This is a genomic window from Enterobacter cloacae complex sp. GYL001, assembly GCF_049237125.1.
Taxonomy (GTDB): domain Bacteria; phylum Pseudomonadota; class Gammaproteobacteria; order Enterobacterales; family Enterobacteriaceae; genus Enterobacter; species Enterobacter hormaechei_C.
The window spans coordinates 114,055-171,140 of record NZ_JBMKGW010000011.1; the positions used below are offsets into that span (position 1 = coordinate 114,055).

Below are 57,086 nucleotides of genomic sequence, written 5' to 3' on the forward strand. Positions count from 1 at the left end.
CTAAAATTATTTGATTTTAGCTTCTTTGTACAGTACGTGCTGGCGTACAACTGGATCGAATTTTTTCAGTTCCAGTTTTTCCGGCTTAGTACGTTTGTTCTTCGTGGTGGTGTAGAAGTGACCTGTACCAGCAGAAGAAACCAGCTTGATTTTCTCGCGAATACCTTTAGCCATGATTTATTTCCTCTTTAAGTACTTAGTACTTTTCGCCACGGGCACGCAGTTCGGACAGAACTGTATCGATGCCTTTCTTATCGATTACACGCATACCTTTAGCAGATACGCGCAGGGTGACAAAACGCTTCTCGCTCTCAACCCAGAAACGGTGAGAGTGCAGGTTCGGCAGGAAACGGCGTTTAGTCGCGTTCAGTGCGTGGGAACGGTTGTTACCGGTCACCGGACGCTTGCCAGTAACTTGGCAGACTCGGGACATGTCTATTCTCCAAAAATCAAATTAGCTCGAGCTTCGTATGGGGTATCGGCGCCTCGTCAGGCTTTACAGCCCGGTCATCGCATAGTTCTATTGAACTCTCGATTGCCAGGCCCAAATGCCAAACCCGAGATTCTCAAAGGTGGCGTAGTATACGCTGACTCGGCGGTGTGCTCAAGTCCCGAACAGACAAAGATCCCGATGGATCGCGAGAAAAGGCCTAAATCCAGCCACGTTCGGCAAAAGAAATGTACTCTCCGCGGCCAATTATCAGATGGTCCAGCACACGAATGTCCATGAATTGACAGCATTTGATAATACGTTCGGTAATTGCTTTGTCAGCTCTGCTTGGTTCTGCACAGCCAGAGGGGTGATTATGCGCGAGGATCACGCCGGCTGCATTCACTTTTATCGCTTCCCGCACAATTTCACGCGGATGCACCTCAACATGGCTCAATGTTCCCGAAAAAAGGCGGGTATGTTTCAGTACCCGGTTTTTGTTATCGAGAAAGATCACCATAAAGATCTCCCGCTCCAGATCGGAGAGCTGGCTTTGCAGAAATTCGCGGGTCATATCGGGGGTGAGGATCGGGTCTTCTTCCTCCATACGCACGTTGTAAAATCGCCGGGCCAGCTCGGCAATGCCCCGTAACTGGGCATATTTCGCCACGCCAATGCCCTCAACGTGCGTAAACGCCTCCAGCTCAGCGGTCAGCAATCCATACAGTGAACCGAAATGGTCTATCAGTTCTTTCGCCAGCGTAAATACCGTTTTCCCCGGCGTGCCTGTGCGTAAAAAGAGCGCCAGCAGCTCGTCGTCCTTTAACAACGTGACGCCATGACGCAGCATTTTTTCACGCGGTAGCAGCAGTTCAGTCTCTTCCATGCCCGGCCTCCTTCTGTTTGCCATTATGCTGCCACAGGCAAATTCGGGGTTCGACGCTGGCATTTCGTTCTTGCGTAACGCCTCGCAAAGTGAATTAAGGACATCATCACCCCGTTTTAGGGATTGTGATAAAATGCCCGCTCTCTGGTGAAACCCAACAGGAAAGAATCATGATGAGCCTGGCCGGTAAAAAAATCGTTCTTGGCGTCAGCGGCGGTATTGCTGCCTATAAAACGCCAGACCTGGTGCGCCGTTTGCGCGAGCGCGGGGCCGACGTACGGGTCGCGATCACCGAAGGCGGCAAAGCCTTTATCACCCCGCTGAGCCTGCAAGCCGTCTCGGGATACCCGGTATCCGACAGCCTGCTCGACCCGGCAGCCGAAGCCGCAATGGGCCACATTGAGCTGGGGAAATGGGCCGATCTGGTTATCCTTGCCCCCGCCACGGCAGATTTAATTGCCCGCGTGGCAGCCGGTATGGCGAACGATCTGGTAACGACCATTTGCCTCGCCACGCCTGCGCCCGTCGCGGTTGTGCCCGCAATGAACCAGCAGATGTACCGCAACGCCGCTACCCAGCATAATCTGGACACGCTGGCCTCGCGCGGCCTGCTGATTTGGGGACCGGACAGTGGCAGCCAGGCCTGCGGCGACGTTGGGCCAGGGCGTATGCTCGACCCATTGACGATTGTTGATATGGCCGCCGCCCATTTCTCGCCTGTCAACGATCTGCAACATCTCAACATCATGATTACCGCGGGTCCCACGCGCGAGCCGCTGGATCCGGTGCGTTACATCACCAACCACAGCTCCGGCAAAATGGGCTTTGCGATTGCTGCCGCGGCAGCCAAACGCGGCGCGAACGTCACGCTGGTGAGCGGCCCGGTGTCGCTTACCACCCCTGCGTTTGTGCAGCGTATTGATGTAACGACCGCGCTGGAAATGGAAGCCGCCGTACAGGCACATGCTCAACAGCAGCATATTTTTATCGGCTGTGCGGCCGTCGCTGATTACCGCGCCGAAACCATTGCCGACGCCAAAATTAAAAAGCAAGGTGATGAATTAACAATAAAAATGGTGAAGAACCCGGATATCGTTGCCGGTGTCGCCGCATTGAAAACTCATCGACCTTACGTTGTTGGGTTTGCCGCAGAAACGAATAATGTGGAAGAATATGCCCGGCAAAAACGTACCCGCAAAAACCTCGATTTGATTTGCGCGAACGACGTATCGCTGTCCACGCAAGGATTTAACAGCGACAGCAACGCATTGCACCTTTTCTGGCAGGATGGAGATAAAGTCTTACCGCTTGAGCGCAAAGAACTCCTGGGCCAACACTTACTGGACGAGATCGTTACCCGTTATGATGAAAAAAATCGACGTTAAGATTCTGGACCCGCGCGTTGGCGAGCAATTTCCGCTGCCAACGTATGCCACCTCCGGCTCTGCCGGTCTTGACCTGCGCGCCTGTCTTGATGACGCCGTAGAACTGGCGCCAGGTGCAACGACCCTGATCCCGACCGGGCTGGCGATTCACATTGCTGACTCGTCACTGGCAGCGGTGATCCTGCCGCGCTCTGGCCTGGGCCACAAGCATGGCGTCGTGCTGGGTAATCTGGTCGGCCTGATCGATTCTGACTATCAGGGTCAGCTGATGGTATCCGTCTGGAACCGTGGCCAGGACAGCTTCACCATTGAGCCGGGCGAGCGTATCGCGCAGATGGTGTTTGTACCGGTGGTGCAGGCAGAATTTAACCTGGTGGCAGACTTCGACGCTACCGACCGTGGCGAAGGCGGCTTCGGCCATTCCGGGCGCAAATAACCGCCCGACAAACACGCATCTCACAGCGCCATAATGCAATAACAAACCGCAAACGTCAGTTTGCGGGTCGCTGTGTGGTTGCCAGCCTGACAAGTGCTTATTTTCAGGGGTATTTTGTAACATGGCAGAAAAACAAACCGCGAAAAGGAATCGTCGCGAAGAAATACTTCAATCTCTGGCTCTGATGCTTGAATCCAGCGACGGCAGTCAACGCATCACCACCGCAAAACTGGCGGCCTCTGTGGGCGTGTCAGAGGCGGCGCTGTATCGTCATTTCCCGAGCAAAACCCGGATGTTTGACAGCCTGATCGAGTTTATCGAAGACAGCCTGATCACGCGCATCAACCTGATTCTGAAGGATGAAAAAGACACCAGCACGCGTCTGCGTCTGATTGTGCTGCTGATTCTGGGCTTTGGTGAACGTAACCCGGGTCTGACCCGTATTCTGACCGGCCACGCGCTGATGTTTGAACAGGATCGTCTGCAAGGCCGTATAAACCAGCTTTTTGAGCGTATCGAAGCCCAGCTGCGTCAGGTTCTGCGCGAGAAGAAAATGCGGGAAGGCGAGGGATATAATACGGATGAGACCCTGCTGGCAAGCCAGATCCTGGCTTTTTGCGAAGGGATGCTCTCCCGGTTTGTGCGCAGCGAGTTTAAATATCGACCAACGGACGATTTTGACGCCCGCTGGCCGTTAGTGGCTGCTCAGTTACAGTAACGCCATCGCCGGATGGCGGCTTCGCCTTATCCGGCCTACGAACGGGTAGGCCCGGTAAGCGTAGCGCCACCGGGCAATTGAATTATACGCCAAACTCTTCGCGGTATTGACGCACCGCCGCCAGATGATCAGCCATCTCAGGCTTCTCTTCCAGATACGCAATCAGGTCTTTCAGCGTGATAATCGACGTGACCTTGCAGCCATAATCGCGCTCCACTTCCTGAATAGCAGAGATGTCGCCGCGCCCGCGCTCCTGACGATCGAGCGAAATCAGCACACCCGCAAGCGTTGCGCCGTTAGCCTGGATAATCTCCATCGATTCACGGATCGCGGTACCTGCGGTGATCACGTCATCCACCAGCATCACACGCCCCTGCAACGCACTGCCTACCAGATTGCCGCCTTCACCGTGGGTTTTGGCCTCTTTACGGTTAAAGCAGTACGGTACGTCGCGGTCATGGTGCTCCGCCAGCGCTACCGCCGTGGTGGTTGCGATTGGAATGCCTTTGTACGCGGGGCCAAACAGCATGTCGAAATCAATCCCGGAATCCACCAGCGCTTCGGCATAGAAGCGGCCTAACAGTGCCAGGTCGCGCCCGGTATTAAACAGTCCGGCGTTGAAGAAATACGGGCTTTTACGCCCGGATTTCAGCGTGAACTCGCCAAACTTAAGTACCTGCTTGTTAAGCGCAAACTCAATAAACTGGCGCTGATACGATTTCATGGATTTGCTCCTTTGTCTTTTCAGTCTTACAGGCAAAAAAAAGGCGACTCATTGGTCGCCTTAAAATCAATTTTCTAACGCCGCTTTCTGCGTCGCTACAATAGATTCGATTCCCCCTCGGGCCAACGCCAGCAAGGTGAGCAGTTCTTCGTGGGTGAATGGCTCGCCTTCTGCCGTACCCTGCACTTCAATGATGCGACCATCTTCGGTCATCACCACGTTCATGTCGGTTTCTGCGGCAGAATCTTCAACGTATTCCAGATCGCAAAGCGCCTCGCCGTTAACGATACCAACGGAGACAGCAGCAACCATCCCTTTCATTGGGTTGGTTTTCAGCTTACCGGCGGCAACCAGCTTGTTCAGGGCATCTGCCAGCGCCACACAGGCACCGGTAATAGAGGCCGTACGCGTGCCACCATCGGCCTGGATCACGTCGCAGTCCAGCGTGATGGTGAACTCACCCAGCGTTTTCAGGTCAACCGCGGCGCGGAGCGCACGCGCGATCAGGCGCTGGATCTCCATAGTACGGCCGCCCTGCTTACCTTTTGCCGCTTCACGGGCATTACGGGTATGGGTTGCGCGCGGCAACATACCGTATTCGGCGGTGATCCACCCCTGGCCCTGACCTTTCAGGAAGCGAGGCACGCCCTCTTCAATGGACGCGGTGCAAAGCACCTTGGTGTCACCAAACTCAACCAGCACGGAGCCTTCAGCGTGTTTTGTATAGTTACGGGTCAGGGTGACGGGACGCACCTGGTTGGCGCTACGACCTGCTGGACGCATGATGGATTCTCCGGCTTGAAACGAATGTGGCTGCGCATTATACGGATAAAGGACGCTTATTCCTATCCTGAGAAGCCCCTGAAAGCTATAATCCCCCCATCTCTCCTTTAAAAACGGGAATGTCTATGATCCGCAGTATGACCGCCTACGCCCGGCGTGAAATCAAGGGTAGCTGGGGTAGCGCTACCTGGGAAATGCGCTCGGTAAACCAGCGCTATCTGGAAACGTATTTCCGTATGCCGGAACAGTTCCGCAGCCTGGAGCCTGTGGTGCGTGAGCGTATCCGTACGCGTCTGACCCGCGGGAAAGTGGAATGTAATTTGCGTTTTGAGCCCGATGCCAGTGCACAGGGCGAACTGATCCTGAACGAAAAGCTGGCAAAACAGCTGGTTAATGCGGCGAACTGGGTCAAAATGCAAAGCGATGAAGGCGAGATCAACCCGGTTGATATTCTGCGCTGGCCTGGCGTGATGGCCGCCGGAGAGCAGGATCTGGACGCGATTACCGCTGAAATCCTGGCTGCACTCGACGGCACGCTGGACGACTTTATCGTTGCCCGCGAAACCGAAGGCCAGGCGCTGAAAGCGATGATTGAGCAACGCCTTGAAGGCGTGAGCGCCGAAGTCGCTAAAGTGCGCGCTCATATGCCAGAAGTGCTGCAATGGCAGCGTGAGCGTCTTGTCGCCAAACTGGAAGAGGCGGAAGTTCAGCTGGAAAACAACCGTCTGGAACAAGAGCTGGTGCTGATGGCGCAGCGTGTGGACGTGGCTGAAGAGCTGGATCGTCTGGAAGCGCACGTTAAAGAGACCTACAACATTCTGAAGAAGAAAGAAGCGGTAGGCCGCCGTCTCGACTTTATGATGCAGGAGTTCAACCGCGAGTCGAACACGCTGGCGTCTAAGTCTATCAATGCAGAGGTAACCAATTCAGCGATTGAGCTGAAGGTCCTGATTGAGCAGATGCGCGAGCAGATCCAGAATATCGAGTAATTCCTTTCAGGGTGGTGTTGCCTCGCACACCACCCATTACTTTTTCTAATCCTTATTTAGCCTTACTTTCTTTTCCTCCCGCCTTATCACAAGCCCGCCAGGCATGCGTTGATAAATTTCTGTAGGGCAAACCCCCTCGCCTTAGAAAATCTCAATCGTGATCTTCCGCACAAATCGCTAATCTCCTCCTCTTCATTCCGGAGGGTTTATGCTGCTTCACATTCTCTATCTTATTGGCATTACCGCAGAAGCCATGACCGGCGCGCTCGCCGCCGGACGTCGCCGTATGGACACCTTCGGCGTGATCATTATTGCCACGGCCACTGCGCTCGGCGGCGGGTCCGTGCGCGATATCCTGCTTGGCCATTATCCGCTCGGCTGGGTAAAAAACCCTGAGTACGTCATTATCGTGGCAACGGCAGCCGTGCTAACCACGATTGTGGCCCCGGTGATGCCTCATCTGCGCCGCGTGTTCCTGGTGCTGGATGCGCTTGGGCTGATTGTTTTTTCCATCATTGGCGCACAAATCGCTCTCGATATGGGTGAAGGCCCGGTTATCGCCACCATTGCTGCCGTGATCACGGGCGTGTTTGGCGGGGTGCTGCGGGATATGTTCTGCAAACGTATCCCGCTGGTTTTCCAGAAGGAACTGTATGCCGGCATCTCCTTTGCCGCGGCAGTGCTTTATGTCGCCTTGCAGCACTATGTCACCAGCCACGATGTGGTGGTTATCTCCACCCTGCTGTTTGGCTTCACCGCGCGTATGCTGGCATTGCGCCTTAAGCTGGGCCTGCCCGTTTTTCATTACAAACACAATGCGCATTAATGTCAGAACGGGCAGGCGCCGGATAATCAATTACTCGAATAGTTGTAACCGTAGTGATGATAGCCGTAGCCGTAAGCGTTGCTTGCCCGCTTAACGACGCCGTTGAGAATCACCCCTTTGGTATTGACGCCACTCTGCTCCAGACGCTGTACACAGACCAGCATCTCCTTCACGCTGTTCATCCCGAAGCGGGCGACCAGCAGCGTGGTGCCTGCGCGACGACCGACAACAGCCGCGTCGGTGACCGCCAGGATCGGTGGCGTATCGATAATCACCAGATCGTAGCGTTCATTCGCCCAGTCCAGCAGCTGCTGGAAACGCGTATGCATCAGAAGCTCCGCCGGATTAGGGGGGATCTGCCCGCGCACGATGGTATCGAACCCGCCTTTATCGAAGGTCTGAACGCCCTGGGTATACTCCGCCTTACCGGACAACATCTCCGATAAGCCGCAGGTATTGTCGAGCTTAAACAGATCATGGGCATACCCGCGACGCATATCCGCATCAATATAGAGCACTTTCTGGCCCGCCTGCGCCACGACGGCCGCCAGGGTACTGCTGACAAAGGTTTTACCGCTGTCAGGCGTGGCGCCAGAGATCATCAGTATATTGTTCGCTGACTCCATCATCGCAAAATGCAGACTGGTGCGCAGGCCGCGAATCGCCTCCACGGAGAGATCGACCGGGTTATCCGCCGCCAGGAAGGGGATATGTTTGGTCTTATGGCGCAGCCCTGAGGACATAAAGTCTTTTTTGCGCAAACGCATCTTTTTAGCCAGCCATTCCGACAGCGGTACGGTGGCATAGACGTTAATCCCATGCTCCTCCAGCTGCTCCGGCGTTTCAATGCCCATACGCAGCATACTGCGCGCCAGGATCCAGCCCACAGAGACGAACAGACCCAGGAGAACCCCCAGAACGACGACCAGCGCTTTTTTCGGCTTGACTGGCTGCGGCCGGGTCACGGCCGGATCGATAATGCGGACGTTACCAATTGCGCTCGACCGGGCGATGCTCAGCTCCTGTTCGCGGTTAAGCAGCTGCTGGTAGATAACGCGTCCCGACTCCACATCACGGCTCAGGCGCAACACCTCCTGCTGGGTTGACGGCATGGACGATACCCGTTTATTCAGGCGGTTTTTTTCCTGCTCCAGCGTCTGGCGTTTCTCAATCAGCGCCCGGTAGGTGGGGTGATCTTTTTTGTAGAGCTGCGAAATTTCCGCTTCCCGGAAGGTCAGTTCATTGAGCTGATTGTCCGCATTTACAATCTGCTCCAGCACCGCTTTTGCCTCCAGGTTCAGGTCAACGGAGTCATTTTGCTGGCGATAGCGGTTGAGCTTCTCCTCGGCCTGGTCCAGCTCGCTGCGCACCTGCGGAAGCTGCTGCTTCAAAAATTGCAGGCTTTTCGCATCCTGCGCCGCCTGGCGAGCCACGTTCTGTTGTAAATAGTTATCGGCGATGCAGTTAAGCACGCGCGCCATCTCATCGGGATCTTCCCCCGTGATGGTCAGGCCAAGCATCCCACTGTCCTTGCTGCGCTCGCTCACGGAAAAACGCAGCTGTAGCGCGTCAATGGCCTCCAGCTCGCTCAGCTGTGTAATCGTAAATTGCGTACCCGGCTTCGCCTGGATAGCGGCAATGGTAATGGCGATATTCGCCGCGCTCAGCGGCTGTCCCACGACGCCCTGTAACGTCACGTTATCGCCTTCCAGCTGATAGTGGCCGTTCTCGCCGACGGTCAGCGTCAGCTTTTGCGCCCGACCCGCGACAGGGGGAAGATTGAGCATACGGATATCGACGATGCCAGGCTGTTGGCCGGTGAGCCGCGCCCAGCCGCGTCCGACAAGGGGAAAATAGTTTTCACTTACCTGCGTGCGCAGGTTCAGGTCATCAATCGTTTTACCGAGGATCATGCGCGACTGGAGAAGCTGAAGCTCCGGCGCCGACTCAGGCGAGGAGTCAGGGATGAACTCGCTAAGGTTACTGAGTAGCGCGTTGCCCTGCTTCTGTTCCACCTGTATCAGCGCATCGGCCTGATAAACTGGTGTGGCAAAGAGCGCATAAAGCAGTGCCGCCAGCGTGAACAGCGCGGTATGGATGAGAATAAATTTTCGGTGGTCGAGCAACTCACCCAACAGGCGCACAAGATCGATCTCGTTATTCGCGGCAGACGCATCATGGGCGTGAAGGTTATTTGTTGACATAAAACGTAACTATCCCGTGTGATTAACTGAGCCGTTTCGCCCATTCCAGACTGGCCTGCTCCAGCAGCCCATAAACATATTCAAATGCGTCCCGGTTTTTACGGTAGGGGTCCGGGATCTCTTTTCTGCCCGTCCAGTGACCAAAGAGCATCATTTTGCCGCGCGCCTCCGGTGCGATAGCCGTGACCTGCTCGATATGTTCCAGCTCCATCGCCAGAATCAGATCGTAGTCGCGCACCATGGCGGGGGTGAGCCTGCGCGCCACGTGGCCCTCAAGCAGGGTGCCGCGTTCGGCGGCGATCTCTGTCGCCTGTGAATCGGCGGTGCGCCCTTCCAGGCCACACGTTCCCGCTGAATCGACCCGGGCGGCGGGAAGCAGCCGGCGCAGCAGCCGTTCCCCAATGGGAGAGCGGCAGATATTGCCGGTACAGATCACCAGGATGGCGTTAAACGTTAGTTTGGCCATGTTCTGATATATCTCCCTGTTTCAGTCAGGTCATGTACGCCGGTAATGGTCGGCACAAGCTGAGAGATCACGCGGTTCCAGCGCACCAGCGGCGCGGTGGTGACATAGACGATGTCGTAAGGCTCAAGCTGAAATTCGGTGCTCAACACCATCGCGGTGGCATCCCGGGCGTTAAGCTGGTAGACGTTGGCGATTTTGCCGTTCTGCTTGCCCTGCAACGGACGAATCACAAAGATCCCCGTGGCGTCGGCCATATCCTGATTTACGCCCTGCGCATTACCCAGCGCTTCCGCCAGCGTCATGCCGCTACGGTCCATCTTCAGGGTGCTCTGTTTACCCACCTCGCCCATGACAAACACTTTCAGGTCGTCATTACGGGGAATGAAGAGAATATCGCCCGGATAGAGGAGTTTGTTCTGGGTGAGATCGCCGCGCTGCATCAGCGCGTAGAGGGAAATGTGCGTGTCCTGGCCGTTATGGGTCAGCACCACGTGGCGCCAGTCCGCCTCCGACGTCAGGCCGCCTGCCGCATTGATCGCATCCATTATGGTCAGCGGAATGTTGGTGATGGGCTGCTGGCCCGACTTGGCCACTTCGCCCGTCACGTAGGCTTTTTGCGAGCGGAACGCCGCGACGCTGACATCCACCTGCGGGCTCTCAATCACCGAGTCCAGCCGGGCGGCGATCTCATCGCGCACCTGGGCCAGCGTTTTGCCGACGACGCGGATTTTGCCGATATAGGGGTAGAAGATCGTGCCATCGGCATTCACCCAGTTGCCCGTATCGCTGGCGCTACGGTACTGACCTGCGGGGGTGGTCAGCTCCGGGTGGTCCCAGACGGTAACCATCAGCACGTCGCCGACGCCGATGCGATATTGGTAGTTCTGAAGCTGGCGATCCAGTTCAGGATTCGCGCGGGAGTCGACTTTGCCAGGCAGCAACTGCTCCACCAGCCCCGGCGTGAGCGGATAGACGTTGACCATCTTATTCAGATCGTAATTGCTGTCAGGCAGATCGATAATATCTTTGCCCTGGGTGCTAAGTCCCTGGCCCGGTACGATAGTACAACCGCTTAACGCCATCATAGCCAACGCAAGCACGGAAAATTTAACGTTTTTCATTCAGGAAAATCATCTGGTTAAGTAATGCCTGTTTCATCCGGTACTACTGCCCTACCGGGGTTTCGCGTTCTGACGTCATGTCATAGAGCTGATATTTACGGCCTAACATCTGGCCGCCATCACGCGTGAGAGGCGTCCACGAGACCACCGCCCGGTTGCGATTTGGGCCGATCGTCATCAGATCAAGCGGGATCGAGATGTAGAAGCCTTTGCTAAAGCCACCTTCGCCATAATCCTCTTTCGAGACGTTGGTCAGCGCCGCCCAGACGCCTACCGTCACGCCGCTGTCGAATCGCTTCGCGACGTCGAGGGTGGCGCCTTTATCCTTCGCCAGGTACTGCCCGACGCTCAGCTTCATCAGCACGCTGTTGAGCTTCGCCGGGTTCCAGTAGGCGGTGATAAATCCGGTTGGCGCGCTGTAGTCGGTGAAGCGCATCATGTCGTCCCAGTCGCGCTGCTTGACGTAGTTCGCATCCACGCCCAGCGCCCAGTCGCTATCCAGCGGGCGCCAGAGCGCCTCTGCTCCCACGCCGCCGTACATGGTTTCGAGGTAGCCGCCATAAATCTGGGCATAGAAGCCGTGCCCCAGCGCATCGACATAGTTGGCCTGTAAGTTGTTGATGTAGAAGTCATTGCTGACATAATCGCGAATATGGGTTCTGACGCGCGGCAGGCTGGAGTCAGCGGGAAGCAGCGAGGATTTGAACTTGTCGTAGTTGTTATAGAGGTTGGCGAACACGCCGCCGTCGAGCAGCAGACGATCGGTCAGCCAGTAGCTGGCGCTGGCCATCACCCCCACCTGGAACATATAGAAATCTTCCGGACCGCCCAGCGACTGCGCCAGCGTCGGTTTGACGCTGTAGCTGAAGCGATCGGCGCGAATACGGTAGCCGCGCCCGAACGCTGTAGTATCCACAGGCTCGACGCGCTGCTGCCTGAGCGCCTCCTCCTGGCCGAGCGGCTCTCCCGCCAGCTGTTTGCGCAGGCTGGCGACGTCGGTTTGCGTCGTGACCAGCGGCAAATGGTCACGCCGCTGGGTGATAGCGATCGTGTCGACCCCGTCGGGCAGGTTATTGATCAGAATACGGTTGGCGCGATCCACCGCTTCGCGCGGATCGCGATAGCGATACTGTTCGCCGGTCATGTATAAGGTATTGCCGTGCTGAAGGATCTCCGGCGCATCGAAGCCTGCGTTGTACTTAAGCGCGGTGAGCTGGTTTGCCGCCGAGGTATAGTCCAGCGTCTCGCCTGCCGGTGCCGGTTGCCAGGCCGGTTTCGGGTTATCACGCAGCGCGGGGCGCAGATCGTTAAAATTGGTCCGCAGGGTGAAGCCAAACATCAGCGTATTGCCGCGCTCGTAGCTGAGGTTGAGATCGGCCCAGTCGGCAACGCGATAGACCGCCCCCACGTTAATATGGCTCGACTGCTTAATGGAGCCGGCAAAATCATCGGCATAATTGTTGCCGTCATACTCGAGCTTCAGGCGCAGGGGCTGCCAGGGTGTCTGATACTGGAGTCCGCCAAACAGCGACGCCGGACCACGAAACATATCGCTAAAGCTGATATCCCCGGCATCATGTGATTCGCCGCGGGTGCAATACTTATTGTTGTCGTGGCACAGCGGGTTACCCACGTTGTCGCTATTACCGGGATATCCCCAGGCTATTCCAAAGGTAAAATCGACCGGTCCGGCCATTTTACTGGCAACCAGATATTCACCGTCGAACAGGCCGGTGCCCGCAATATCGCGCTTGCCGAGCGCCACCTGCGGCAGGCTATAGTCCTCTTCCCACAGACGAACCTTAAAATCGAACGACTTATCCTTGTAGCTTTGATCGCCGCTGAAATCCTCGTCGCTGCTGTATTTGCGGGTGCGGACGTCGGTATAACGAATCGTCCCTTCCAGCCACGGAAAGAGCACGACCGAAGAGGAGTAAAAACGATACTGGTTGTTATCGCGGTAGTTGACGCTGAATTCCCCTTCCCGGCCAAAGCGCGCGTCGGGCATTTGCATCAGGCCGGTGCCGCCAAAGTCGGACTGTGAAGGTCCGGTCGGATCGGGCCAGGTACGCAGTTCCGCGTGGCAGGTAGAAGAGATCGCCAGAGCAAGGCCGCTCAGTAAAAAAAGTTTGTTCATCAGTCAGGTATCCGCCGCGTCAGGAGCGCAACGATTTGCTCATTCAGACCGGTAAAATCGTCCGGCACCGCCCGGGGATCAAACCCCACCCACAGAACAGCGCCCGGCTCTGCTTCAATATGGCGTGCGTTCCAGTACGCCACCGGCGCAACAACCCTACTGCCGTCAGGATCGATAACGGTCACGTTATTCCTGTCGGCGCCAGCCAGCCGCAGCTGCCCCTGTAAGTAATCCCTGATGCTTGCGCCCGGTCGCCAGGCCAGTTTCCCCGGTGTGGCGACCGCCCCCATCAGCGTGACGGTGCGGGGCGCAGGCGAGAGCCACAGATCGTAACGGCCCTCAAGGGAACGATCGCCGCGGGCGTCGGTACGCACGGCGTCTGGATCGAGGCTGACAAACTGCCGCCCGACGATCCGCAGGGAGCGGATCTGTGCAGCGACAGCGCGAATGGTCGCGATCTGCTCGTCATCGGCACGATTCTGCCAGGCTGAAAGCGACGCCAGCACCTGCTGTTGCGTCTGTTGCGCTCGCCGCGTGGCGGAAGGGGTTGCGATGACAGCGCCCTGCCACCAGACGTTGTTCAGCTGCGGCTGGGTGACCAGCCGGGAGAGCGTATCGGCCTGTCCAGCAGACCACGTTTTGCCCGGCTGATGCACGGTAACGACACTTGCGCATAAGGCGGGCAGGCTGAAGAGAGATAGCCCTACGCCAGGTAACCATTTTCTGAGTCTGTTCATGGGGCGGGCTTCAACATCGTCATGGCGAGAGGGAATACGCCCGCGCCGAGCATCTGTTCGCTCTGGCGTACCTGGCCGGTGGCGGAATCAATCCAGAAGGTGTTATGCCAGCGACGATCGAGGCCGTCGGCCTGCACCGTCTCCTGCCAGACCTGACAACGTAGCGTGTTTCCGGCAAGGGTCAGGTTTTCCGTCCCGCTCAGGAAGAAGCGCGAGGTCAGGTGTGCGGAGCGATACCGCCCCTCTTCCTGCCAGCGCACATCACGCGACCACTGGCTGCCGTCGCGGAGCTGCGGCGTGTGGCGCAGCGGATCGTACTCAAGGTTGGTTACCTCAAGCAGGTTATAAGGGAGCTTGAGCGTGTGGATAAGGCGACCGTTATGCGTGACGATCATCGCATTATCCTGCGATAACCACTTACTGTTTCCCTGCTCGATGTATCCGAGAACCACCAGGATCCTCGGGCCATTATCCAGACGCAGGTACATGGTTGAGTATGGGAGCACCTGAATCTGCCCGTCCGTTACCGTCACATCCTGGCGCCCGTCCAGGCTGGCGTTAAAGGTCTCAATAATGCTCTGCTGGCTCGGCGTACATCCCTGGATCAGCAGAGTCATGATGAGCAGAATAAACAGTCTCACCAGAAATCCTTGATTAAATAACATTGAAATCAATTAAATACCCGGCTTTGATATCGCCACCGGGTCAAGTCGTTGCGCTGTTCAGCGCAAGGCTATATCGCCTTGCGCACCAGCCTTAGCGGGTAACTGTCGTCGTGGAAGTACCATTGCCTGAGTCATCGCCACTGTCGCTTGCCGCGACAACGGCTAACGTCGCTACGCCGGCAATCGCAGCGGTGGTGACGACAGCGGTTGTCCCAATCGCGCCTGCCGCCAGTCCCCCCGTAGTGCCAGCGGTAGTTCCCACCGTTGCTCCGGTTGTTGTACCGGTTGTTGCTGCGCTGGTGCTACCTGCTTCGGTGGTAGCGCCTATAGCAGGCAGGGCAGTCGCCAGCGTGAGTGCCGTCAGCACTGTACAAAGCGTCCTTTTCATTTTTGGTCCTCATTCAAATGAAGGAAAATATGAGCACCTGGAAACCAGGTCCCGGTTAACGGGCATAAAGCCCGGGGCTGAATTCCGGCCCGACAGGGACGGAAAATCATCCATGTAAAAGCCCTGGGCTCTGAACACCAGCGCATATAAACCGCCAGGATATATTTCGGTACCCTTAATTGCTTCAATTGGAGTTCAGATAGTTAACTCCCTCACGGGGTGCAAAAAGAAAGGAAAACGCAGAAGTGATGCGAAATGCACCCCAGCGGTAACTACCTTAAAAATTTTGGATAAGATAATTCTTATAATAATTTGACGCAATGATTTCCGGCAGAATAAATATGACTAATTGTTAACCAGAAAACACTCAACATATTATTAATAAAATAGTTAACCAACTGAAATTAAAAGCAAAAATACGAACAATGCTCAGGCTGCATTGCCTATAACTCCTTCATTCCCGGCTATTACTCTCGATTAATAGTGATTGAGATCAATTAAGCCGTTCTCTCAAAGAAAATAAAAACGCAAGCAGAGCAAATTCTGAAATTGGGTTCAGGGATAATATTTCCTCAAAATATATTTACCATGAATAATTCATTTATATTCATAATTATTGCGTATATAAACCGCGTCTCATAAATACGCTATTCACGGCAGCGGAAGTGTGCCCCCTCGCCAGTCTGTTCAGGAGCGCACGCAGATTAAAATCCACCGATGTGCTCTGCGGCCAGCCATTTTGCCAGGGCATCAATCTGAGGCTGATGCAGCCAGTTTACGATCTGGCGGGCCTTCTCCTGCCCGACACCCGGCAGCATCCGCCACTCCGCTTCGCTTCGCTGAATCAGCGCCTGCCAGGTGCGATCCCCTGCCGCCCTGAGCGTCGACCGGGCCAGCGGTATTCCCATCGCGGTGATCCAGCGGATAAAAGGTCGCTCCCGCGCCAGGTTAAACTGATGCCACAGCGCAGCGCCATGCGATGCCGATATCCCCGCCGTCGCGGTGAGCTGCGCCTGCGTGAGCTGTAGCCAGGAGAAGAGGTGCTCAAACCGATGCGCCTGATAGAGGGTCCGCCATCCTGATTCGCCCATTCCTTCGATATCTAACGCCTGCCTGGAACTTAGCCACGTCAGCCGGGCAAAAAATTGCTCCATGCACTCCGGGGAGGCATAGAAACAGGTTAAGCCGTTATAGCGCGATGAGGGCGGCTGCGGTTTACGGCGATCCACATTGCGCCACACCACGTTATCCAGCCGGGGAATACCTTGTCCCGCCAGGCTTACCAGCACCTGATCGCCGGGGGCAATATCCAGCCTCTGCCAGCGGTTAACCGACCCTAAGCTGACGCGCTGTACGCGTTTATCGTCGAGCATCAGCGGCTCAAGCTGCGCAATCGCGGTGATCCGCCCGGTACGGCCAACGGTAAAGTGAATCGCTTTGACTTCCGTCACCTGGGCCACAGGAAGGTATTTCCATGCGACGACCCAACTCCCTTCCCCCGGCAGCCATCGCTCGCCCGGCGGCTCTGCCGAGGCGCGAACCACAATGCCATCCGTGGCGAAGGGCAACGAAGCCTTAAACCAGGCCGTCCGCTGCGCCTCCACATCAGCCGCGTTTTTAACCGGCACGGTATAGCGGGCCGTCAGGGTAAAACCTGCCTCCGCCAGCGTGGAAAGGCGTGCTTTCATCGCTTTTGGGCCGTTCGGCCAGGCCCATATAAAAATGCCTGTCTGCTTCAGCGCTGCGCGATCGGTCGCGCGCATCATCGCTCCCGCTACCTTCGCACGCGCGTTCATCCCTCCCATCCGCTGCTGGATATGCCCCTCGCGCAGCAGAAAAAGTTCACCCTGCAACACGCTGTTGGCAAGCGGCCCGGCCAGCGTTTGCGGAATAGCGGGGATCATTCGCGCCTGTGCCGTCCACTCTTCCCCCTGTAAGCCGTCGCCCCGGCTAATCGCCTGCACCAGCTTGCCGTTTTTGTAGACCAGGGTGACCGCAACACCATCCACCTTTGGCTGTACCCAGAGATCCTGCTGCGTCGCCATCCAGCGGCTAAGCGCCTGCTTGCTTTCTACCTTATGCACGCCGATATGGGCGAAGGGATGTTTCACCGTCCCACTGGCGGCTGGAAGATCGTCGTGCAGCGGTTCATCGTGAAAACAGCGCTGCCACTGTTTTAAGCGGGCGTTAAGCCTGTCGTAAACGTCGTCGCTCACCTCGCTGCGGCCCTGTTTCCAGTAATCATCATTCCAGCGGGTCAGCTGCGCCTTCAGGGCCGCGATCTCCTGCCCGGCTTTAGCCGGTGACCAGACCGGGCAGATTGCCATCGCCCCGCTGCTTAAGAAGATCATCAGTATGCTTATCCATTTCACCATTATTACCCCTCCCTGTTTTGCGAAGGGTATACCCTGCCCGGGAGCCGCAGACCAGCTGCAAAATTGCATTTTACGAGCGCGCTTCAGCGCATTGTTTTTATTGCAGCAAAAAGAAGGTAAAAGCTGAAAACGGCACGCAAAATTTAATCATCCAGGGGAAAAAGTGTGACAAAGGCTACGTCACACAGCGGCGACGTGTATAATAAGCCCGTATGTAGGACTTCTTCGTTAACACATACAAAAGACTCTCATGGCTCAAGGCACGCTTTATATTGTTTCTGCCCCTAGTGGCGCGGGTAAATCCAGCCTTATTCAGGCACTGTTAAAAACCCAACCGTTGTACGATACGCAGGTTTCTGTTTCTCACACCACGCGAGCACCGCGTCCGGGTGAAGTGCACGGTGAACACTATTTCTTTGTGAATCACGACGAATTCAGAGCGATGATTGGCAGAGACGCGTTTCTTGAACACGCAGAAGTTTTCGGTAACTACTACGGTACTTCGCGTGAAACCATTGAGCAGGTTCTGGCGACCGGCGTGAACGTGTTCCTGGATATCGACTGGCAGGGCGCGCAGCAAATTCGTAAGAAAATGCCTGATTCGCGCAGTATCTTTATTTTACCGCCATCGAAAGATGAACTGGATCGCCGCCTGCGTGGTCGCGGCCAGGACAGCGAAGAAGTTATCGCGAAGCGTATGGCGCAGGCAGTTGCAGAAATGAGCCATTACGCGGAATATGATTACCTTATTGTGAATGATGATTTTGATGCCGCGCTGAGCGATCTCAAAACTATCCTTCGCGCAGAACGTCTGCGTATGAGCCGCCAGAAGCAGCGACATGACGCATTAATCACCAAACTGTTGGCAGACTGAACCCACTTTCAGTATCATGCCCAGTCATTTCTTCACCTGTGGAGCATTTTAAGTATGGCACGCGTAACTGTTCAGGACGCTGTAGAGAAAATTGGTAACCGTTTTGACCTGGTGCTGGTCGCCGCGCGTCGCGCTCGTCAGATGCAGGTAGGCGGTAAAGATCCGCTGGTACCGGAAGAAAACGATAAAACCACCGTTATTGCACTTCGCGAAATCGAAGAAGGTCTGATCAACAACCAGATCCTCGACGTGCGTGAGCGCCAGGAGCAGCAAGAGCAGGAAGCCGCTGAATTACAAGCTGTTACCGCTATTGCTGAAGGTCGTCGTTAATTAAACCTGCGGGTCGCCCTTGTATCTGTTTGAAAGCCTGAATCAACTGATTCAAACCTACCTGCCTGAAGACCAGATTAAGCGTCTTCAGCAGGCGTATCTCGTTGCACGTGACGCTCACGAGGGCCAGACACGTTCAAGCGGTGAACCCTATATCACGCACCCGGTAGCGGTGGCCTGTATTCTGGCCGAGATGAAACTCGACTACGAAACGCTGATGGCCGCCCTGCTGCACGACGTGATCGAAGATACCCCTGCCACCTACCAGGACATGGAACAGCTGTTTGGCAAAAGCGTTGCCGAGCTGGTGGAAGGGGTCTCTAAGCTTGATAAGCTGAAATTCCGCGACAAGAAAGAGGCGCAGGCCGAAAACTTCCGCAAGATGATCATGGCGATGGTGCAGGATATCCGCGTCATTCTCATCAAACTGGCTGACCGCACCCACAATATGCGCACGCTGGGCTCACTTCGCCCGGATAAACGTCGCCGCATCGCCCGTGAAACCCTCGAAATTTACAGTCCGCTGGCGCACCGTTTAGGTATTCATCACATTAAAACCGAGCTGGAAGAGCTGGGTTTTGAGGCGTTGTACCCGAACCGCTATCGCGTGATTAAAGAGGTGGTGAAAGCCGCTCGCGGTAACCGTAAAGAGATGATTCAAAAGATCCTCTCTGAAATCGAAGGGCGTTTGCAGGAAGCGGGCATTCCGTGCCGCGTGAGCGGTCGCGAAAAGCATTTGTACTCTATCTACTGCAAAATGGTGCTCAAAGAGCAGCGTTTTCACTCGATCATGGATATCTACGCGTTCCGCGTCATCGTCCACGATTCAGACACCTGTTATCGCGTGCTGGGGCAGATGCACAGCCTGTACAAGCCGCGTCCGGGGCGCGTCAAAGATTACATCGCCATTCCAAAAGCGAACGGATACCAGTCTTTGCACACCTCCATGATTGGCCCGCACGGTGTCCCTGTTGAGGTGCAGATTCGTACCGAAGATATGGATCAGATGGCGGAGATGGGTGTCGCGGCGCACTGGGCTTATAAAGAGCACGGCGGCGAAAGCAGCACCACCGCGCAAATCCGCGCCCAGCGCTGGATGCAGAGCCTGCTGGAGCTGCAACAGAGCGCAGGTAGCTCGTTTGAATTTATCGAGAGCGTTAAATCCGATCTCTTCCCGGATGAGATTTACGTTTTCACGCCGGAAGGGCGCATTGTCGAACTGCCTGCGGGCGCGACACCGGTCGACTTCGCTTACGCCGTGCATACCGATATCGGCCATGCCTGCGTAGGTGCCCGCGTCGACAGGCAGCCTTATCCGCTGTCGCAGCCGCTTTTCAGCGGACAGACGGTGGAGATCATTACCGCGCCGGGGGCACGTCCTAACGCCGCCTGGCTGAACTTTGTCGTGAGCTCAAAAGCGCGCGCAAAAATCCGCCAGCTGCTGAAAAACCTCAAGCGCGACGACTCCGTTAGCCTTGGGCGTCGTTTGCTCAATCACGCGCTGGGTGGCAGCCGCAAACTGGCAGAGATCCCACCAGAAAACATTCAGCATGAGCTGGAGCGTATGAAGCTCGCCTCGCTGGATGACCTGCTGGCAGAGATTGGTCTCGGCAACGCCATGAGCGTGGTCGTGGCGAAGAATCTGCAACAAGGCGAAACGACAGCCGTTCCTGCCACCACGCAAACTCATGGTCACCTGCCGATCAAAGGCGCTGACGGGGTGCTCATCACCTTCGCCAAATGCTGCCGTCCTATCCCGGGCGACCCGATTATTGCGCACGTCAGCCCAGGTAAAGGGCTGGTGATCCACCATGAATCCTGCCGTAACATCCGTGGCTATCAGAAAGAGCCAGAGAAGTTCATGGCGGTCGAGTGGGATAAAGAGACGGCGCAGGAATTTATCACTGAAATCAAGGTGGATATGTTCAACCACCAGGGTGCACTGGCGAACCTGACGGCAGCGATCAACACGGCCTCGTCCAACATTCAAAGCCTGAATACGGAAGAAAAAGATGGCCGCGTTTACAGCGCCTTTATTCGCCTGACCGCCCGTGACCGCGTGCATCTGGCCAATATTATGCGCAAGATCCGCGTGATGCCGGATGTCATTAAAGTCACCCGTAACCGAAACTAGCATTATGAATTCAAAACGTTACGAGCGAATCTGCGAAATGCTCGCCAGGCGTCAGCCTGATCTGACGGTCTGCATGGAGCAGGTCCATAAACCTCATAACGTCTCTGCTATCGTCCGCACCGCAGATGCCGTCGGCGTGCATGAAGTCCACGCCGTCTGGCCAGGCGCACGTATGCGTACCATGGCCTCCACCGCCGCAGGCAGCAACAGCTGGGTATCCGTGAAAACTCACCAGACTATTGGTGAAGCGGTCTCGCACCTGAAAGGGCGTGGCATGCAGGTTCTGGCAACCAACCTCTCTGCTAAAGCCGTGGATTTCCGTGAGATCGACTACACCCGTCCGACCTGCATTTTAATGGGCCAGGAGAAAACGGGGATCACGCAGGAAGCACTGGATTTGGCCGATCGGGACATCATCATTCCAATGATCGGCATGGTCCAGTCACTCAACGTGTCGGTCGCCTCAGCGCTGATCCTGTATGAAGCGCAGCGCCAGCGTCAGAATGCCGGAATGTACGAGCGCAGCAACAGCATGCTGCCTGAAGAGGAGCAGCAGCGCCTGCTGTTTGAAGGTGGCTATCCGGTGCTGGCTCGCGTTGCGAAGCAGAAGAAATTGCCTTACCCCCACGTCAACGCGCAGGGCGAAATAGAAGCCGATGCCGAGTGGTGGTCCACCATGCAGTACGCGGGGTAAATCATGAAAGGCCGCCTGCTGGACGCCATACCGCTCAACAGCCTGACGGGCGTGGGCGCGGCACAAAGCAGTAAACTGGCGAAGATAGGCCTGCACACCGTGCAGGATCTCCTGCTCCACCTCCCCCTGCGTTACGAAGACCGTACTCAGCTTTATAAGATTGGCGATCTGCTGCCCGCTATTTACGCCACCGTTGAAGGGGAAGTGCTGAACTGCAACATCACCTTTGGCGGACGCAGGATGATGACCTGCCAGATCAGCGACGGCACCGGCATTCTCACCATGCGCTTTTTCAACTTCAATGCGGCGATGAAAAATAGCCTTGCCACTGGACGACGCGTACTTGCGTACGGTGAAGCCAAACGGGGCAAATACGGCGCGGAGATGATCCACCCGGAATACCGCGTGCAGGGCGATCTCAGCTCACCTGAGCTACAGGAGACGCTCACGCCGGTCTATCCAACCACTGAAGGCATTAAGCAGGCTACGCTGCGCAAGCTCACCGACCAGGCGCTGGAGCTGCTTGATACCTGCGCCATTAACGAGCTGCTGCCGCCGGAGCTGGCGCAGGGCATGATGAGCCTGCCGGAGGCGTTGCGCACCCTGCACCGTCCACCGCCAACGCTTCAGCTTGTTGATTTAGAGAGCGGGAAACACCCCGCCCAACGGCGTCTTATCCTTGAGGAATTACTGGCTCACAACCTGAGCATGCTGGCCCTGCGCGCAGGTGCGCAGCGTTTCCACGCGCAGCCATTAAGCCAGCGTGATGAGCTCAAAGATAAGCTGCTGGCCTCACTGCCGTTTAAACCCACCGGCGCCCAGGCGCGGGTGACTGCCGAGATCGAACGCGATATGGCGCTGGATGTGCCAATGATGCGCCTGGTGCAGGGCGACGTGGGTTCCGGTAAAACGCTGGTCGCCGCGCTGGCCGCTTTGCGCGCCATCGCCCACGGTAAGCAGGTGGCGCTGATGGCGCCGACGGAACTGCTGGCCGAGCAGCACGCCAACAATTTCCGGAACTGGTTTGCCCCGCTGGGAATTGAAGTGGGCTGGCTGGCCGGGAAGCAGAAGGGCAAAGCGCGCCTTGCGCAGCAGGAAGCCATTGCCAGCGGGCAGGTGCAGATGATTGTCGGCACGCACGCCATTTTCCAGGAACAGGTGCAGTTTAACGGCCTGGCGCTGGTGATTATCGACGAACAGCACCGCTTTGGTGTTCATCAGCGTCTGGCGCTGTGGGAGAAAGGTCTGCAACAGGGCTTCCACCCACATCAGCTGATCATGACCGCCACGCCGATTCCGCGCACCCTGGCGATGACGGCCTATGCCGATCTGGATACCTCCACCATCGACGAACTCCCCCCGGGCCGTACGCCGGTGACAACGGTCGCCATTCCGGACACGCGCCGCAGCGACATCATTGACCGCGTGCGCAACGCCTGCACCCAGGAAGGGCGTCAGGCTTACTGGGTCTGTACCCTGATTGAAGAGTCTGAGCTGCTGGAAGCGCAGGCTGCCGAAGCCACATGGGAAGAGTTAAAGCTCGCCCTGCCGGAGCTGAACGTCGGTCTGGTTCACGGGCGCATGAAGCCTGCCGAGAAGCAGGCGGTGATGCAGTCGTTCAAACAGGGCGAACTGCATTTACTCGTTGCGACCACGGTCATCGAAGTGGGCGTGGACGTGCCGAACTCCAGCCTGATGATTATTGAGAACCCGGAGCGCCTGGGCCTGGCGCAGCTCCACCAGCTACGAGGCCGCGTGGGCCGTGGTGCGATCGCCTCTCACTGCGTGCTGCTCTACAAAGCCCCTCTGTCGAAAACCGCGCAGATGCGTTTGCAGGTATTACGCGACAGCAATGACGGCTTCGTCATTGCGCAAAAAGATCTGGAGATCCGCGGCCCGGGCGAATTGCTGGGCACGCGTCAGACGGGTAACGCCGAGTTTAAAGTGGCGGATTTATTGCGCGATCAGGCCATGATCCCCGAAGTACAACGCCTTGCGCGTCATATTCATGAACGCTACCCCGAACAGGCGGCAGCGTTAATTGAACGCTGGATGCCGGAAACCGAGCGGTATTCCAACGCCTGACGGTCAGCCAAACATCGGCAGCATCAGGTAGAGCTTAATGACCAGCGCGTTGACGATATCAATGAAGAATGCGCCCACCATCGGCACCACCAGAAACGCCATGTGCGACGGGCCGAACCGTTCGGTGATCGCCTGCATATTCGCGATGGCCGTTGGCGTCGCTCCCAGACCAAACCCACAGTGGCCCGCAGCCAGTACCGCCGCATCATAGTTTTTGCCCATCATGCGCCAGGTAACAAAGATGGCATACAGCGCCATGAACACGGCCTGCACCGCCAGGATCGCCACCATCGGCAGCGCCAGCGAGGCCAGTTCCCACAGCTTGAGGCTCATCAGCGCCATCGCCAGGAACAGCGACAGGCTGACGTTCCCCAGCACGGACACTGCGCGCTCAAAGACGCGGTAGAAGCCCATCTGCGCCAGACCGTTGCTCAGGATCACCCCGATAAACAGCACGCAGACAAAGGTTGGCAGTTCGAAAGCCGTTCCCGCCAGCCATTGCGCAACGATTTTGCCCACGGTAAGGCAGATGGCAATCATGGCGATGGTTTCAATCATCACCAGCGAGGTGATGCTGCGGCCAACGTCCGGTTTTTCAAATGCCGTCGGCACCATTTCATCGTCTGGCCTGCCTTCCGGCGTGGTGGAGTGTTTCACCAGATAGCGCGCCACCGGGCCGCCAATCAGCCCGCCAAGCACCAGGCCAAAGGTCGCGCAGGCCATTGCCACTTCCGTTGCGTTTTCAAAGCCATAGCGTTCGATGAACAGCTTGCTCCACGCCGCGCCCGTTCCGTGGCCACCTGATAGTGTAATCGACCCCGCCAGCAGACCCATCAGCGGATCCAGCCCCAGCAGCGACGCCATACCGATGCCGATGGCGTTTTGCATCAGCAGCAGGCCCACCACAACAATCAGAAACACGCCCAGCACCTTGCCGCCCGAACGCAGGCTTGCGAGGTTAGCGTTCAGGCCGATAGTAGCAAAGAAGGCCAGCATCAACGGATCTTTCAGGGACATATCAAAATCGATTTCCCAGCCCATGCTTTTTTTCAGCACCAGCAGGGCCAGCGCCACCAGCAATCCACCGGCGACAGGTTCAGGAATGGTGTACTTTTTCAGAAAGGAAACACTGTGTACCAGCTTGCGACCAAGCAGAAGAACCAGCGTTGCGGCAACAAGGGTCGACAACGTATCGAGATGAATCATAAAAGGCTCCTGTTATGCGCGTGTTCCATACACACGCGGCGTTATCCTGGGCCGGGTGATGCTCGTCATGAGCCGCCGGCGCGAAAAGTGTAATTTTTTTTTCCTGTTCGTTGTAGAAAACCTGCTCACACCGGCAGATTTTCTCTCTTTTTTTTGCTGGCAATCGTTTGCTTTTACCAGGTGGTCAGCTAAAATGCCCGCTTTTCCACCGTGGGATTGCCGCCGATGTCTGTTAACACTCTGGAGTCTGCTGCTGCGCAACCGATTGCGCAGAAGCAAAACAGCGAACTGATTTACCGCCTTGAAGATCGTCCCCCGCTGCCTCAAACCCTGTTTGCCGCCTGCCAGCACCTGCTGGCGATGTTCGTTGCGGTCATCACGCCGGCTCTGCTGATTTGCCAGGCGCTGGGGTTACCGGCGCAGGATACGCAACACATCATCAGTATGTCTCTGTTCGCTTCCGGCGTGGCCTCCATCATTCAAATTAAAGCCTGGGGTCCGGTGGGCTCGGGTTTGCTGTCGATTCAGGGCACCAGCTTTAACTTTGTGGCGCCGCTGATCATGGGCGGTACGGCATTGAAAACCGGCGGCGCAGATGTCCCGACGATGATGGCGGCGCTTTTCGGCACCCTGATGCTGGCAAGCTGCACAGAGATGATCATTTCCCGCGTTCTGCACCTGGCGCGCCGGGTGATCACCCCGCTGGTCTCCGGCGTGGTGGTGATGATTATCGGCCTGTCACTGATCCAGGTGGGTCTGACCTCCATCGGGGGCGGCTACGCGGCAATGAGCGACCATACCTTCGGCGCGCCGAAAAACCTGCTGCTGGCAGGCGTGGTGCTGGCGATCATTATTCTGCTTAACCGCCAGCGTAACCCGTACCTGCGCGTGGCATCGCTGGTGATCGCCATGGCGGCCGGTTACCTGCTGGCGTGGGCGCTGGGCATGCTCCCGGAAAACACCACCCCAACCAACAGCGCGTTGATTACCGTGCCAACGCCGCTCTACTACGGCCTGGGCATTGACTGGAGTCTTCTCCTGCCGCTGATGCTGGTCTTTATGATCACTTCGCTGGAAACCATTGGCGATATCACCGCCACCTCCGACGTGTCCGAGCAGCCGGTCTCCGGCCCGCTGTACATGAAACGTCTGAAAGGCGGCGTGCTGGCGAACGGACTGAACTCGTTTGTCTCGGCGGTGTTCAACACCTTCCCGAACTCCTGCTTCGGCCAGAACAACGGCGTGATCCAGCTGACCGGCGTGGCCAGCCGCTACGTGGGCTTCGTGGTGGCGCTGATGCTGGTGGTCCTCGGCCTGTTCCCGGCGGTAAGCGGCTTTGTGCAGCACATCCCTGAGCCGGTTCTGGGCGGCGCGACGCTGGTCATGTTCGGTACCATCGCGGCCTCTGGCGTGCGTATCGTCTCCCGCGAGCCGCTGAACCGCCGCGCAATCATGATTATTGCGCTGTCTCTCGCCGTAGGGCTTGGCGTCTCCCAGCAGCCGATGATTTTGCAGTTTGCGCCGGACTGGGTGAAAAACCTGCTCTCTTCCGGCATCGCCGCGGGCGGTATTACCGCTATTGTGCTGAATCTCATTTTCCCGCCTGAAAAGAACTGATCCCCACACGGCAGGCTGTCAATGCCTGCCGTGACATCTCTTTACACCATTCCCGCCTTGAGCATTGCGCATAAATCGTGCATAACACCCTTATGTGCGTTTCGCGGGAAGGAAGACCATGAAATTTATTGGAAAGCTGCTTATCTATCTTCTGGTAGCCCTGCTCATTGTAGTGCTCGCCTTTTATTTTCTGCTCCAGACCCGCTGGGGCGCATCGCAGGTCAGCAGCTGGATCACGGTGAATACCGATTACGAGCTCAACTTTGACCTGATGGATCACCGCTTTTCATCCCCTTCTCACATCCTTCTGGAAAACGTTACCTTCGGACGAGATGGCAAACCGGCCACGCTGGTCGCTAAAAAAGTGGATATTGGCTTAAGCAGCCGCCAGATCACCGACCCGCTGCATATGGATGCCATCACCCTGTTCGATGGCACGCTGAATTTATCGCCGCAGACGGCGCCGCTGCCGTTCCAGGCCGACCGTCTGCAACTGAATAACATGGCCTTTAACAGCCCGAATACGGAGTGGGATCTCAGTGCGCAAAAGGTGACCGGCGGCGTCAGCCCGTGGCAGCCCGAGGCGGGGAACGTACTGGGAAAAAATGCGCAAATCCAGATGAGCGCCGGGTCGCTCACGCTCAACGGCATACCGGCCAACAACGTGCTGATTCAGGGACAACTCAACGGCAAAGAGGTGGTGCTGAATACCATCGGTGCCGATATGGCGCGCGGCTCGCTGACGGGCTCGGCTCTGCGTAATGCCGACGGTGGCTGGGTTATCAACACCCTGCGTCTGAATGAGATCCGCCTGCAAAGCGACAAATCGCTGCTGGATTTCTTCGCCCCTCTCTCCACCCTGCCTTCGTTACAGATTGGGCGGCTGGAAGTGACCGATGCCCGTCTACAGGGGCCAGACTGGGCGGTAACCGACCTCGATCTCAGCCTGCGTAACCTCACCCTGAGTAAAGGTGACTGGCAAAGCCAGGAGGGACGGTTATCCATGAACGCCAGCGAATTTATCTACGGCTCGCTGCATCTGTTTGACCCTATCCTGAATGCGGAATTCTCCCCGCAGGGCATTGCGCTGCGTCAGTTCACCTCCCGCTGGGAAGGAGGCATGGTGCGCACCTCCGGCAACTGGCTGCGCGAGGGTCAGGCGCTAGTGCTGGACGACGTTGCCATTGCCGGACTGGAATATACGCTTCCGGAAAACTGGAAAACGCTGTGGATGGACCCGCTTCCGGCATGGCTGAACAGCGTGACGCTAAAAAAATTCGGCCTGAGCCGCAACCTGGTGATCGACATCGATCCGGCGTTCCCGTGGCAGATCACATCCCTCGACGGTTATGGCGCTAATCTGCGGCTGGCGCAGGATCACAAGTGGGGCGTGTGGGGCGGTAACGCAACCCTCAACGGGGCGGCAGCAACCTTTAACCGCGTCGACGTGCGTCGCCCGTCGCTGGCGCTGAATGCCAACGCCGCAACGGTAAATATTACCGATCTGAGCGCCTTTACCGAGAAAGGGATCCTGGAAGCGACCGCCACCGTGTCACAGCTGCCACAGCGACAAACCACCGTGAGCCTGAACGGGCGCGGTGTACCACTCAACGTTTTGCAGCAGTGGGGCTGGCCAGCGCTGCCGATTGCAGGCGACGGCAATATTCAGCTCACCGCCAGCGGAAGCGTGCAGGCCAATGCGCCGCTGAAGCCGACGGTGAATGGGAAGCTGAGCGCAGTGAATATGGATAAACGGCAGGTGCAACAGAAGATGACCGGCGGGATGGTGTCTACGGTGGCTCCGGCACAGTAAAAAGCCGGGTGGCGGCTTCGCCTTACCCGGCCTACGAGGTTTTGGTTCCTTCTACCGTGGGTGAGGGCATCAGACCGCATAATTACCGTAGGCCCGGTAAGCGAAGCGCCACCGGGCATTTTTCCAGCTCAGAGGTGAACCACCACCTCATCCCCCTCGGCTTTCACCACCACACCCCATTCGCTGCCCGCATGTGAACCGCCTTTTACGCCGCCGACCTTCTGCACGTTGCGCAAGCATACCGACCAGTTTTGCGCATCTCCCGCGCCGGTAAAGGTCACGACGTCGCCCTGACGTGACGCCTTCAGCGTAAACACCACAGAACCGTCCGCCGCAGGCACTTCACTTACCGCCGTTGCGCCATCGCTCAGGTTGAAGAGCTGGAAGGCCGTCCCCTCGTGCCACGCATAGTCTGGCTTCTGGTTATTGTTACCCAGCGCCAGCAGCGTGTTGTCGCGCACATAGACCGGCAGGCTCAGGAAATCATGCTGCTGCTTATGCCAGCGGCTACCCTGAATTTCGTCGTTGTGCCACAGGTGCGTCCAGCGCCCTTCCGGCAGGTAGAACTGCACGTCCCCCGCCTCGGAGAACACCGGCGCCACCATCATTGAATCCCCCAACATGTACTGGCGGTCGAGGTAATCGCACGCCGGATCGTCCGGGAACTCCAGCATCATCGCCCGCAGCATCGGCGTGCCGAACTCGTGCGCCAGCGCCGCCTGACGATACAGGTACGGCATCAGCTTGCATTTCAGCTGCGTGAAGTGGCGCACCACATCGCAGGACTCGTCATCGTACGCCCACGGCACGCGGTAGGATTTGCTGCCGTGCAGGCGGCTGTGGCTGGAGAACAGCCCGAACGCGCACCAGCGTTTGTAGACGTGCGCCGGAGCGGTGTTTTCGAACCCGCCGATATCGTGGCTCCAGAACCCGAAGCCGGACAGCCCAATCGACAGCCCGCCGCGCAGGCTTTCGGCCATCGACTCATAGTTGGCGTAGCAGTCGCCACCCCAGTGTACCGGGAACTGTTGCGCACCCACGGAGGCAGAACGGGCAAACAGCACCGCCTCTTCTTCTCCCACCGTCTCTTTCAGCACGTTCCACACCAGTTCGTTGTAGATGTAGGCGTAATGGTTGTGCATCTTCTGCGGATCGGAACCGTCAAACCACTGGACGTCCGTCGGGATACGCTCGCCGAAGTCGGTCTTGAAGCAGTCGACGCCGATCGCCACCAGGCCTTTCAGTTTGTCCGCATACCACCGGCACGCCTCCGGGTTGGTGAAGTCGTAGATCGCCAGCCCCGGCTGCCATTTGTCCCACTGCCACAGGGAGCCGTCCGGGCGCTTCAGCAGGTAGCCCTTCTCTTTCAGCTCCCGGAAGATCGGCGATTTCTGGCCGATATACGGGTTTATCCACACGCAGACCTTCAGCCCTTTCTCTTTCAGGCGGCGGATCATCCCTTCCGGATCCGGGAAGGTCACCGGGTCCCACTCGAAATCGCACCACTGGAAGGCCTTCATCCAGAAGCAGTCGAAGTGGAACACGTGCAGCGGCAGGTCGCGCTCGGCCATGCCGTCGATAAAGCTGTTCACCGTCGCTTCGTCATAGTTAGTGGTGAAGGAGGTGGTCAGCCACAGGCCGAACGACCACGCAGGCGGCAGCGCCGGACGGCCGGTAAAGCGGGTATAGCGGTTCAGCACTTCTTTCGGCGTCGGGCCGTCGATCACGAAGTACTCGAGATATTCCCCTTCCACGCTGAACTGCACTTTGGACACTTTCTCGGAGCCGACTTCAAACGAGACGTTTTCCGGGTGATTCACCAGCACGCCGTAGCCGCGGTTGGTCAGGTAGAACGGGATGTTTTTGTAGGATTGCTCGGTGCTGGTGCCCCCGTCGCGGTTCCAGGTTTCGACCGTCTGGCCGTTGCGCACCAGGGCGGTAAAGCGCTCGCCCAGGCCGTAGACCGTTTCCCCCACGCCCAGATCCAGACGTTCAAACACATAGTTGCGATCGGTGTTGGTATCCTGCACGTAGCCGTTGTTTTTCAGCTGGCTGCCGGTAATGCGATGGCCGTTGCGCAGGAAATCCAGCGCCCAGAACTCGCCTTTGGTGACGCGCACGCTGACGCTGCCGCTTTTCAGTTCGACAAATTCGGCGTTGTTTTCAATCCCGACCTTGACGTCTTTCAGGACGTTCAGCGGATAGTGCGGGCCGTTGTTCAGCGCGCCCTGGAAGTGCTCAATGCGCACCCCGATAATCCCCTCCTGCGGAGCAAACAGGCGCACCGTGAACATCAACGTGTCGAGCTGCCAGGTGCGTTCGCGCACGTCACGCGGCGCGACGTACACCACCAGGTCATTGCCCTGCTGCTCCACGTCGAACACCTGCACCGGATACGTCACGTTAAGGCCCGGTTGGATAAGCCAGTTTCCATCACTGATTTTCATGCTTACGTCCTCTTAGTTCTGCAATTCTTTGCTGACCGGCAGGTTTTCAAATTCCTGCTGATTACGGCGCGCGCCCTGCGCCAGCTCGCCCAGGATTTTGGTCAGGAAGGGGGTTTTCAGCGTGTAGTAGCGTTTGGCGATGATGGCGCTCAGCACGTAACAGATCGCCGGTGCCAGGGTAAACAGGCCGATGATGATGCTGATGGTCGCGCTGTTCTGGGTTTTGGCTGCCGCGTCGTAGCCGCCGCCTGCCAGCATCCAGCCGATCATCGCCCCGCCCAGCGCCAGGCCGAGCTTCAGCACGAACAGCGTGCCCGCAAAGCTGATGCCGGTCAGTCGTTTGCCGTTGGTCCATTCGCCGTAGTCGACGGTATCGGACATCATAACCCACTGAATCGGCGTCACCAGCTGGTGCAGCACGCCGATAACGAAGATGAAGCCGAACATCAGCACAGTGGCATGCATCGGCACGAAGAACATCGCCACGCTGACCACCGCCAGCGCGGCGTTGGTCCACCAGAAAATGCTGACCTTGCACTTCCAGTCGGTGAGCGGTTTTGCCAGCGCGGAGCCAATCAGGTTACCGACGCAGTAGGTCGTCAGGAACGCGACGAACACCTCCGGCGAGCCCATGATCCAGGTGCAGTAGTACATCATCGCGCCGCCGCGCACGCAGACGGCGAGGATGTTGAGGATGGTCAGCACGCCGACGATGCGCCACTGGTCGTTTTGCCAGATGTCGCGCAGGTCTTCCCGCATGGAGGTGGTGCTCGGCGGCACCTGGATGCGCTCTTTGGTGGTGAAGAAGCAGAACGCCAGCATCAGGAACGCGACCACCGACAGCACGGCGATCCCGCCCTGGAAGCCGAATGCCTTATCGTCGCCGCCAATCAGGTTCACCAGCGGCATCATCAGCACCGTGGAGAGCATGCCGCCCGCCGTCGCCAGCACAAAGCGCCAGGATTGAAGGGAGATACGCTGCGTCGGGTCGTTGGTGATCACGCCGCCCAGCGCGCAGTACGGGATATTGACCACGGTATAGAGCAGGGTCAGCAGCGTGTATGTGATGGCGGCGTAAACCATTTTTCCGTTAAGGCTGAGGTCCGGCGTGGTGTAGGCCAGCACGCAGACGATGCCGAACGGAATGGCGCCGAACAAAATCCACGGACGGAACTTGCCCCAGCGGCTGCGGGTGCGGTCGGCAATCAGGCCCATACACGGGTCGGAGATCGCATCCAGCGCGCGGGCCAGCAGGAACATGGTGCCGACAAACCCGGCGGGAATACCAAAAATATCGGTGTAGAAAAACATCATATAAAGCATGACGTTATCAAAAATGATATGGCTGGCGGCGTCTCCCATGCCGTAGCCAATCTTCTCTTTTACTGACAGGACTTCGCTCATATTTTTATCCTTCACGCTGTAGGGGGCGCTGAGACCGGTTGCATTGGTTTTAAACCATTGTTTCAAAGGCGGGTATTGCGTTTTCTGGTTAGCAGATTACGTTTCTTGTTTTTTGTGATCGGGATAAAAGTTGGTGAGCACGAAATGCTAACCTGAGGATTTTCTTAAGAATTAGCTGAAACAGGGGGGTTAAGGTCAAAAGAGAGGTGAAAAAAGTGGTGTGGGGTATGTGGTAAATGCCTGAAAGTAGCTATAATGCGCCCCGCCTCCATGTAGCAATGCAGGCGCGGAAGATCGTCATCTCCGGTGAGGTGGCTGGACTTCAAATCCAGTTGGGGGCGCCAGCGTTCCCGGGCAGGTTCGACTCCTGTGATCTTCCGCCAAAATTATTCCTACCCTATGTTATTTCTGACCGATAAAAGTAATTTAGATTGATTTAAACGTCATTTTTTAGTACACAATATTTAATTAAAAATGTACTGAGAGTAATGAAATGAATAAGCAATCATTCAGCGAAAAAAATTTAAAGAAAATTTTGCAAACAAGGCACAGAAAAGCTCGTTCGTTAAAATCAAAACCCACAAAGAACTCTCTTTCTGTCCTTTCAAAATCAATCACCGATAAATCATTCACTCTAGATGACTTCAATCATTATAATTCAAATAATAAAATAATATATACAACTGCCATAGTTGATGATGACATAGTATTAGCTAAACTAAATTCCAACATTGCTAAAGCATATAATCTAAGGCAAAGTGATAGACATAGCATTGTAAAGCAAGTTATTTCTTTATTAAAGGAAGAAACCCCGAAATATATATATAAGTTCGACATTAGCGATTTTTATGAAAGCATAAACCCAATTGTTCACTGCTCAAAAATATTAGAAAATAATTTTTTATCCGCTGAATCAAACTTTGTGTTAACAGAGTACATCAGGGTTCTAGAAAAAATGATAATTAATGGAATGCCCAGAGGCATAGGACTAAGTTCTACAATTTCAGAATTAGTCATGAATTCTTTTGACAAGCAAATGAAAAGCAATCAAAAAATATATTTTTACACGCGCTTTGTTGACGACATACTAATATTTTCAACAGAACGAATAAATATAAAGAATGAAATTATAAAATTCCTGCCAGATGGTCTCAAACTTAACTGGAAGAAGAACAAAGTAATTGCAGTCACACCTTGCAGATGTTATGTAAAATGCATCTGCTCAAAAGCAAAATGTAATTGCTTTGATAAATGCAAATGTAAAGCAGTTAACGCCCAGATACAAAACTTTGACTTTCTTGGTTACAACTTTGAGTTTCCTGAGCTATCTTTCAATAAATCAAGCGAAAAATTGAAAGTGGGATTGTCTAATAAAAAAACCTTAAAATTAAAAAATAGATTATACAAAAGCTTCAGAGACTACCATAATAATGGCAATTATAATTTACTAGAAAATAGAATCAAATTCTTAACGGGAAATCATTTCATTTCCAATGGAAAACATAAATCTGATAGAATGAAATCAGGTGTTTATTATAATTACATCCATTTAACATCATTAACCAGATATGAAGAGCTTGATTTATATTTAAAAAAAATGATCCATGCTAAAGTCTCCACTAAAATATTTCTAAATAACACGCATAAAAAATCACTAAATAAATATTCATTCATTTCAGGATTTAAATGTAAATTTACAGAGATATTCAACGGAAACCAAATAAACAAAATAAAAGGATGCTGGTAAATGGATAAAGTAATCATAAAAAAACATGACACCCTTCGTACATTGTTAACAGAAACACTACCATATGAAGTACCATTAATCTTTTCCAACATAGGTTTCTATAAGTTCCTCAAAAAAAGGGACAAGGCTTCCTATTTTTTTAAGGACCTTTTGGTAGAAAACAAATCACCGATGATTCCATTCAACTACTTTATTACTAAAAATGAAAAATCAACAAGAAAAATCAGTATTCCACATCCTATAGTACAATATGAGATTGGAAATTTAATACATTCAAATGCAGAGTATATTACATATTTATGTTCTAAATCTAATTTTAGCATAAGAAAACCTACAGCAGTTGCAGCATATTATTATGAGTCTTCACCATTCGATTCTCAATATAATTCAGAACTAAAGGATGACGATGTCGCTCAGCAAGACACAAATGAAGATGAAAAATATTCATCTTCATATTTCTCTTATGATGGTTACACTCTCCTTTATAAATTTTTCAATTCATTAAAATTTCAATCTATAGAGAAAAAATTCTCATATTCTTTGCGCTTTGATATTGCTAAATGTTTTAGCAGTATTTATACACATAGTATAAGCTGGGCAATAAAAGGAAAGGTTTTCTCTAAAGAAAACCTTTCTTCAAATTCTTTTGACAGCAAATTTGATCATTTATTGATGAGGATGAATGATAACGAAACAAATGGAATATTAATTGGGCCGGAATTTTCCAGAGTTTTTGCAGAAATAATTTTACAAGCTATAGATGTAGCTGTTGAGCGAGATTTAGAAGAAAAAGGATATAGAAATAATTTTGATTATGTTGTAAAGAGGTATGTAGATGATTATTTTGTTTTTACAAAAAATGAAAATGTTGGCGATATAATTTATGATTCATTTATCCATGAAATGGCTAAATTTAAGTTATATATTAATGAGTCTAAGGAACAGAGAGAAAGAAGGCCATTCATTACTAAACTTACTATTGCTAAAACGCATGTATTAAGTGAGATCAGCGATTTTTTTAAATCAATTAAACGGGATAAAAACCATTTACCTAAAAATGAGTGGCAAACAATTCCAAGCATTGTATTTATCTACAAACCGTATACTCGATCTAACACTTTAATTACGAAATTCAAATCCATTGTCAAGCAAAATGATACAAATTATGATGCCTTTAGTGGGTTAATGATGTCTGTGCTTAGATCAAGATTACAACGAATAAATAATGAGATACAGTATATTACAGATATAGAAACCTATAGCTCTACGTATCGTAACTTCATCATATTTAATATAGATTTCTTAAGTTTCTTGTTCGCAATGAATATAAAATCAAGAACAAGTCATTTAATGTCACAACTAATTGTTATTATCGGAGAAATTAATGCAAAATTAGTAAAATCAGATCAAGATGAAGTAATAAAAAAACTTAAAGACGAAACGAGGATATTGATAGACATCGCTGTTCAAAATGGTAAGCCTAGAATAGAATTTATCAACTTTATGATCGCAGTACGTTCCATCTTTAAGGATGCTGTTTTGGATGATGAATCTATCAAACATTTTTATAAGATAGATAACAATATGACCTCTCATCTTGATTACTTTGAAACTTGCTCATGCTTACATCTTCTTTGTAACAAAAACAACAACAATAATCTTATTGAAAGCATATATTTTTCATTTCATGAGAAAATTAACAATACAAACAATCCGCGAAATCACTCAGAGATAGCACATCTACTTTTAGATCTTGGAACCTTTCCACATATCCCCATTGACATTTATAAAGACGCACTGAAATTATATTTCTATAAAACTTATGGAATATATCCAACAGTTCAAGAAGTTAATGCAATATACAATAAGATTCGCGAAAGAAAATTGTTTTTTATTGACTGGAATGAATCAATTAACATTAAAAAATTACTACAGAAAAAAGAAATGCAAAGAGGGTATGATTCATAATAATTTTGTGATAATGTGTTTTTGCCCCTGCGGATGTTGGCATCATTGACATAGGGTGGGTTAGAATTAACCGGGCACGCAAATGCTTGGAAGCTTTCTCATCAGTTATTCGTCATTAGTCGAATACTTCATACTTCGGTTTGAAGAGCAAAAGACAGTGTAAACGGGTAGTGCCGTGGACGGAACGCGACTAACGTGATGTCCCTCTGTTTTTTGTTACATACACACCAGCAGGGGCACAAATCCTACCCTGAATATATTTCTAATATTCGATGTTTAATCTACTTTTTATTAGCTATTTCTTTGCGCCCTAAATTTTTAAGCCAATTCCCCAAACTCATCCCTTCAGCCTTCGCAGCCTCCTCAAACTGTGCCTTTAACTCCGGCGTAATACGAATCTGAAACGTCGGTGCTTTTCCGGATTTAGATTTGTTAGGGTCGCGTTTAGCTGTTGACATGTACGTACCTACAAGAGCAAGATATCTTCACTGAGGTACGTACCTTATCATACGAAGACCTCAAATTGAAACGCCCTCGCCAGGTACTCGCAATACCGGACGAGAGCTAACCTCACCAACTATCAAGGAGTTGATTATGGCTGATTCGCATTCTACCCCAGACACCGACCAATCCGGAACCGAGCGTTCGTTAATTGTGGGATACCGCCCGAATGTTTACGACAAATCTACGCCAAAAATCATCCTTTCCGGCAAGTGGCTGCGCGCGGCGGGGTTTGATACCGGGCAGCAGGTCACGGTAAAGGTCATGAAAGGATGCATCGTTCTGGTGGCGTATAACGAGCAGGAGCAGCGTTTGCAGGACGATTATAAACGGACGAAAGCAAAGCTTATTGAGATAGAGGACGCGCTTGCAGCGATCCAAATTCCACATGCTGGAAAGCGCCTCGCAAAATCAAATACAAACCACCTGGCTTAGCGGCTGTTTCTGGCATACTACCTGCCTGGTGCATTAGATGTGGAGGCGACATGGCAGATAAAGACGTAATCCAATCCCCGGCAGGCGAATTTGTTATGTTTGCCAGTGATGATGGAACGGTTCGCATCACATGTCGCTTTGAACATGAAACACTCTGGCTGTCGCAAGCAGCCATTGCGTCTCTTTACCAGGTCACTCCTCAAGCTATTACTCAGCATATTAAAGCCATTTACGAAGAAGGTGAGCTTGAACAAAAAGCAACTTGTAAGGCTTACTTACAAGTTCAGCAAGAAGGTCAGCGCAAGGTCAATCGCAACACACTTCACTATAGCCTGCCCGTCATTCTCGCCATCGGCTATCGCGTCCGGTCCACGCGAGGCACACAGTTCCGCCAGTGGGCCACCCAAACGCTCCAGGAATACCTGGTTAAAGGCTTCGTTATGGACGACGAGCGCCTGAAAAATCCGCCTGTGGGATCTTCCGCCGTCCCTGACTATTTCGATGAAATGCTGGAACGCATTCGCGATATACGGGCCAGCGAACGCCGGGTCTATCTTCGCGTGAGGGAGATTTTCGCATTAGCCGCTGACTATCAGCCGTCGCTCAAAGAAACCACGCAATTCTTTCAGACCATCCAGAATAAACTGCATTTTGCCTGCACTGGGCACACCGCTGCTGAGTTGATTCACCAACGTGCGGACGCCACTCAACCGCATATGGGGCTGACCAGCTATAAAGGCAAAGAAGTCCGTAAAAGCGATGTCACCACCGCAAAAAATTATCTGTCTCAGGATGAGGTGAGCGAGCTTAATCGCGTCGTTAATATGTGGCTCGATTTTGCCGAAGATCAGGCCAAACGCCGCAAGCAGGTATTTTTACGAGACTGGCAAACCAAGCTCGATCAGTTCCTGCAATTCAACGACCGGGACGTTTTAGAAGGCGCAGGAAAAAGCAGCAAGAAAGCGGCTGATGAGAAGGCGTGCTCAGAATACATCGAATATGAAAAAAAGCAGCGCCTGCTGAAAGAGGCCGAAGGTGAGAAAGATATTGTCGGCTTATTAAAATGGGATAAGCAGGCTAAGCGCTAATCCCGGCATAGGTTCATTATTCAATGATATTCATCATTTCAATATTTGATGCTTTTTTTAGTGACTATTATTCTTGCGATGGAAGAATAGTCATAAATCAACCTTATAAATTTTTAAACGTCAATTGATACCATCCATATCTCGCAACTACAACTTTCTATTAAACCAACCGAAATTCTTTAACATTCCTGTTTTGAAATGAAAGTCACAATTTAAATCCATTATGAAGAGTAGTTTCCCTCAGTCTATAAAAGGAGATTGAGATGGCTATACCTGTTTACTTATGGCTCGAGGATGATTCAGGCCGGAGGATTAATGGATCTGTCGATATAAAAGATCGCGAAGGTTCAATGGAAGTGATTGAATTTATGCATTCTATAGAACAACCTATAGATAAATTCTCCGGTAAAATCACTGCAAAACGCATTTGTAGTACCTATGCATTCATGAAAGAGATTGATTCATCATCCTCTTATCTATACAAAGCCTTATGCACTGGGCAAACACTTAAAAAAGCAGAGTTCATATTTTACAGAATCAACTATAACGGACTTGAAGAGGCTTACTTTAAGACAACTTTAGAAAATGCAAGAGTAGTTCAAATTGAACCACTCATGTTTGACATTAAACTACCGCGAAACGAACGCTATACACATTGTGAATATGTAGATCTAACATATGAAAAAATAACATGGCATTACATAGATGGAAACATCATTCATTCTGATACCTGGAAGGAACGCGCTTAAGGAGAAAGTATGTCCTGGGAATATGATGTAAAAGAGCACAAATTTTATCTGGATGGTGTCTACCAATTTGATGCAGATTACGCAGGTGCTAGTGGTTACAAAAACGATCCGTCACAAGAATGTGTAAAAAACAGCGGACCGCTGCCACGAGGTACCTACACTATTGGGTCCCCTCATAATTCAGCCCACACCGGGAAATATACTCTCAGCCTCACGCCCTACTCGACAAATGATATGTGTGGTAGAGACTCATTTAAAATACATGGTAAAAGCAGTTTGCACCCTGACGACTCTTCAGAGGGCTGCATCATTGCTCCTCTGAGTGCCAGAAGGAGTATCTGGAAAAGCAACGATACGGTATTGATAGTCAAATGAAGCGTTTATTTTGTTTATTGCCATTACTCGTTGCAGTCAGTTCGCACGTCTCAGCAACGGAAATGACCGGCTTCGCGACCGAGTATTACGATGAAGACGGATCACTGACGGAAATTTCTACAACAGTGCCCCTTTCACCGACCATCGCTATAAGCAAGCAAGCCGTACGAATGGAGGTTACTCACCTGTCAGATATCACCAGCACACCAGTTAACAAAGACAGCTCAGCACGCTGGGTCTGCCTTCATGACGACGATGGCACGAATTACTGGTTCATTTCTGATAACGAAATGGGTGCAGGATTGTTAACTGCGCTAGTTATTGCCAAAGATGGCATCCATAAAGAGTGTGCTAAAACAACGGAACCTGTCAGCGTCTCAGTCGCGAATGTTCCATTGTTGAATGCTACTCACAGGAATCTAATTGAAATGTTCGGCAAGAAAGGGATCGCCAAAAAGAAAGCGATACTTTTTTATCAGGAGACGCCAGTACAGAATGGATTCATCCAGAGTAATACGGTCTCGTATTACTTCGATGGCGAAAAAGTGCGTGGTGTAATCATCGGGCAAATTACCAGTAACTAGCTTGCAGACGCCCTCTCCAGAGGGAGAGGGCGTTAAGCCTGTCCACTCAACCGCATATGCAACAATGGAAACGGATTCCCCTGCCCATCCAGTTCCGAGCGCCCGACCTGCTCAAACCCCATATGACGATAAAACGCCACCCCCTGCGGATTCTGCTCGTTCACATCCACTTCATTTACGCCGAATTCTGCAATGGCATATTGCAGCAGCATTTTCCCGATACCCTTCCCCCGGCTCGCATCATCCACAAACAGCATTTCAATGCGATTTTTATCCACGCCCAAAAAGCCGTGAATAATACCCACGTCATCCCGGGCAATCACAACCCTGAGATTAGGCAAATATGCGTTGAGCAATAACGGACGCAGCGCCGCGATATCGCTTTCCTGCAAAAAGCGGTGCGTGGCGCGAACGGACGACTCCCAGACTGCGACGAGGCGTTCAAATTGTGAGGGGTGTGCGGCTTCTATTTTCATGATGATATTCCGGTTGAGTAAAGTTTCAGGGCAGCAATGTAATGATATTCAGCTCTGCGACGTGCGCCACACGCCAGGCGTACAACCATACTCCGTCTGAAAATGACGAATAAAGTGCGCGCAGTCGCTGAACCCCATCCGCTGCGCAATATCTGTCACGCTTTGCTGTGAGTTCTTCAGCAGCCAGCAAGCATAGCGCAGTCTGGCGCTGCGGATAAATTCGCGGGCCGTTTTGCCGAATTCTGCGTGGAACAGACGGTTGAGCTGGCGTTCACTCAATGCCACTTCTCGCGCAAGCCCGGCGGTGGTGAGCGGCCGGGTCAGGAACTGTTCTATCAGCATGACGGCGCGGCGCAACCGCGAGTCAGGGATAAGCGCAAAATTCGCCGGACGCGGGGTGGCAATTTCATGCGGAACGAGCGACAAACGCTGACAGGTGGTGCTGGCGATATCATCCCCGGCATGGGCGCGGATAAGCTCAGTTGCCAGCGTCAGGGTGGAAATACCGCCCGGGCAGGTCAGCACATCGCCATCGTCGATGAAATCATACCCTTGCTCAGCATAAACCAGCGGGAAAGCCTGCCGAAATGCATCAAGGTGGAAAGGATGGATGGACGCTCGTCGTTCATTCAGCAATCCTTCCTGTGCGAGCACAAAACTGCCGGTGCCAATGCCAATGAGCGGAACCCCGGCATGGTGGGCATGTGCCAGATACGCTTTATCCCCCTGATACCCTAAGTCCAGATACTGCAATTCACCGCCGATAACAGCAAGATAGTTAAAACTGTCCGGCGGCGCATGGGGGGAATCCGGTCTCATGATAATCCCCGCATTGCTGATAATCGGGATATCAGGAAATTCACTTATCAGGCTGATTTTAAATGCTAATTTATCCTGAGCTTTCGCTGCATAACGCAGCGCCTCCAGCAACCCGGAGACGGCCAGGAGTGAATAACGGGGCCATAATATCAACCCAATATGCAGACACTTTTCCGGTACTGATTTCCCCCCATCGGAGGAGTCAAATACACTTTTCATTTACTTGCCAAATTTAAAATTAATTACATTATCGCAACATGATCTGTCGCACTTTTTATTTCTAAGGTAATCCTGATATTTTAAATCAAGCATAAATGAGACGGGAGGAAAATATAATGTTTTTCTCGTTTATATCATTCTTTTTTTGAACCACGACACACATATGTCGGTAATGTTCCTAAGGTAAAGATATAGTTACCATTATGTTGTTCATTGATCCGCATATAAATACTCTTGCCCGGATAGACAAAGAATTGCGGTTCATATTTTTCCAGCCAGCTGTCGTCGACATTATCGTCCGGGAACGTCATATTTTTTTCTGACGTCAGCAAATAGAGATGATCTTGTCTCTCCACCCGAAAGGAAATTTTCCTGTCAATGGTTTTACCCGGATCGCTCTTTGCCCGGCCATTCATGCTCAGGGTGCCGAGTTTCCCGTCGAAGGTGTAATTCAGCCAGACCGTCAGCGTCTCATCCGGATGGTGCTGTACCAGATTAGCCTGGCATGAAAAAGGCTGAACGTAAGTTCGGTGCCACAGGTAATAGCCCGTCAGCACGCCTGCGGTGACGAGGCCCGTCACGATGATATACAGCATCTGCCGAAAACGAGTCATGCTAGCTATCCTTCAGGAAATAATCAGATATACAGCGGTTCGGTTCTTTCATTGGCCGGTCGCAGCGAATAACCGACGCACGAGGAAGCAGAGCGTACCAGCTGATGTAAACCCAGGGATATTGCGCGCATTCAGCCTTGAATTGTTCCACATAGGTCAGCGCGGAAGCGCGTTCAGCGTGAGTCTGAATGTCATTCGCAAGATAAACGCGACAGGCTCCGACGGATGCCGCAAAACGGTAATCCTCAACAAAACGGTTTTCTGTGGCGTTCATATATCCCGTCACGCCTGCCCCGGCCAGGACGATCAATAGACCCATGACAACAGCCAGCCAGCGCGTGGGCTTCCTGGCAACAGGCGTTGCTGGCTCGGAGGGTGCAGAGACCTCCTCGATCGCTGGCGCCTCCACACATTGTCCCTCTGCGGGTTGAGGCGCGACGGGTGAAGACTCTCTGACGGTTATTTGCGTGTCGCTTGCCAGCGTCAACCCAATCCGCGGAATGGTAACGATAGGGTCAGTTTCAAAGCCAATCTTTTTGAGCCCTTTGCGCAGGATGGAGATGTTCTGGTAATAGGTATTGGAGGAGACAAGCATGCCGCGGCTTTGCCAGACAATATCAAGGAACTCTTGCTGAGTGACAATCGACCCCGCTCTGTCGATTAATAACAACAGGCATCGGCCTGCTGGCGAATTTAACACAACCACACGGTCAGGATTGTTGATATCACGTAACGTGCTGGCCGCAGGATGAAATTCGACGATATTATTTATAATGTAATGCTTATGCATAGGGGCAGTATGAATTCTCCGGTTAACAGATGTTGAACCTGGGTCACCGCATGTATGGGATGACATTCACGTCGGGATTAATGTGACTGATTAACGTCATGCTGTATATCTTCGCCATTGGCGAAAAATCTTAATTTATATTTCATCCCTTAAGCTTCACTGAACCTGCATAAGAACTCAACCCTTGTAGAATGCGGCTTGCAGAGCCGCTTCATCCGCGATCATCCTCATTATGATGTTTTGTGAAGTGAATTTCCGCTCCACAGAAGTATCTGACTACCGGCAGCATCTCATTTATCAGGGCCTCATCTTTTGGCGCACTCCTCGCCTCTTGACATTGACAAATATCTACATAAAAGAACATTGTACGCCACGGACATGCGTGTCTGAAATATTCAGCACTCTTAAGCCTTAAGTTTTCTCAACCTGACCAATATCAATAACTTACATGGTTTTTGTATGCTTTTAAGCCACCTTTCTATCAGTTTTTATCGATGATAACATTCGTAAATTGTTATTCCCCGTCAGCAACTTCACACCCGCACTGACACCAAAAGACAAACTCCTTACAAAACATTTATCAAAGCTAAATTTTCATTAAAAATAGCGGCTATCATAATTTACAGAAAGCGAAGCGGAATAAGACCAATCAGAGGGAAGCGTCGTAACCGGTCTCGATCTTAGTAATTAATACAATTTTACATTAATTCAGATTACCTCTTTATTGGCCGACGTATAGTAGGCCTACAGTATGCAATACGTCATTGCTTCGAGAATACTGGCGATAACCTTATAAATAATTCGCCTGATTACTATTATAAATCGAGGAATAACATGACGAACAATAGCCAAATAACACAGCATATAACTGTTGCACTGATGGGCGGCGATCATTATGCAAGAAACGGCATTAAAACGTTATTAAGCAGCATCCGCGACGACCTTCACATCATTATCATCGAAGGAGGTTATCAGGAACTGGATAAGGCGCTGTCGTCGATTCTTATCGATATCTTATTTATATCCGGCGCAGAGAAATACCATACAGGGTATGACTCACTGAAATATTTAAAAAAAATCAAAGTCACGCAGCCTGAAGTGATTATCTGCCTGTACTCAACCTCTGCCCATTCCCTGTTATGGGTCCGGGAAGATATTGATGCCTATATCTCGCTACAGAACACGGTTTATCAGTGGCGGATAAAGCTAGCAAAAATGGTCGATAGCCATTATCGGCCCCAAAAGCAGCCAGCGGCGTTATCGCTGACGCCTGGAGAAAGGAGGGTATTAAAGGAACTCAGGAACGGACTGGATATACGTTACATCGCAGAACTGGAGAAACTTTCTTATCGCCGCGTGAGCGCCTTAAAAAGCTCAGCGATAAGGAAACTCGGGCTCAGGAATAAGACAGATTTGCTGGTCTTTTTAACCAGTTAGACCTGCCGCTTTCAGAGCAAATCTCGTAATAAAAAAATCAAGGAACTATGAAATGAAAGCACGCCTTACTTGCCATTCTCTGCTGGCATTAAGCATTGCCGCCCTGCTGCCAGCGGGCTCAGCACTGGCCGCCACCACCAGCGGCGGCACGGTTAACTTCAGCGGTAAAGTGGTGACCTCCGCCTGTGCCATCAGCGCCGGTAGCGCCAATATCGACGTCGACATGGGTGAAGTGCGTACCGCCACGCTGGCTGCCGCAGGCAGTGAAGCCAGTACCGCAAAAGCCTTCTCCATCACCCTGGAAGATTGCGAAATCGCCGATACCTCCGCGTCCACGGAAGATAACCCTATTGCCGCAACGACCGTGGCTATCACCTTCACCGGTACACCGGACAGTACCGATGTGAATAGCCTGGCTGCGGGAGTAAACGGCGGCGCGGGCTCGGCGCAGCATGTCGCTATCCGTCTTTATGACGAACAGGGCAACGTCGTCAGGCTGGGTGAGCCGGCAGCAGCGATCCCCCTGCGTGCGGGGGCGAACATCCTGAACTTCAGCGCGAAATATTACTCCCCACTGGGCAACGCCACGGCGGGTGATGCCAGCGCGGTCGCCACCTACACCGTGACCTATTCGTAATCTTCAGGCCCGGTCTGCTGGCCGGGTCTGACTCAGCTTTCAGGAGACGCACTATGCGCGTAAACACATGGATTTGTCTGGCTGGCACGTTATGTTCATCCGCCGTGTACGCAGGCGGCGTGGGGTTAGGCGCAACGCGGCTGATCTACACCGGCGCGGCTACGCAGACGATGATGCAGGTAAGAAATACCCACCCTGATGCCACGTTTCTGATCCAGTCCTGGATGGAAGACGAGAAAGGGAGCCGTACCAACGACTTCGTCATCACGCCGCCGCTGTACGTCATGAAGCCCGCCAGCGAAAGCGCGGTGAAAATCATGTTCAGCGGCAACTCCCTGCCAGCCGACCGCGAAACGCTGTACTGGATGACGGTCAAAGCTATCCCACAGCAGGTTAAAAACGGTTCCGGCAATTCGCTGCAATTCGCCTCTGCCAACCGCATCAAGGTCTTTTATCGCCCGGAGCAGCTCAGGGAGGGCGCAGGGGAAGCATGGAAAAACCTTGCTGGCGCCTACCGCGCGGGCAAGGTCACGCTGACCAACCCAACGCCGTATTACCTCACCACCATTAACGTGAAAATTGATGGCAGGCCGGTGTCGCCCGTCATGGTGCCGCCGAAATCCAGCGTGACGCTGGCAGACACCTTCAGCCATGCGAGCAGCATGAGCTACCAGACGATTAACGATTATGGGGCCTGGACGCCCGTCACCCGCACGTCATTGTCCCCATAATAAAAACAGTAAGGCGTGACCACATGAAAATTAAAATCCTGTGCGCCACGGCAATCGCCCTGGTGATTCGGCAAGCCGTGGCTGCCGAAAGCGAGCTGCAATTTAATCCTGCGTTTCTCAACGGCGAGCGCGCCAACAGCGCCGATCTCGCCTGGGTCAACGCCGGGAGCGCGTTGCCGCCGGGCGAGTACAATCTTAACGTGTATATCAACACCCAGTTCGCGTTCACAGGTAACGTCACGTTTCGCGTCGCTGAAAACACCGTCGGTGAAGCCCTGCCGTGCCTTACGCCTGCGCAATTCGCCGCACTTGGCATCGACAGCCGTCAGGCTAAAGGGGGTGAGCTGCCGCCTGCGCAGCGGTGCATTTTTTTAACCCGGTCATTCGCCGATACCCGGTTTGATTTTGACCAGAGGACGCTTACCCTCAACTTCACCGTACCGCAAAGCGCGATGCGCGCTCTGCCGCGCGGGTACGTCAGCCCGGAGAGCTGGGAGTCCGGCATCCCTGCCGCGTGGCTGAACTATGTGGTCAATGGCGCGAATAATGAATACCGGGGCGAGACGCGCACGCGGGAACAACAGCTGTTTGTGAGCCTCAACAGCGGCGCCAACCTGGGCGCATGGCGGCTGCGTGATTTCACCACGTGGACCAAAGAGAGTAACGAGCTCACCCACGTCCAGACCTGGCTACAGCGGGATATCCGCGCCCTGCGTGCCCAGGTTTATGCCGGTGAAACGTTCACCTCCTCGCAGGTGTTTGACGCCGTTGGCCTGCGTGGGATTGCCCTGAAGACCGATGACAATATGTTGCCCGCCAGCCTGAGCGGTTACGCGCCTGAAGTGCGCGGCATCGCGCGCAGCAATGCCACGGTGACGGTTCGCCAGAACGGTAACGTTATCTATCAAACCTCTGTTCCGCCGGGGGCGTTTGTGCTGAAAGATCTCTATCCGACCTCTTCCGGCGGCGATCTCGCGGTCACCATTCAGGAGAGCGACGGCAGCCAGACGCAATACACCCTGCCCTTTGCCAGCGTGCCGAATCTGGTGCGTAACGGTCAGGTCAAATATGCTCTGGGGGCGGGGAAATACCGCCCTGCGGGCGATCAGATCTCGCCCTCCTTCGCACAGGGCGAACTGTTCCTGGGCTGGCGATACGGCCTCACGTTTTATGGCGGGGCGCAGTTTTCCGATCGCTACAACGGCCTGGCCTTCGGTATCGGGCAGAATCTCGGCCGCTTTGGCGCCTACTCCCTCGACCTCACCCATGCCCGCAGCCAGCTGGCTGATAATCAGCACTACACCGGTGATTCGGTGCGCCTGCGGTACAGCAAGCTGCTGAACGATATCGGTACGCGAGTCAATTTCTTCTCGCTGCGTTACTCAACGGCAGGGTTTTATACCCTCAGCGATACCACTTACAAAGGCATGGCGGGCGGCGCGCCAAAACAGACCGTGGAAGACGATGGCACCGTCACCACTCACTACGACACGGTTTACAACCTGCATATGTCGCGTAAGGCAAAAAATCAGCTGCTGTTGTCGCAGCCGATGGGCGAATACGGCGCGCTGTCACTGTCCTGGGATCAACAAACCTACTGGAATACGTCAAAAACCACGCAAAGTTTGCAGTTCGCGTGGAACGCGACGTTTCGTAACCTGTCGCTTGGCATCAGCGCCCAGCGTAGCTCTGGCCTGTACGACAACAAGAAAGACAATATCCTCGCGTTGTCCCTGTCGGTGCCGCTGGGTAACCCGGCGCTGTCGACCCGTCTCCGTTTTACCGCTACCCATGCGGATCCCGCCGGCACCACCGCCAGTACCGGTGTCAGTGGTTATCTGCCGGGACAGGAGAATCTTTTCTATAGCGTCAACCAGCGCTACAGCGCGCAGCAGCACTACGGCGGCGATGCCGCGCTGCAATACGAGGGCGCGTGGGGAGACTATAACCTGGGCTACAGCTACGCCGGTGACTCCCGCAACCTCAGCTACGGGATGAGCGGCGGTGCGGTGCTGCATGAGGATGGTCTGACGCTGAGCCAGCCGCTCGGGAACACCAATATCCTGGTAAAAGCCCCGGGCGCCAGCCATGTCTCCGTGCTCAACCACAAGGGCATCAAAACCGACAGCCGGGGCTATGCGGTGATCCCGTACGCCACGCCGTATCGCGTTAATCAGGTTGCGCTGGATGTCACCACCGTGGGCAATGACGTGGAACTTGAGAACGCCATCGCCAATAAAATCCCCACCGACGGGGCACTGGTTCGCGCCACCCTCACCACGCGTCAGGGGGCAAAAGCGATGTTTATCGTACGTCACGCTAAAGACGTGCTCCCCTTCGGCACGCTGGTCTCGTCAGAGGATGACAAAGCCAGCGGTATCGTCGGCGATGGCGGCAGCGTGTATCTGACCGGCCTGTCAGCGGAGGGAACATTGCATGCCGTATGGGGGCGCGACAGCGCCCAGCGCTGCACGATCCGCTATGCGCTGAACCCGCAGACTTATCACGCCCGCACCGGGCTTTATTCCCAGGAGGTCATATGTCAGTAAGCGTCCGGTTCCTCCCCCTGATCCTGCTGATGGTCATCGCCGTCCCCGCGCGCGGCTATGACGTGCTGGTTTCCGTGACCGGCAACGTGATCGGCAATACCTGCATTGTCTCGGAAGATTCGAAGGAGCAAAACGTGCCGCTGGGCACCCTCGGCGTGAAGCAATTTAGCGAGGCGGGGGCGGTCAGCAATATCAAAACGCCCTTCACGCTCACCCTTGAAGCGTGCGGTCCCACCTTTGCTGGCGTGAAAATCCGCTTCAGCGGTACGCCAGATGACGAGAACCCGCAGCTTCTGAAAGTCGCTGACGGCGGCGCGACCGGCGTGGCGGTGCAGATTCTGGATAAAGACAGCGTACTTATCCCGCTGGATACCCAAACCGCTGCTTACGGCGCGGCGGGGGATGACAGCGTAAAAATGACCTTCTATGCGCGACTGGCCGCCACGGGTGCGCCGGTCAATGCCGGAGACGTTTCGGCAGTGGCGACCTGGACGACGGAGTATCAATAATGCGTTTACTGTTTTTAGCCCTGTTTTTCATGACCTCTCAGGCACTTGCCCTCTCCTGGACATCGGATATCACCCTTTCGCCAACGCCCATGTCGTGGTCCGGCCCGGCAGACTCCATCGTGCCTGGAAAGACGATCGGCTCTGAATGGAGCGCCTCTGCGAGCGTCTCGGAAGTGTTCTGGTGCGGCCTGGTATTTACCTGCACCAAAGGGACGCTGGAGCCGAGCAGCAGTATAACCGCCACCGGCATCACGGTTATTCTTGATGGCGCAAATTACATGGTATTTGAAACGGGCGTGCCCGGCATCGGCTTCATTCTTGGGCTTAAAGATTATAACGGCACCACCTATGTCCCGATGCAGACGGGCATTACGCAGAGCTATCCGGCCGATGGGACAAGCGGGTACGCCACCGCACTGGGCTGGTCGGCAAAAGTGACGTTTATCAAGACCGGCGTTCCGCTGAAATCCGGCGTATACCAGACCCCGACCATTAACGCGGCGATCCTGACGGCCTATAACAACGAAGTGAAAACCGCGCAGGTGATCATCAACCCCACCACCATCACGGTGACGGCAAGCGGCTGCACGGTAGGCACAAAAAGCGCCAACGTCGACCTGGGCTCCATTGATGTTCACACGCTGCCCAGCGTAGGCAGCACCTCGCCGTCGGGAGAGTTTAACGTCAGCCTGACCTGCGATGAGAACGTGGCGGTTAACGCAGTAATGACCGATCAGACCACGCCGTCAAATACCTCGTCGGTCGTGACGCTGACCGGGGACTCCACGGCCTCCGGCATTGGCGTGCAGTTTTTCTATAACGGTACCGGGCCGCTGATGATGGGGCCGGACAGCTCGGCCGCAGGCACGACGGGACAGTTTTTCATTCAGACCACCAGCTCGGCACAAACGCTGTCCCTGCCGTTCCAGGCGCAGTACATCCGAACCGGAGACCTGGTCCCCGGTTCGGCCAACGCCCTGGCAAGCATCACCTTTTCGTATCAGTAGGTTAGTGCTTCACCCACACCAGCTGATCGACCCGGAAGCCCAGACCGCGTGCGGTGTTCAGGTAGTCCTGTTTCACCGCATCCGGAATGGTCGGGGTGCGCGATAAAATCCACAGGTAGTCACGGTTCGGGCCGCTGACCAGCGCGTACTGGTACTTATCGTCCAGCTTGATCACGTTATAGCCGCCGTAGAACGGGCCGAAGAACGATACCTTCAGCGCAGCCGTGGTCGGTTCGCCGGTAAAGTACGCCTTTCCTTCGCTCTCATTCCATTTTTTCTTCACCGGATCGTAGCCGCGGTTCAGTACGCTGATACCGTCATCGCTGCGCTTGCCATACGTCGCGGTGACCTGTTCCAGACCGCGCTCGAAGCGATTTTCCAGTCGGGCGACTTCATACCATTTGCCGAGATAGCGGCTGGCATCAAAGCCGGTAATGGGCTGCACGCCTTTCGGCGGCGTGGGAGATTTACAGGCAACCAGCGTCAGCGCAATGGCGACACCGGTAACGACAGGCCATAGCCTCATGAGAACTCCTTTCATTTACGCGGTTGGACGTTAAGTGTAGCGCACCCGTGCGGCGCTTCATCCCGTCGGGGAATATTCGTAGTATATTGAGACAACTCCTTCTCTTCGGATGCAGACATGGCTTACTCCATCGGCGAATTCGCCAGACTCAGCGGCATCACCGCCACCACGCTGCGGGCGTGGCAGCGACGCTATGGCTTGCTCAAACCCGAGCGTACGGACGGCGGTCACCGCCTGTACAGCGATGAGGACGTTCAGCAGGCGCTGAAAATCCTCGACTGGGTAAAAAAAGGCGTACCCATCGGTCAGGTAAAATCACTGCTTGAACGCCCTGTGCCGCGCCGCGCCAATAACTGGCAAACCCTGCAACAGGCCATGCTGCAAAAGTTGCAGGAGGGGAAAATTGAGTCCCTGCGTCAGATGATTTACGACGCCGGACGCGAATACCCAAGGCCAGAGCTGGTCACTAACGTGCTGCGTCCGTTGCGCAGCCAGATATCGGCCAACGTCGCCGCCGCCATGACGCTGCGTGAGATCCTCGACGGCATCCTCATCGCCTATACCTCGTTTTGTCTTGAGGGCGATAAAAAAGCGCCGGGCGATAACATCCTCGTCAGCGGCTGGCATCTGAACGACCCGTGTGAGATCTGGCTTGAAGCTCTGACGCGCACCGGCCAGGGCCACCGCATCGACATACTGCCGGTTCCCCCTGCCGCGCTGGCCCCGGAAATTGTCCCGGACCGCAAATGGCTGCTGGTCACCAGCGGTAAACTTACCGCCGCGCGGAAAAAGCAGGTTGCACAGTGGCAGCAGCAGGTTTCCCTTGAGGTGATTATCCTCTGATTATTTTCTGCTGTGGCAATCTTCACGAAAAGTTGAATATTTTTTCGCGCAGCGAGTGCTAACGTTTTCCTGTCACTGACAACTCAACAGGAAAACACGATGAAAAAGACACTCCCTCTGATGATGCTGGCTGCAATGGCTTTCGCGCCTGCCGCGTTCAGCGCCCCGGCAGGCACCCTGAGCGTTCACGTTCTGGACCAGCAAACCGGTATGCCGCCAGCGGATGTGACCGTCACGCTGGAGAAGCAGGAGCAGGATAAGTGGACCCCGATTGCCAGCGGTAAAACCGACCACGACGGGCGCATCAAATCACTCTATCCGCAGGATCAGGATATGGCGCCTGGCGTGTATAAAGTGACCTTCAAAACCGCAGACTACTTCCACGGCAAAAAGCTGGACTCCTTCTTCCCGGAAGTGCCGGTGCTGTTCACCGTCACCCGCACCAATGAAAAACTGCACATCCCGCTTCTGCTCAGCCAGTACGGTTACTCAACCTACAAGGGCAGCTGATTGCTCTTGATTTTAAAGACGATTAAAAAATAACTCCGCCAATACTTGGACAAATACGCATTGTTGTGTAACTTTTAGATATGAGATCGGGAGGTGCACACCATGACAACAAAACCTGTGCTGGGTATTAGCGGATGTTTGACCGGTTCCGCCGTTCGCTTTGACGGCGGGCATAAGCGTATGGGCTTTGTGATGGATGAGCTGGCGCAGTGGGTCGCTTTCCGTCCGGTATGCCCTGAAATGGCTATCGGCCTGCCCACGCCTCGTCCGGCGCTGCGCCTGGTGATGACCACCGACGGCGAGACAGAAATGCGGTTCAGCAAAGCGCCGCACGATGACGTCACGCAGAAGATGGCCGCATTTACGGCAGATTATCTGCCGAAAATCGGCGATCTGTCGGGTTTTATCGTCTGTGCAAAATCCCCCAGCTGCGGCATGGAGCGCGTGCGGCTGTACGACGAAAACGGCAACCGGGGCCGCAAGGAGGGTGTCGGGCTGTTCACCGCCGCCCTCCTTGAAACTTATCCCTGGCTGCCCGTCGAAGAAGACGGTCGCCTGCACGATCCGGTACTGCGGGAAAACTTTGTTGAGCGCGTTTTCGCTCTCCACGAACTGAACGTAATGCGTAAAAATGGCCTGACGCGCCGTGCTCTGCTGGACTTTCACAGCCGCTATAAGCTTCAGCTTCTGGCGCACCATCAGGCAGGCTACCGTGAAATTGGCCCGTTCGTGGCATCACTGCACGAGTGGGACGATCTGGACGCGTTTTTCGTGGCCTATCGCGACAAGCTGATGACCATCCTGAAAAAACCCGCTTCGCGGAAGAATCACACTAACGTGCTGATGCACATCCAGGGCTATTTCCGTAACCAGCTGAACAGCCGCCAGCGCGGAGAACTGCGTGATGTGATCCTGCATTACCGGGACGGGCTGCTGCCGATCCTCGCGCCGCTGACGCTGCTTAAGCATTATCTGGCTGAATACCCTGACCGGTATCTGATGACGCAAAACTACTTTGATCCCTATCCTGATGATTTGGGTCTGCGTCTGGCCGTTACCTGATAAGAAAGAAGCGAAGGCCCCATTGACCCACAGAGGCCCAAAGCTGTACCCCGTTTAGACGACACCCTCACTGTCGTCTTTTTTTTGCGCTCAGCGTAAAATACTGTAATTCTGTACAGGTTAATCGTGCACAGCGGAGTACCCCGATGATCAAAAATCTGCATATTCAAAACTACCGCTCAATTCGCGATATGTCGCTTGAGCTGGAACAGCTCAATATCGTGTTCGGCCCCAACGGCACCGGAAAATCCAATATTTATAAAGCGATTTACCTGATGCACAGCGCGGCGCAGGGGCAATTCTCCCAGGCGCTGGCAAACGAGGGCGGCATTTTGAAGGTGTTCTGGGCGGGCAAAACCCGCAGCGACCAGCTGCGACGCATGAACCTGGCGGTGGAAACGGAAACCTATGAATATGAGCTTCAGGTCGGGTTCGTGGAAAAGCTGCCCTACCCCTCACAGTTTCAGCTCGATCCGGTGATCAAAGAGGAATCTATCTGGCTGAGCGGCCAGCACCGTCGTCCGTCGTCACAGCTGATGAAGCGTAAGAACCAGGCCGTATTCCTGAACAACGTGCATCACGAAAAAGTGACCCACAGCGGTACGCTGTATGAGAACGAGTCGGTGTTCGGGCAGCTCGGTGAACCGCACCTCTACCCCGAAGTATCGCAGATGCGCGAGTCCCTGCGTAACTGGCGGTTTTATCATGAGTTTTCCGTTTCGTCCGGCTCGGCGATCCGTGCGCCGCAGGTGGGTTTCCGCTCCCCGGTGCTGGCCAGCGACGGCGCGAACCTGGCCGCCGCGTTTCAGACCATTGTCGAAATTGGCGACGAGCTGCTGCTGATGCGCATCCTCGACCAGGCCTTCCCCGGCTGCGTGTTTTACAGCGACAACACCGGCGGGCGCTTCCGCATGATGATGCAGCGCGAGGGGCTGAGCAGACCGCTGGAACCGGCAGAGTTCTCCGACGGCACGCTGCGTTTTCTGTGCCTGGCGGTGGCGCTGTTAAGCCCGCGGCCTCCCGCATTCATCGCCCTCAACGAACCGGAAAACAGCCTGCACCCGCAGATGCTGCCCGCCCTGGCAAGCCTGATTGCCGAGGCCAGCCGCTATTCGCAGATCTGGCTCACCAGCCACTCGCCGGAGCTGGCGCATTTGATTGAGAAGCACCGATCGTTTTCGCTGTATCAGCTGTCGATGGCGGAGGGGGAGACGAGGATGGAGAGGCTGGGGTAATTGCCAGGTGGCGCTACGCTTACCTGGCCTACTGGCGAGTACGAAACGTCTTGCGCCACTCCGCCGGGCTGACGCCAAAGCGCGCCTTAAACTGCTGCCGATACGTCACCGCTGATAAAAACCCCACCTGCCCGGCGACGTTTTCGATTGGCAGGTTGCCGGACTCCAGCAGGATCTGGCTGCGCCGCAGGCGCTCGGCGGTAAGCCAGTCGGCAACGCTCATGCCCGTCGCCTTGATAAAATGGCGGGTCAGCGTGCGCCGGCTCATCGACACCACTTCCGCAAGAGAGTCCAGGTTATGCGGTTCGGAAATATGCTGCTGAAGGTAGTCAATCAGACAGTTAATCCGCCCATCACGGGTATCTTTCGGCACAGGTTGCGCAATAAACTGCGCCTGCCCGCCCTCTCGGTGCGGCGGGACGATCATCCGGCGGGCAATCTGATTGGCGACGACGCTGCCAAAGCGCTGACGGATGATGTACAAACAGCAGTCGAGCGCGGCGGCGGTACCCGCCGAGGTAATCATATTGCCGTCATCCACGTAGAGGGCGTTGATATCCAGTCGGACGTCCGGAAATAGCGACTGGAACTGGCGTTCAAACTCCCAGTGTGTGGCGGCCCGTTTGCCGCTGAGTATGCCCGCATAGCCCAGCACAAATGATCCCAGACACAGCCCAACAATTTCCGCCCCGTTGTCTCTGGCCTGAACCAGGCTGTCGAGCAGCGTCTGAGGCGGGCGCTCCAGAACGTGCTGCCAGTAGGGTACAACCACAATTTCAGCCGATGCGATCGCGGAAAAATCCTGCGTCGCATGCAGGGCAAAACCGTCTTTCGAGTTCAGGAATCCCGGTTTTTCAGCGCAGATCGTGACGTTAAAGCGCTTTTCCCCGGATACCGTGTCGCCAAACAGGATGCAGGGGACGGAGTAGTGGAACGGGCTAAACCCGTCCACCGCGACAATGGCAACGTTAATAAGCGGCATCTGTCTCTCCTGTCCCCTTTAACAGTCAGAATATAACGGTTTCGCCGTCCTGGGGAATGCTCACCGCGTCACCTGCCTCGTTGGCATCAACATACTCGCGCAGCGCGCGGCGGGTCAGCAGGCAGTGGTTGAGAGCTTCCATATGGGTCGCCACGATTTTCGCCTGCGGCAGCAGGAAATGCACGTTAAGCAGATCTTCTTCCCCCATGATAATCGGCCCAAACCCAATGACATGAGCGTAACCGGCGTTGAGCACGACGATATCCGGCTGGTGCTTTTGCAGATCGGCCGCCACCGCATCGCGCCAGATGGTATCCCCTGCGATATAAAGCGTCTTCTCATCGGGATGACGGAACACCACGCCGCAGGCTTCCCCCAGAAACTCTGCCAGCTCCGGCACGGCGTAAGCGCGGTCAGTACCGTGCTGGCCGCCGTGGGTTTTCACTATCCGGATATCGCCGTACGTTGTTTCCCCGGTCATGATCGTCAGGTTGGTAAATCCCTGGCTGCGCAGCAGCGCGGCATCACTATCATTTTGCACGTAGATCGGCTTGCCTTTGGCGATCAGCTCAACGGCGTACTGATCCCAGTGATCGGCATGGGTATGGGTGACGATCACCGCGTCAGCATCCAGAAGCGTTTGAACGTCAACGGGAAGATCGACCATCGGGTTGCGAATATCAGCCCGCGCCGTGCCGGGAAAACCCGGATAAGTGCCTTTTGGCGCCAGCATTGGGTCGATTAAAAAGCGTTTTCCCGCGTAAGTGATCAGCTGGGTGGCATTGCGAATTTGCGTAATGTTCATGGGCTATCCTCCGGTTGGTATGAGAAGGAGAATAGCCCCAGGGTGCCGTTAAGAATGTGGGCTAAAGGGCGATGATCGATGAAATCGGGTCAATCGATAAACCGCTTGCGTACCCTTTCCAGCGGCGCAATCAGCAGATTGATAAGCGGCTTACGATCGATAACGATATCGGCGTTCACCGTCATTCCGCCCATCAGCATGCGCTTTTTCTTGTCCGGGTCGGTAAACCAGGAGGGGACGCGCACTTTAGCCAGGTAGTAGTTCTGCCCCTCCTGGAGCGGGATCAGCGCCGAATGGGCATCAATGTTTACCTCATAGAAATCGGACAACGTCGCCTCCACGGAACCGTATTTGTCCACGGGCCACGAGTCGAAGCGCAGCTTGACCTTATCGCCTTTCGCCACGCGCCCCACCCCCGTTGCCGGAACATACAGGTACCCCTCCATCGTCGCCGCGGTATTTTTACGGATCACCACTACCACCTCGCTATTTTGCGTAATGGCCCGGCCAGGCGGGAAGTTAATCGCCACCACGTAACCGTCGGAAGGTGCCAGCATCGCCATGGTGGAACTTCCCCGGCTGGACAGGTTGCGGTCAATTTCGCTGATACGGTTTTTCACATACAGCTGCTCTTCGCTCAGAGAGTCAATTTGCGACTGGGTGCTGTCGGTCAGGCTGGTTTTTCGTGCCTCAAGCTCAAGAATAGTGCTCTCCTCCAGCGTCAGGTTGAGCTGCGCATTGAGCACATCGTTGTGGCTTTTATCGAGATCCACTTTGGAGACATAGCCCTTCCCGGAGACGGATTTCCACGCCTCGTAGGTGTCGGTGCTGTTTTTTAACAACGCGCGCAGCTTCTTCACCTTATCGCGGGAAACGGCGATCTGCTTGTCGGTGAGAGCCAGCTGCTGCGCCAGATTTTTGCGATACGACGCAATCGAGTCCTCAATGGCCTGGATGCGCTGCTCGCTGCGCTTCTTCTCCGCTTCCATCTGCTGGCGGTCAAACTGCACCACCGAGCCCTGCTTGCCGCCATAGTCCTGCGACACGGTGAACAGCGGATCGTTTTCCTTCACGTACTGGCCCGGCCGTACGGCAAAATCCACAAGCGTACCGGACTCTCTGGCGCGGACTTCCACATCGCCCTGCGCCGGGATCAGCACCCCGCGTGCCAGCGTGGTTTCCGAAAAGTTAAAGACAATCGCAAAGACCAGCAGGCAGAGAAAAAAGGTGATGAACAAGGTCAGCACGGCTTTCAGCCGTGGCGCGTTGATGTGATAGCTTTTTGAGAAATGATGCGGGATCAGCGCCCGCCGCTGTCGGCTTCGGTTTTTTAATTTCACGATATGTCATCCATGATAAATCACTGAAAGATCGTCCCATGCACTCCAGAGCGTGGGGGTTTTGCGCAGCGCGTTCAGCGTGTCGGCGGCGGCCTGACGATAATCCTCTGGCGCATACGCCTGACTCTCCAGCCCAAACTCCACCGCATGCAGCGAACAGATCGGCAGCAGCGTTCGGACGCTGTAGCCATAGCGCGATAAAAACCGCGTTGAGACGTCCGTTAACCACGCCTTTTGATCCCCGGCCTGGGTGGAGAACAGCGGCGCATCCGGCAGGCGTTCGTCCATCAGCAGCACCGTCACCAGGCGGTGAGGGGCGAAAAACGAGCTGGCGCGTCGGCCTTCGTGCGCGGCCATCAGCTTATGCAGCGCAGGGTGACGGGTAATAAACTGAAAGCGCACATCGGCTGGCGCGGTGGCGAGCAGCGCATCCACGATCAGACCAAAGCCCGCCCAGCGCATTCCCAGAAGCAGGGTGCGAGATGAACTGTAAAACGCCTGCTCCTGCGTCCACTGCGCCACGTACGCGTGCAGATCGAAGCGGACGTTGCGCGCCCAAAGCGCGGGCGGGAAGATCTGCTCCACGAAGTTAAACCCGCTCAGCTCATGGGCGTTCTGATGCAGAAAATCAGCCGGGACATCGGTCTCCGGGCAGCGCATAAACTGGCTGTAGT

The 57,086-nt window shown here is 54.2% G+C and carries 55 protein-coding genes and 1 tRNA gene (1 of these 56 running past the window's edge); 30 read left to right on the plus strand and 26 right to left on the minus strand.

The annotated features are described in order from the left end of the window. Positions 1-6: 6 nt before the first annotated feature. The 3 genes from rpmG to radC all read right to left on the minus strand — a co-directional run bounded on the left by rpmG (position 7) and on the right by radC (position 1,316). Entirely contained in the window at positions 7-174 is a 168-nt protein-coding gene (rpmG, locus tag ACOTWU_RS18245; protein ID WP_003024094.1) for a 50S ribosomal protein L33, read from the minus strand. 22 nt (positions 175-196) lie between these two features. Continuing rightward, on the minus strand, positions 197-433 hold the full coding sequence (gene rpmB, locus ACOTWU_RS18250) for a 50S ribosomal protein L28 (protein WP_002436699.1): 237 nt from the start codon (positions 431-433) through the stop codon (positions 197-199). Between the two features lie 217 nt (positions 434-650). After that, positions 651-1,316 carry a RadC family protein gene (radC, locus tag ACOTWU_RS18255; RefSeq protein WP_006812419.1) on the minus strand — a complete coding sequence of 222 codons (666 nt, stop codon included), beginning with the start codon at positions 1,314-1,316 and terminating at the stop codon, positions 651-653. Between the two features lie 173 nt (positions 1,317-1,489). On the opposite strand from radC, the gene coaBC reads away from it, so the two are divergent. The 3 genes from coaBC to slmA all read left to right on the plus strand — a co-directional run bounded on the left by coaBC (position 1,490) and on the right by slmA (position 3,855). Continuing rightward, positions 1,490-2,701 carry a bifunctional phosphopantothenoylcysteine decarboxylase/phosphopantothenate--cysteine ligase CoaBC gene (coaBC, locus tag ACOTWU_RS18260; protein ID WP_168728665.1) on the plus strand — a complete coding sequence of 404 codons (1,212 nt, stop codon included), beginning with the start codon at positions 1,490-1,492 and terminating at the stop codon, positions 2,699-2,701. Continuing rightward, entirely contained in the window at positions 2,679-3,137 is a 459-nt protein-coding gene (gene dut, locus ACOTWU_RS18265) for a dUTP diphosphatase (RefSeq protein WP_045348433.1), read from the plus strand. Before coaBC ends, dut begins: the two co-directional genes overlap by 23 nt. A 121-nt stretch (positions 3,138-3,258) precedes the next feature. Next, on the plus strand, positions 3,259-3,855 hold the full coding sequence (gene slmA, locus ACOTWU_RS18270; protein WP_003860901.1) for a nucleoid occlusion factor SlmA: 597 nt from the start codon (positions 3,259-3,261) through the stop codon (positions 3,853-3,855). An 82-nt stretch (positions 3,856-3,937) separates the two neighbouring features. Here slmA and pyrE read toward each other — a convergent pair whose 3' ends face one another. Next, complete coding sequence (pyrE, locus tag ACOTWU_RS18275; RefSeq protein ID WP_126499004.1) at positions 3,938-4,579, minus strand: orotate phosphoribosyltransferase; 642 nt, start codon at positions 4,577-4,579, stop codon at positions 3,938-3,940. A 66-nt stretch (positions 4,580-4,645) separates the two neighbouring features. Continuing rightward, positions 4,646-5,362: a ribonuclease PH gene (gene rph, locus ACOTWU_RS18280; RefSeq protein ID WP_015570044.1), complete on the minus strand. Its 717-nt coding sequence runs from the start codon at positions 5,360-5,362 to the stop codon at positions 4,646-4,648. A gap of 125 nt (positions 5,363-5,487) precedes the next feature. Between rph and ACOTWU_RS18285 the strand changes: the two genes are divergently transcribed. Further along, positions 5,488-6,351 (plus strand): YicC/YloC family endoribonuclease, encoded by an 864-nt coding sequence (locus ACOTWU_RS18285; protein WP_003860907.1) that lies wholly within the window; start codon positions 5,488-5,490, stop codon positions 6,349-6,351. Between the two features lie 208 nt (positions 6,352-6,559). After that, entirely contained in the window at positions 6,560-7,177 is a 618-nt protein-coding gene (locus tag ACOTWU_RS18290) for a trimeric intracellular cation channel family protein (protein ID WP_015570045.1), read from the plus strand. Positions 7,178-7,203: 26 nt separating this feature from the next. On the opposite strand, the gene etk is transcribed toward ACOTWU_RS18290, so the two are convergent. The 8 genes from etk to ligB all read right to left on the minus strand — a co-directional run bounded on the left by etk (position 7,204) and on the right by ligB (position 17,270). Next, the gene (etk, locus tag ACOTWU_RS18295) at positions 7,204-9,381 is read right to left on the minus strand and encodes a tyrosine-protein kinase (protein ID WP_032672157.1); all 2,178 of its coding nucleotides are present in this window, start codon (positions 9,379-9,381) and stop codon (positions 7,204-7,206) included. A gap of 22 nt (positions 9,382-9,403) precedes the next feature. Beyond that, complete coding sequence (locus ACOTWU_RS18300) at positions 9,404-9,847, minus strand: protein-tyrosine-phosphatase (RefSeq protein WP_015570047.1); 444 nt, start codon at positions 9,845-9,847, stop codon at positions 9,404-9,406. Next, the gene (locus ACOTWU_RS18305; RefSeq protein WP_032646765.1) at positions 9,835-10,968 is read right to left on the minus strand and encodes a polysaccharide export protein; all 1,134 of its coding nucleotides are present in this window, start codon (positions 10,966-10,968) and stop codon (positions 9,835-9,837) included. Before ACOTWU_RS18305 ends, ACOTWU_RS18300 begins: the two co-directional genes overlap by 13 nt. Positions 10,969-11,011: 43 nt before the next feature. After that, the gene (locus ACOTWU_RS18310) at positions 11,012-13,105 is read right to left on the minus strand and encodes a YjbH domain-containing protein (protein WP_126499003.1); all 2,094 of its coding nucleotides are present in this window, start codon (positions 13,103-13,105) and stop codon (positions 11,012-11,014) included. Beyond that, a complete protein-coding gene (locus ACOTWU_RS18315) occupies positions 13,105-13,842 on the minus strand; it encodes a capsule biosynthesis GfcC family protein (protein WP_032668873.1) in 738 nt (245 codons plus the stop codon). The genes ACOTWU_RS18310 and ACOTWU_RS18315 overlap by 1 nt, the downstream gene beginning before the upstream one ends. After that, positions 13,839-14,483 carry a YjbF family lipoprotein gene (locus tag ACOTWU_RS18320; RefSeq protein WP_033486990.1) on the minus strand — a complete coding sequence of 215 codons (645 nt, stop codon included), beginning with the start codon at positions 14,481-14,483 and terminating at the stop codon, positions 13,839-13,841. The genes ACOTWU_RS18315 and ACOTWU_RS18320 overlap by 4 nt, the downstream gene beginning before the upstream one ends. 115 nt (positions 14,484-14,598) lie before the next feature. Further along, the gene (locus ACOTWU_RS18325) at positions 14,599-14,895 is read right to left on the minus strand and encodes a hypothetical protein (RefSeq protein ID WP_017383628.1); all 297 of its coding nucleotides are present in this window, start codon (positions 14,893-14,895) and stop codon (positions 14,599-14,601) included. Between the two features lie 704 nt (positions 14,896-15,599). Beyond that, positions 15,600-17,270, minus strand: a complete 1,671-nt coding sequence (gene ligB / locus ACOTWU_RS18330; protein WP_045341214.1) for an NAD-dependent DNA ligase LigB — start codon at positions 17,268-17,270, stop codon at positions 15,600-15,602. Positions 17,271-17,520: 250 nt separating this feature from the next. On the opposite strand from ligB, the gene gmk reads away from it, so the two are divergent. The 5 genes from gmk to recG are packed head-to-tail and all read left to right on the plus strand — an operon-like array spanning position 17,521 to position 23,387. Next, complete coding sequence (gene gmk, locus ACOTWU_RS18335) at positions 17,521-18,144, plus strand: guanylate kinase (RefSeq protein ID WP_006177710.1); 624 nt, start codon at positions 17,521-17,523, stop codon at positions 18,142-18,144. Between the two features lie 54 nt (positions 18,145-18,198). Then, a complete protein-coding gene (gene rpoZ / locus ACOTWU_RS18340) occupies positions 18,199-18,474 on the plus strand; it encodes a DNA-directed RNA polymerase subunit omega (protein ID WP_000135058.1) in 276 nt (91 codons plus the stop codon). 19 nt (positions 18,475-18,493) lie between these two features. After that, complete coding sequence (gene spoT, locus ACOTWU_RS18345) at positions 18,494-20,608, plus strand: bifunctional GTP diphosphokinase/guanosine-3',5'-bis pyrophosphate 3'-pyrophosphohydrolase (RefSeq protein ID WP_033486997.1); 2,115 nt, start codon at positions 18,494-18,496, stop codon at positions 20,606-20,608. A gap of 4 nt (positions 20,609-20,612) precedes the next feature. Then, complete coding sequence (gene trmH / locus ACOTWU_RS18350) at positions 20,613-21,302, plus strand: tRNA (guanosine(18)-2'-O)-methyltransferase TrmH (protein ID WP_003860922.1); 690 nt, start codon at positions 20,613-20,615, stop codon at positions 21,300-21,302. A gap of 3 nt (positions 21,303-21,305) precedes the next feature. After that, positions 21,306-23,387 (plus strand): ATP-dependent DNA helicase RecG, encoded by a 2,082-nt coding sequence (gene recG / locus ACOTWU_RS18355; RefSeq protein ID WP_017383630.1) that lies wholly within the window; start codon positions 21,306-21,308, stop codon positions 23,385-23,387. A gap of 3 nt (positions 23,388-23,390) precedes the next feature. Here the strand turns inward: recG and gltS are convergent, their stop codons facing one another. Next, complete coding sequence (gltS, locus tag ACOTWU_RS18360) at positions 23,391-24,593, minus strand: sodium/glutamate symporter (protein ID WP_006812438.1); 1,203 nt, start codon at positions 24,591-24,593, stop codon at positions 23,391-23,393. A gap of 225 nt (positions 24,594-24,818) precedes the next feature. Here gltS and xanP point away from each other — a divergent pair, with 225 nt between their 5' ends. Further along, entirely contained in the window at positions 24,819-26,210 is a 1,392-nt protein-coding gene (gene xanP / locus ACOTWU_RS18365) for a xanthine/proton symporter XanP (protein ID WP_126499001.1), read from the plus strand. A 118-nt stretch (positions 26,211-26,328) separates the two neighbouring features. Continuing rightward, positions 26,329-28,023, plus strand: a complete 1,695-nt coding sequence (locus ACOTWU_RS18370; RefSeq protein WP_017693973.1) for an AsmA family protein — start codon at positions 26,329-26,331, stop codon at positions 28,021-28,023. 128 nt (positions 28,024-28,151) lie between these two features. On the opposite strand, the gene yicI is transcribed toward ACOTWU_RS18370, so the two are convergent. Together yicI and ACOTWU_RS18380 are read right to left on the minus strand one after the other, a co-directional pair. Then, positions 28,152-30,470 (minus strand): alpha-xylosidase, encoded by a 2,319-nt coding sequence (gene yicI / locus ACOTWU_RS18375; protein ID WP_126498999.1) that lies wholly within the window; start codon positions 30,468-30,470, stop codon positions 28,152-28,154. Between the two features lie 12 nt (positions 30,471-30,482). Further along, entirely contained in the window at positions 30,483-31,874 is a 1,392-nt protein-coding gene (locus ACOTWU_RS18380) for a glycoside-pentoside-hexuronide family transporter (RefSeq protein WP_032646751.1), read from the minus strand. A gap of 288 nt (positions 31,875-32,162) precedes the next feature. Between ACOTWU_RS18380 and ACOTWU_RS18385 the strand changes: the two genes are divergently transcribed. The 3 genes from ACOTWU_RS18385 (at position 32,163) to drt3b (ending at position 35,589) form a co-directional block, all read left to right on the plus strand. Next, positions 32,163-32,257: transfer RNA gene (locus ACOTWU_RS18385), tRNA-Sec, on the plus strand. Between the two features lie 110 nt (positions 32,258-32,367). After that, entirely contained in the window at positions 32,368-33,621 is a 1,254-nt protein-coding gene (gene drt3a / locus ACOTWU_RS18390) for an antiviral reverse transcriptase Drt3a (protein ID WP_126314420.1), read from the plus strand. After that, the gene (drt3b, locus tag ACOTWU_RS18395) at positions 33,622-35,589 is read left to right on the plus strand and encodes an antiviral reverse transcriptase Drt3b (protein ID WP_220719616.1); all 1,968 of its coding nucleotides are present in this window, start codon (positions 33,622-33,624) and stop codon (positions 35,587-35,589) included. It abuts the gene before it with no gap. Positions 35,590-35,870: 281 nt separating this feature from the next. Here drt3b and ACOTWU_RS18400 read toward each other — a convergent pair whose 3' ends face one another. Beyond that, positions 35,871-36,047, minus strand: a complete 177-nt coding sequence (locus ACOTWU_RS18400; protein WP_072052037.1) for a toxin-antitoxin system HicB family antitoxin — start codon at positions 36,045-36,047, stop codon at positions 35,871-35,873. A 136-nt stretch (positions 36,048-36,183) separates the two neighbouring features. On the opposite strand from ACOTWU_RS18400, the gene ACOTWU_RS18405 reads away from it, so the two are divergent. The 5 genes from ACOTWU_RS18405 (at position 36,184) to ACOTWU_RS18425 (ending at position 39,321) form a co-directional block, all read left to right on the plus strand. Beyond that, entirely contained in the window at positions 36,184-36,525 is a 342-nt protein-coding gene (locus tag ACOTWU_RS18405; protein WP_006812446.1) for a SymE family type I addiction module toxin, read from the plus strand. Between the two features lie 50 nt (positions 36,526-36,575). Then, complete coding sequence (locus ACOTWU_RS18410; protein WP_126498985.1) at positions 36,576-37,613, plus strand: virulence RhuM family protein; 1,038 nt, start codon at positions 36,576-36,578, stop codon at positions 37,611-37,613. Between the two features lie 263 nt (positions 37,614-37,876). Further along, positions 37,877-38,362: a type VI secretion system tube protein TssD gene (gene tssD / locus ACOTWU_RS18415; RefSeq protein WP_126498984.1), complete on the plus strand. Its 486-nt coding sequence runs from the start codon at positions 37,877-37,879 to the stop codon at positions 38,360-38,362. A gap of 9 nt (positions 38,363-38,371) precedes the next feature. Beyond that, positions 38,372-38,737 (plus strand): tlde1 domain-containing protein, encoded by a 366-nt coding sequence (locus ACOTWU_RS18420; RefSeq protein ID WP_072051083.1) that lies wholly within the window; start codon positions 38,372-38,374, stop codon positions 38,735-38,737. Continuing rightward, positions 38,734-39,321, plus strand: a complete 588-nt coding sequence (locus tag ACOTWU_RS18425; protein WP_223826496.1) for a hypothetical protein — start codon at positions 38,734-38,736, stop codon at positions 39,319-39,321. Before ACOTWU_RS18420 ends, ACOTWU_RS18425 begins: the two co-directional genes overlap by 4 nt. Positions 39,322-39,353: 32 nt before the next feature. Here ACOTWU_RS18425 and ACOTWU_RS18430 read toward each other — a convergent pair whose 3' ends face one another. From ACOTWU_RS18430 to ACOTWU_RS18445, 4 genes are all read right to left on the minus strand, one after another. Continuing rightward, a complete protein-coding gene (locus ACOTWU_RS18430; RefSeq protein WP_017383639.1) occupies positions 39,354-39,797 on the minus strand; it encodes a GNAT family N-acetyltransferase in 444 nt (147 codons plus the stop codon). A gap of 48 nt (positions 39,798-39,845) precedes the next feature. After that, positions 39,846-40,616 (minus strand): GlxA family transcriptional regulator, encoded by a 771-nt coding sequence (locus ACOTWU_RS18435; protein ID WP_223230145.1) that lies wholly within the window; start codon positions 40,614-40,616, stop codon positions 39,846-39,848. 353 nt (positions 40,617-40,969) lie between these two features. Then, positions 40,970-41,449: a hypothetical protein gene (locus ACOTWU_RS18440; protein WP_063136746.1), complete on the minus strand. Its 480-nt coding sequence runs from the start codon at positions 41,447-41,449 to the stop codon at positions 40,970-40,972. A gap of 1 nt (position 41,450) precedes the next feature. Further along, a complete protein-coding gene (locus tag ACOTWU_RS18445; protein ID WP_023295687.1) occupies positions 41,451-42,239 on the minus strand; it encodes a winged helix-turn-helix domain-containing protein in 789 nt (262 codons plus the stop codon). A gap of 834 nt (positions 42,240-43,073) precedes the next feature. Here ACOTWU_RS18445 and ACOTWU_RS18450 point away from each other — a divergent pair. The 6 genes from ACOTWU_RS18450 to ACOTWU_RS18475 are packed head-to-tail and all read left to right on the plus strand — an operon-like array spanning position 43,074 to position 49,109. Further along, entirely contained in the window at positions 43,074-43,676 is a 603-nt protein-coding gene (locus tag ACOTWU_RS18450; RefSeq protein ID WP_220719618.1) for a helix-turn-helix domain-containing protein, read from the plus strand. A gap of 52 nt (positions 43,677-43,728) precedes the next feature. Then, positions 43,729-44,313, plus strand: a complete 585-nt coding sequence (locus ACOTWU_RS18455) for a fimbrial protein (RefSeq protein ID WP_015570069.1) — start codon at positions 43,729-43,731, stop codon at positions 44,311-44,313. A 53-nt stretch (positions 44,314-44,366) separates the two neighbouring features. Next, positions 44,367-45,044, plus strand: coding sequence for a fimbrial biogenesis chaperone (locus ACOTWU_RS18460; protein WP_126498982.1), 678 nt, complete (start codon positions 44,367-44,369; stop codon positions 45,042-45,044). Between the two features lie 23 nt (positions 45,045-45,067). Beyond that, the gene (locus ACOTWU_RS18465; protein WP_220719620.1) at positions 45,068-47,593 is read left to right on the plus strand and encodes a fimbria/pilus outer membrane usher protein; all 2,526 of its coding nucleotides are present in this window, start codon (positions 45,068-45,070) and stop codon (positions 47,591-47,593) included. Continuing rightward, positions 47,584-48,102, plus strand: coding sequence for a fimbrial protein (locus ACOTWU_RS18470; protein ID WP_126498981.1), 519 nt, complete (start codon positions 47,584-47,586; stop codon positions 48,100-48,102). The genes ACOTWU_RS18465 and ACOTWU_RS18470 overlap by 10 nt, the downstream gene beginning before the upstream one ends. Then, complete coding sequence (locus ACOTWU_RS18475) at positions 48,102-49,109, plus strand: fimbrial protein (protein WP_126498980.1); 1,008 nt, start codon at positions 48,102-48,104, stop codon at positions 49,107-49,109. Before ACOTWU_RS18470 ends, ACOTWU_RS18475 begins: the two co-directional genes overlap by 1 nt. A gap of 1 nt (position 49,110) precedes the next feature. Here ACOTWU_RS18475 and ACOTWU_RS18480 read toward each other — a convergent pair whose 3' ends face one another. Continuing rightward, complete coding sequence (locus tag ACOTWU_RS18480; RefSeq protein ID WP_126498979.1) at positions 49,111-49,635, minus strand: lipocalin family protein; 525 nt, start codon at positions 49,633-49,635, stop codon at positions 49,111-49,113. A 117-nt stretch (positions 49,636-49,752) separates the two neighbouring features. Between ACOTWU_RS18480 and ACOTWU_RS18485 the strand changes: the two genes are divergently transcribed. The 4 genes from ACOTWU_RS18485 (at position 49,753) to ACOTWU_RS18500 (ending at position 53,285) form a co-directional block, all read left to right on the plus strand. Further along, the gene (locus ACOTWU_RS18485; protein ID WP_126498978.1) at positions 49,753-50,478 is read left to right on the plus strand and encodes a MerR family transcriptional regulator; all 726 of its coding nucleotides are present in this window, start codon (positions 49,753-49,755) and stop codon (positions 50,476-50,478) included. A gap of 99 nt (positions 50,479-50,577) precedes the next feature. Further along, positions 50,578-50,988: a hydroxyisourate hydrolase gene (uraH, locus tag ACOTWU_RS18490; RefSeq protein WP_022650126.1), complete on the plus strand. Its 411-nt coding sequence runs from the start codon at positions 50,578-50,580 to the stop codon at positions 50,986-50,988. Between the two features lie 102 nt (positions 50,989-51,090). Further along, positions 51,091-52,050 carry a YbgA family protein gene (locus ACOTWU_RS18495; RefSeq protein WP_126498977.1) on the plus strand — a complete coding sequence of 320 codons (960 nt, stop codon included), beginning with the start codon at positions 51,091-51,093 and terminating at the stop codon, positions 52,048-52,050. Positions 52,051-52,196: 146 nt separating this feature from the next. Continuing rightward, positions 52,197-53,285 (plus strand): AAA family ATPase, encoded by a 1,089-nt coding sequence (locus ACOTWU_RS18500; RefSeq protein WP_006812462.1) that lies wholly within the window; start codon positions 52,197-52,199, stop codon positions 53,283-53,285. Between the two features lie 28 nt (positions 53,286-53,313). On the opposite strand, the gene ACOTWU_RS18505 is transcribed toward ACOTWU_RS18500, so the two are convergent. The 4 genes from ACOTWU_RS18505 to ACOTWU_RS18520 all read right to left on the minus strand — a co-directional run. After that, complete coding sequence (locus tag ACOTWU_RS18505) at positions 53,314-54,267, minus strand: GlxA family transcriptional regulator (protein WP_017383650.1); 954 nt, start codon at positions 54,265-54,267, stop codon at positions 53,314-53,316. A 25-nt stretch (positions 54,268-54,292) separates the two neighbouring features. Further along, positions 54,293-55,072, minus strand: a complete 780-nt coding sequence (locus ACOTWU_RS18510) for an MBL fold metallo-hydrolase (protein ID WP_017693987.1) — start codon at positions 55,070-55,072, stop codon at positions 54,293-54,295. A gap of 89 nt (positions 55,073-55,161) precedes the next feature. Beyond that, positions 55,162-56,412 (minus strand): HlyD family secretion protein, encoded by a 1,251-nt coding sequence (locus tag ACOTWU_RS18515; RefSeq protein WP_017693988.1) that lies wholly within the window; start codon positions 56,410-56,412, stop codon positions 55,162-55,164. 6 nt (positions 56,413-56,418) lie between these two features. After that, positions 56,419-57,086: the 3' portion of a hypothetical protein gene (locus tag ACOTWU_RS18520; protein WP_017383653.1), read on the minus strand. 82 nt of this gene lie beyond the right edge of the window; 668 of the gene's 750 nt are visible here — the last part of the coding sequence; its start codon lies off the right edge, out of view — the gene reads right to left on this strand; it ends in the stop codon at positions 56,419-56,421.

Coding starts and splice junctions, on each gene's coding strand:
- rpmG (WP_003024094.1), bottom strand. CDS start 174: ATGGCTAAAGGTATTCGCGAGAAAATCAAGCTGGTTTCTTCTGCTGGT.
- rpmB (WP_002436699.1), bottom strand. CDS start 433: ATGTCCCGAGTCTGCCAAGTTACTGGCAAGCGTCCGGTGACCGGTAAC.
- radC (WP_006812419.1), bottom strand. CDS start 1,316: ATGGAAGAGACTGAACTGCTGCTACCGCGTGAAAAAATGCTGCGTCAT.
- coaBC (WP_168728665.1), top strand. CDS start 1,490: ATGAGCCTGGCCGGTAAAAAAATCGTTCTTGGCGTCAGCGGCGGTATT.
- dut (WP_045348433.1), top strand. CDS start 2,679: ATGATGAAAAAAATCGACGTTAAGATTCTGGACCCGCGCGTTGGCGAG.
- slmA (WP_003860901.1), top strand. CDS start 3,259: ATGGCAGAAAAACAAACCGCGAAAAGGAATCGTCGCGAAGAAATACTT.
- pyrE (WP_126499004.1), bottom strand. CDS start 4,579: ATGAAATCGTATCAGCGCCAGTTTATTGAGTTTGCGCTTAACAAGCAG.
- rph (WP_015570044.1), bottom strand. CDS start 5,362: ATGCGTCCAGCAGGTCGTAGCGCCAACCAGGTGCGTCCCGTCACCCTG.
- ACOTWU_RS18285 (WP_003860907.1), top strand. CDS start 5,488: ATGATCCGCAGTATGACCGCCTACGCCCGGCGTGAAATCAAGGGTAGC.
- ACOTWU_RS18290 (WP_015570045.1), top strand. CDS start 6,560: ATGCTGCTTCACATTCTCTATCTTATTGGCATTACCGCAGAAGCCATG.
- etk (WP_032672157.1), bottom strand. CDS start 9,381: ATGTCAACAAATAACCTTCACGCCCATGATGCGTCTGCCGCGAATAAC.
- ACOTWU_RS18300 (WP_015570047.1), bottom strand. CDS start 9,847: ATGGCCAAACTAACGTTTAACGCCATCCTGGTGATCTGTACCGGCAAT.
- ACOTWU_RS18305 (WP_032646765.1), bottom strand. CDS start 10,968: ATGAAAAACGTTAAATTTTCCGTGCTTGCGTTGGCTATGATGGCGTTA.
- ACOTWU_RS18310 (WP_126499003.1), bottom strand. CDS start 13,105: ATGAACAAACTTTTTTTACTGAGCGGCCTTGCTCTGGCGATCTCTTCT.
- ACOTWU_RS18315 (WP_032668873.1), bottom strand. CDS start 13,842: ATGAACAGACTCAGAAAATGGTTACCTGGCGTAGGGCTATCTCTCTTC.
- ACOTWU_RS18325 (WP_017383628.1), bottom strand. CDS start 14,895: ATGAAAAGGACGCTTTGTACAGTGCTGACGGCACTCACGCTGGCGACT.
- ligB (WP_045341214.1), bottom strand. CDS start 17,270: ATGGTGAAATGGATAAGCATACTGATGATCTTCTTAAGCAGCGGGGCG.
- gmk (WP_006177710.1), top strand. CDS start 17,521: ATGGCTCAAGGCACGCTTTATATTGTTTCTGCCCCTAGTGGCGCGGGT.
- rpoZ (WP_000135058.1), top strand. CDS start 18,199: ATGGCACGCGTAACTGTTCAGGACGCTGTAGAGAAAATTGGTAACCGT.
- trmH (WP_003860922.1), top strand. CDS start 20,613: ATGAATTCAAAACGTTACGAGCGAATCTGCGAAATGCTCGCCAGGCGT.
- recG (WP_017383630.1), top strand. CDS start 21,306: ATGAAAGGCCGCCTGCTGGACGCCATACCGCTCAACAGCCTGACGGGC.
- gltS (WP_006812438.1), bottom strand. CDS start 24,593: ATGATTCATCTCGATACGTTGTCGACCCTTGTTGCCGCAACGCTGGTT.
- xanP (WP_126499001.1), top strand. CDS start 24,819: ATGTCTGTTAACACTCTGGAGTCTGCTGCTGCGCAACCGATTGCGCAG.
- ACOTWU_RS18370 (WP_017693973.1), top strand. CDS start 26,329: ATGAAATTTATTGGAAAGCTGCTTATCTATCTTCTGGTAGCCCTGCTC.
- yicI (WP_126498999.1), bottom strand. CDS start 30,470: ATGAAAATCAGTGATGGAAACTGGCTTATCCAACCGGGCCTTAACGTG.
- ACOTWU_RS18380 (WP_032646751.1), bottom strand. CDS start 31,874: ATGAGCGAAGTCCTGTCAGTAAAAGAGAAGATTGGCTACGGCATGGGA.
- drt3a (WP_126314420.1), top strand. CDS start 32,368: ATGAATAAGCAATCATTCAGCGAAAAAAATTTAAAGAAAATTTTGCAA.
- drt3b (WP_220719616.1), top strand. CDS start 33,622: ATGGATAAAGTAATCATAAAAAAACATGACACCCTTCGTACATTGTTA.
- ACOTWU_RS18400 (WP_072052037.1), bottom strand. CDS start 36,047: ATGTCAACAGCTAAACGCGACCCTAACAAATCTAAATCCGGAAAAGCA.
- ACOTWU_RS18405 (WP_006812446.1), top strand. CDS start 36,184: ATGGCTGATTCGCATTCTACCCCAGACACCGACCAATCCGGAACCGAG.
- ACOTWU_RS18410 (WP_126498985.1), top strand. CDS start 36,576: ATGGCAGATAAAGACGTAATCCAATCCCCGGCAGGCGAATTTGTTATG.
- tssD (WP_126498984.1), top strand. CDS start 37,877: ATGGCTATACCTGTTTACTTATGGCTCGAGGATGATTCAGGCCGGAGG.
- ACOTWU_RS18420 (WP_072051083.1), top strand. CDS start 38,372: ATGTCCTGGGAATATGATGTAAAAGAGCACAAATTTTATCTGGATGGT.
- ACOTWU_RS18425 (WP_223826496.1), top strand. CDS start 38,734: ATGAAGCGTTTATTTTGTTTATTGCCATTACTCGTTGCAGTCAGTTCG.
- ACOTWU_RS18430 (WP_017383639.1), bottom strand. CDS start 39,797: ATGAAAATAGAAGCCGCACACCCCTCACAATTTGAACGCCTCGTCGCA.
- ACOTWU_RS18435 (WP_223230145.1), bottom strand. CDS start 40,616: ATGAGACCGGATTCCCCCCATGCGCCGCCGGACAGTTTTAACTATCTT.
- ACOTWU_RS18440 (WP_063136746.1), bottom strand. CDS start 41,449: ATGACTCGTTTTCGGCAGATGCTGTATATCATCGTGACGGGCCTCGTC.
- ACOTWU_RS18445 (WP_023295687.1), bottom strand. CDS start 42,239: ATGCATAAGCATTACATTATAAATAATATCGTCGAATTTCATCCTGCG.
- ACOTWU_RS18450 (WP_220719618.1), top strand. CDS start 43,074: ATGACGAACAATAGCCAAATAACACAGCATATAACTGTTGCACTGATG.
- ACOTWU_RS18455 (WP_015570069.1), top strand. CDS start 43,729: ATGAAAGCACGCCTTACTTGCCATTCTCTGCTGGCATTAAGCATTGCC.
- ACOTWU_RS18460 (WP_126498982.1), top strand. CDS start 44,367: ATGCGCGTAAACACATGGATTTGTCTGGCTGGCACGTTATGTTCATCC.
- ACOTWU_RS18465 (WP_220719620.1), top strand. CDS start 45,068: ATGAAAATTAAAATCCTGTGCGCCACGGCAATCGCCCTGGTGATTCGG.
- ACOTWU_RS18470 (WP_126498981.1), top strand. CDS start 47,584: ATGTCAGTAAGCGTCCGGTTCCTCCCCCTGATCCTGCTGATGGTCATC.
- ACOTWU_RS18475 (WP_126498980.1), top strand. CDS start 48,102: ATGCGTTTACTGTTTTTAGCCCTGTTTTTCATGACCTCTCAGGCACTT.
- ACOTWU_RS18480 (WP_126498979.1), bottom strand. CDS start 49,635: ATGAGGCTATGGCCTGTCGTTACCGGTGTCGCCATTGCGCTGACGCTG.
- ACOTWU_RS18485 (WP_126498978.1), top strand. CDS start 49,753: ATGGCTTACTCCATCGGCGAATTCGCCAGACTCAGCGGCATCACCGCC.
- uraH (WP_022650126.1), top strand. CDS start 50,578: ATGAAAAAGACACTCCCTCTGATGATGCTGGCTGCAATGGCTTTCGCG.
- ACOTWU_RS18495 (WP_126498977.1), top strand. CDS start 51,091: ATGACAACAAAACCTGTGCTGGGTATTAGCGGATGTTTGACCGGTTCC.
- ACOTWU_RS18500 (WP_006812462.1), top strand. CDS start 52,197: ATGATCAAAAATCTGCATATTCAAAACTACCGCTCAATTCGCGATATG.
- ACOTWU_RS18505 (WP_017383650.1), bottom strand. CDS start 54,267: ATGCCGCTTATTAACGTTGCCATTGTCGCGGTGGACGGGTTTAGCCCG.
- ACOTWU_RS18510 (WP_017693987.1), bottom strand. CDS start 55,072: ATGAACATTACGCAAATTCGCAATGCCACCCAGCTGATCACTTACGCG.